The organism is Ruegeria sp. AB7 (genome assembly GCF_056542625.1).
The window spans coordinates 339197-381595 of record NZ_JBQGAC010000003.1; the positions used below are offsets into that span (position 1 = coordinate 339197).

General features: G+C 56.9%; 45 protein-coding genes and 1 pseudogene (1 of these 46 running past the window's edge). 18 read left to right on the forward strand and 28 right to left on the reverse strand.

The genetic code is table 11. The features are described from left to right. Together ACR0EN_RS11550 and ACR0EN_RS11555 are read left to right on the forward strand one after the other, a co-directional pair. A protein-coding gene (locus ACR0EN_RS11550; RefSeq protein ID WP_480586849.1) for an adenylate/guanylate cyclase domain-containing protein crosses the window boundary here: on the forward strand, positions 1–347 show its 3' end. 1309 nt of this gene lie to the left of the window's left edge; 347 of the gene's 1656 nt are visible here — the last part of the coding sequence; its start codon lies off the left edge, out of view; it ends in the stop codon at positions 345–347. 200 nt (positions 348–547) lie between these two features. Beyond that, positions 548–2266: a bifunctional sulfate adenylyltransferase/adenylylsulfate kinase gene (locus tag ACR0EN_RS11555; RefSeq protein WP_170392393.1), complete on the forward strand. Its 1719-nt coding sequence runs from the start codon at positions 548–550 to the stop codon at positions 2264–2266. 72 nt (positions 2267–2338) lie between these two features. Here ACR0EN_RS11555 and ACR0EN_RS11560 read toward each other — a convergent pair whose 3' ends face one another. From ACR0EN_RS11560 to ACR0EN_RS11570, 3 genes are all read right to left on the reverse strand, one after another. Then, positions 2339–3217, reverse strand: a complete 879-nt coding sequence (locus tag ACR0EN_RS11560) for a PhzF family phenazine biosynthesis protein (protein ID WP_170420578.1) — start codon at positions 3215–3217, stop codon at positions 2339–2341. An 83-nt stretch (positions 3218–3300) separates the two neighbouring features. After that, positions 3301–3525 carry a DUF1150 family protein gene (locus ACR0EN_RS11565; protein ID WP_170392397.1) on the reverse strand — a complete coding sequence of 75 codons (225 nt, stop codon included), beginning with the start codon at positions 3523–3525 and terminating at the stop codon, positions 3301–3303. 5 nt (positions 3526–3530) lie between these two features. Then, on the reverse strand, positions 3531–3944 hold the full coding sequence (locus tag ACR0EN_RS11570; RefSeq protein WP_010441788.1) for an Hsp20 family protein: 414 nt from the start codon (positions 3942–3944) through the stop codon (positions 3531–3533). A 165-nt stretch (positions 3945–4109) separates the two neighbouring features. Here ACR0EN_RS11570 and ACR0EN_RS11575 point away from each other — a divergent pair, with 165 nt between their 5' ends. The 4 genes from ACR0EN_RS11575 (at position 4110) to ACR0EN_RS11590 (ending at position 6718) form a co-directional block, all read left to right on the forward strand. Beyond that, positions 4110–4334, forward strand: a complete 225-nt coding sequence (locus ACR0EN_RS11575) for a YdcH family protein (protein WP_010441787.1) — start codon at positions 4110–4112, stop codon at positions 4332–4334. Positions 4335–4410: 76 nt separating this feature from the next. Beyond that, positions 4411–4896: a 5-(carboxyamino)imidazole ribonucleotide mutase gene (purE, locus tag ACR0EN_RS11580; protein ID WP_170420576.1), complete on the forward strand. Its 486-nt coding sequence runs from the start codon at positions 4411–4413 to the stop codon at positions 4894–4896. Then, positions 4893–5648 (forward strand): NAD(P)-binding domain-containing protein, encoded by a 756-nt coding sequence (locus ACR0EN_RS11585; RefSeq protein ID WP_170818832.1) that lies wholly within the window; start codon positions 4893–4895, stop codon positions 5646–5648. The genes purE and ACR0EN_RS11585 overlap by 4 nt, the downstream gene beginning before the upstream one ends. A 2-nt stretch (positions 5649–5650) precedes the next feature. After that, on the forward strand, positions 5651–6718 hold the full coding sequence (locus ACR0EN_RS11590; protein ID WP_170392403.1) for a 5-(carboxyamino)imidazole ribonucleotide synthase: 1068 nt from the start codon (positions 5651–5653) through the stop codon (positions 6716–6718). Between the two features lie 61 nt (positions 6719–6779). Here the strand turns inward: ACR0EN_RS11590 and ACR0EN_RS11595 are convergent, their stop codons facing one another. From ACR0EN_RS11595 to ACR0EN_RS11620, 6 genes are all read right to left on the reverse strand, one after another. Continuing rightward, positions 6780–7931 (reverse strand): alpha-D-ribose 1-methylphosphonate 5-triphosphate diphosphatase, encoded by a 1152-nt coding sequence (locus ACR0EN_RS11595; RefSeq protein ID WP_480586852.1) that lies wholly within the window; start codon positions 7929–7931, stop codon positions 6780–6782. After that, positions 7928–8701, reverse strand: a complete 774-nt coding sequence (locus tag ACR0EN_RS11600; protein ID WP_480586855.1) for an alpha/beta fold hydrolase — start codon at positions 8699–8701, stop codon at positions 7928–7930. The genes ACR0EN_RS11595 and ACR0EN_RS11600 overlap by 4 nt, the downstream gene beginning before the upstream one ends. Positions 8702–8739: 38 nt before the next feature. Beyond that, the gene (locus ACR0EN_RS11605) at positions 8740–9582 is read right to left on the reverse strand and encodes a DMT family transporter (protein ID WP_480586858.1); all 843 of its coding nucleotides are present in this window, start codon (positions 9580–9582) and stop codon (positions 8740–8742) included. Between the two features lie 182 nt (positions 9583–9764). Beyond that, positions 9765–11408, reverse strand: a complete 1644-nt coding sequence (gene groL, locus ACR0EN_RS11610; protein ID WP_480586861.1) for a chaperonin GroEL — start codon at positions 11406–11408, stop codon at positions 9765–9767. Positions 11409–11463: 55 nt separating this feature from the next. After that, the gene (groES, locus tag ACR0EN_RS11615; protein ID WP_010441779.1) at positions 11464–11751 is read right to left on the reverse strand and encodes a co-chaperone GroES; all 288 of its coding nucleotides are present in this window, start codon (positions 11749–11751) and stop codon (positions 11464–11466) included. Positions 11752–11925: 174 nt separating this feature from the next. After that, positions 11926–12600: a DUF2161 family putative PD-(D/E)XK-type phosphodiesterase gene (locus ACR0EN_RS11620; RefSeq protein ID WP_170392417.1), complete on the reverse strand. Its 675-nt coding sequence runs from the start codon at positions 12598–12600 to the stop codon at positions 11926–11928. Positions 12601–12721: 121 nt separating this feature from the next. Here ACR0EN_RS11620 and ACR0EN_RS11625 point away from each other — a divergent pair, with 121 nt between their 5' ends. The 7 genes from ACR0EN_RS11625 to ACR0EN_RS11655 all read left to right on the forward strand — a co-directional run bounded on the left by ACR0EN_RS11625 (position 12722) and on the right by ACR0EN_RS11655 (position 18834). Next, complete coding sequence (locus ACR0EN_RS11625; RefSeq protein WP_170818836.1) at positions 12722–13702, forward strand: TraB/GumN family protein; 981 nt, start codon at positions 12722–12724, stop codon at positions 13700–13702. A gap of 99 nt (positions 13703–13801) precedes the next feature. Further along, complete coding sequence (locus tag ACR0EN_RS11630) at positions 13802–14722, forward strand: manganese-dependent inorganic pyrophosphatase (RefSeq protein WP_170420563.1); 921 nt, start codon at positions 13802–13804, stop codon at positions 14720–14722. Positions 14723–14917: 195 nt separating this feature from the next. Next, positions 14918–15793 (forward strand): TIGR01459 family HAD-type hydrolase, encoded by an 876-nt coding sequence (locus ACR0EN_RS11635; protein WP_170392423.1) that lies wholly within the window; start codon positions 14918–14920, stop codon positions 15791–15793. Positions 15794–15893: 100 nt separating this feature from the next. Continuing rightward, positions 15894–16337 (forward strand): MaoC family dehydratase, encoded by a 444-nt coding sequence (locus tag ACR0EN_RS11640; protein WP_074736482.1) that lies wholly within the window; start codon positions 15894–15896, stop codon positions 16335–16337. A gap of 60 nt (positions 16338–16397) precedes the next feature. Further along, the gene (locus ACR0EN_RS11645; protein WP_170392424.1) at positions 16398–17330 is read left to right on the forward strand and encodes a bifunctional riboflavin kinase/FAD synthetase; all 933 of its coding nucleotides are present in this window, start codon (positions 16398–16400) and stop codon (positions 17328–17330) included. Continuing rightward, positions 17327–17800 carry a YcgN family cysteine cluster protein gene (locus ACR0EN_RS11650; RefSeq protein ID WP_170609497.1) on the forward strand — a complete coding sequence of 158 codons (474 nt, stop codon included), beginning with the start codon at positions 17327–17329 and terminating at the stop codon, positions 17798–17800. Before ACR0EN_RS11645 ends, ACR0EN_RS11650 begins: the two co-directional genes overlap by 4 nt. Beyond that, positions 17800–18834 (forward strand): threonine aldolase family protein, encoded by a 1035-nt coding sequence (locus ACR0EN_RS11655; protein ID WP_170625194.1) that lies wholly within the window; start codon positions 17800–17802, stop codon positions 18832–18834. Before ACR0EN_RS11650 ends, ACR0EN_RS11655 begins: the two co-directional genes overlap by 1 nt. A gap of 19 nt (positions 18835–18853) precedes the next feature. Here ACR0EN_RS11655 and ACR0EN_RS11660 read toward each other — a convergent pair whose 3' ends face one another. Further along, positions 18854–19453: a 2-hydroxychromene-2-carboxylate isomerase gene (locus ACR0EN_RS11660; RefSeq protein WP_170625193.1), complete on the reverse strand. Its 600-nt coding sequence runs from the start codon at positions 19451–19453 to the stop codon at positions 18854–18856. 108 nt (positions 19454–19561) lie between these two features. On the opposite strand from ACR0EN_RS11660, the gene ACR0EN_RS11665 reads away from it, so the two are divergent. Then, positions 19562–20581 (forward strand): ribose-phosphate pyrophosphokinase, encoded by a 1020-nt coding sequence (locus ACR0EN_RS11665; RefSeq protein ID WP_170392433.1) that lies wholly within the window; start codon positions 19562–19564, stop codon positions 20579–20581. A 51-nt stretch (positions 20582–20632) separates the two neighbouring features. Here the strand turns inward: ACR0EN_RS11665 and ACR0EN_RS11670 are convergent, their stop codons facing one another. From ACR0EN_RS11670 to ACR0EN_RS11705, 8 genes are all read right to left on the reverse strand, one after another. Further along, positions 20633–21325 carry a nitroreductase family protein gene (locus ACR0EN_RS11670; protein WP_170401865.1) on the reverse strand — a complete coding sequence of 231 codons (693 nt, stop codon included), beginning with the start codon at positions 21323–21325 and terminating at the stop codon, positions 20633–20635. Between the two features lie 103 nt (positions 21326–21428). Beyond that, on the reverse strand, positions 21429–21779 hold the full coding sequence (locus ACR0EN_RS11675) for an H-type lectin domain-containing protein (RefSeq protein ID WP_170401869.1): 351 nt from the start codon (positions 21777–21779) through the stop codon (positions 21429–21431). A 117-nt stretch (positions 21780–21896) separates the two neighbouring features. Further along, positions 21897–22307 carry a F0F1 ATP synthase subunit epsilon gene (locus tag ACR0EN_RS11680; protein ID WP_480586866.1) on the reverse strand — a complete coding sequence of 137 codons (411 nt, stop codon included), beginning with the start codon at positions 22305–22307 and terminating at the stop codon, positions 21897–21899. Between the two features lie 12 nt (positions 22308–22319). Continuing rightward, positions 22320–23744 carry a F0F1 ATP synthase subunit beta gene (gene atpD, locus ACR0EN_RS11685; RefSeq protein ID WP_039537698.1) on the reverse strand — a complete coding sequence of 475 codons (1425 nt, stop codon included), beginning with the start codon at positions 23742–23744 and terminating at the stop codon, positions 22320–22322. Positions 23745–23764: 20 nt separating this feature from the next. Next, the gene (locus ACR0EN_RS11690) at positions 23765–24643 is read right to left on the reverse strand and encodes a F0F1 ATP synthase subunit gamma (RefSeq protein ID WP_170392441.1); all 879 of its coding nucleotides are present in this window, start codon (positions 24641–24643) and stop codon (positions 23765–23767) included. A gap of 15 nt (positions 24644–24658) precedes the next feature. After that, on the reverse strand, positions 24659–26197 hold the full coding sequence (atpA, locus tag ACR0EN_RS11695; protein WP_170392443.1) for a F0F1 ATP synthase subunit alpha: 1539 nt from the start codon (positions 26195–26197) through the stop codon (positions 24659–24661). Further along, the gene (locus ACR0EN_RS11700; RefSeq protein WP_170392445.1) at positions 26198–26758 is read right to left on the reverse strand and encodes a F0F1 ATP synthase subunit delta; all 561 of its coding nucleotides are present in this window, start codon (positions 26756–26758) and stop codon (positions 26198–26200) included. It lies immediately after the preceding gene. A gap of 302 nt (positions 26759–27060) precedes the next feature. Further along, a complete protein-coding gene (locus ACR0EN_RS11705; protein ID WP_170401881.1) occupies positions 27061–27795 on the reverse strand; it encodes a methyltransferase domain-containing protein in 735 nt (244 codons plus the stop codon). Between the two features lie 61 nt (positions 27796–27856). Between ACR0EN_RS11705 and gloB the strand changes: the two genes are divergently transcribed. Further along, a complete protein-coding gene (gene gloB, locus ACR0EN_RS11710) occupies positions 27857–28624 on the forward strand; it encodes a hydroxyacylglutathione hydrolase (protein WP_480459604.1) in 768 nt (255 codons plus the stop codon). Between the two features lie 174 nt (positions 28625–28798). Next, positions 28799–31123 (forward strand): ATP-dependent Clp protease ATP-binding subunit ClpA, encoded by a 2325-nt coding sequence (gene clpA, locus ACR0EN_RS11715; protein WP_170401887.1) that lies wholly within the window; start codon positions 28799–28801, stop codon positions 31121–31123. A gap of 87 nt (positions 31124–31210) precedes the next feature. On the opposite strand, the gene ACR0EN_RS11720 is transcribed toward clpA, so the two are convergent. The 3 genes from ACR0EN_RS11720 to ACR0EN_RS11730 all read right to left on the reverse strand — a co-directional run bounded on the left by ACR0EN_RS11720 (position 31211) and on the right by ACR0EN_RS11730 (position 34671). Further along, entirely contained in the window at positions 31211–32890 is a 1680-nt protein-coding gene (locus tag ACR0EN_RS11720; RefSeq protein WP_480586869.1) for a peptidoglycan -binding protein, read from the reverse strand. Positions 32891–32893: 3 nt separating this feature from the next. After that, positions 32894–34072 carry a biopolymer transporter ExbB gene (locus tag ACR0EN_RS11725; RefSeq protein WP_170392455.1) on the reverse strand — a complete coding sequence of 393 codons (1179 nt, stop codon included), beginning with the start codon at positions 34070–34072 and terminating at the stop codon, positions 32894–32896. A gap of 68 nt (positions 34073–34140) precedes the next feature. After that, positions 34141–34671 carry a gamma-glutamylcyclotransferase gene (locus ACR0EN_RS11730; RefSeq protein ID WP_170392457.1) on the reverse strand — a complete coding sequence of 177 codons (531 nt, stop codon included), beginning with the start codon at positions 34669–34671 and terminating at the stop codon, positions 34141–34143. Between the two features lie 67 nt (positions 34672–34738). On the opposite strand from ACR0EN_RS11730, the gene ACR0EN_RS11735 reads away from it, so the two are divergent. Next, complete coding sequence (locus ACR0EN_RS11735) at positions 34739–35740, forward strand: DUF2125 domain-containing protein (RefSeq protein WP_170392459.1); 1002 nt, start codon at positions 34739–34741, stop codon at positions 35738–35740. Here the strand turns inward: ACR0EN_RS11735 and ACR0EN_RS11740 are convergent. The 4 genes from ACR0EN_RS11740 to ACR0EN_RS11755 all read right to left on the reverse strand — a co-directional run bounded on the left by ACR0EN_RS11740 (position 35737) and on the right by ACR0EN_RS11755 (position 40037). Beyond that, complete coding sequence (locus ACR0EN_RS11740) at positions 35737–36558, reverse strand: extensin family protein (RefSeq protein WP_170420536.1); 822 nt, start codon at positions 36556–36558, stop codon at positions 35737–35739. The genes ACR0EN_RS11735 and ACR0EN_RS11740 overlap by 4 nt on opposite strands. Next, complete coding sequence (locus ACR0EN_RS11745) at positions 36555–37475, reverse strand: prephenate/arogenate dehydrogenase family protein (RefSeq protein WP_480586872.1); 921 nt, start codon at positions 37473–37475, stop codon at positions 36555–36557. The genes ACR0EN_RS11740 and ACR0EN_RS11745 overlap by 4 nt, the downstream gene beginning before the upstream one ends. Then, complete coding sequence (hisC, locus tag ACR0EN_RS11750; RefSeq protein ID WP_170818843.1) at positions 37472–38557, reverse strand: histidinol-phosphate transaminase; 1086 nt, start codon at positions 38555–38557, stop codon at positions 37472–37474. Before hisC ends, ACR0EN_RS11745 begins: the two co-directional genes overlap by 4 nt. 64 nt (positions 38558–38621) lie before the next feature. Beyond that, positions 38622–40037 carry an aminotransferase class V-fold PLP-dependent enzyme gene (locus ACR0EN_RS11755; RefSeq protein WP_170818844.1) on the reverse strand — a complete coding sequence of 472 codons (1416 nt, stop codon included), beginning with the start codon at positions 40035–40037 and terminating at the stop codon, positions 38622–38624. Between the two features lie 103 nt (positions 40038–40140). On the opposite strand from ACR0EN_RS11755, the gene ACR0EN_RS11760 reads away from it, so the two are divergent. Next, positions 40141–40602 (forward strand): Lrp/AsnC family transcriptional regulator, encoded by a 462-nt coding sequence (locus ACR0EN_RS11760; protein WP_170401903.1) that lies wholly within the window; start codon positions 40141–40143, stop codon positions 40600–40602. 123 nt (positions 40603–40725) lie between these two features. Here ACR0EN_RS11760 and rpsD read toward each other — a convergent pair whose 3' ends face one another. The 3 genes and pseudogenes from rpsD to ACR0EN_RS11775 form a co-directional block, all read right to left on the reverse strand. Further along, positions 40726–41346: a 30S ribosomal protein S4 gene (gene rpsD / locus ACR0EN_RS11765; protein WP_170392466.1), complete on the reverse strand. Its 621-nt coding sequence runs from the start codon at positions 41344–41346 to the stop codon at positions 40726–40728. 212 nt (positions 41347–41558) lie between these two features. Further along, positions 41559–41873, reverse strand: coding sequence for a hypothetical protein (locus ACR0EN_RS11770; protein WP_480586877.1), 315 nt, complete (start codon positions 41871–41873; stop codon positions 41559–41561). Between the two features lie 317 nt (positions 41874–42190). Beyond that, positions 42191–42399 (reverse strand): annotated as a pseudogene (locus ACR0EN_RS11775) (hypothetical protein); the annotation flags it as partial.

Here is a 42399-nt window from a genome sequence, read left to right on the forward strand (position 1 = left end):
GTTTCAACCAGCAGCTCCAAGCAGAAGGCAGCCAACCTGTGCGCATTGGTATGGGTCTACATCTTGGTGATCTTGTGCTGGGCGAAATCGGAGCGGCTAAACACGCGCCACGCACGATCATCGGAGACGCTGTAAATGTTGCCAGCCGTTTGGAGGCTGAAACCAAAGCGTTGGGGGTTGAGCTCCTTGTATCGGACAAGGTTTTGGACGCGGCTGGGTTACAATGTGATCCCCGCGATCTGCGGGAATTCAGCCTGCGCGGTGTCTCTGAACCCGTCCCTGCCCTGCCCGTCAGGCACGCAGCCGACCTTGGGTCGCAAACCTCACCGCTGGAACAGATTGCCTGAGAATGCGCCTAATGAGCCTGAGCGGCGGGATTTTTTCAATAACATGAAACAAAAAACAGAAAACCGTTCCATTTCGAGAAAAAACCACGCATTTCATCCTTAGTTTTTGCAAGTCTATGGACTTCACCCTCAGGCCGAGGCACATGCCCTGCAAACACCCTTGAAACAAATGCAAACAGAACTGCGATAAGAGTTTTCCGATGACGATGTTAAGCAATCTGGCCCCTATCTCCGAACTGTATGTTTCCTACGAGTCTGCGCAGAAACTCAAGATAGAAGCCGCTGATCTGACCAGCTGGGATCTTAAGCCCCGGCAGATTTGCGATCTGGAACTGCTTATGAACGGCGGGTTCAATCCGCTCAAAGGTTTCCTGAGCGAAGCGGACTATGACAACGTGGTCGAAAACATGCGCCTCGCCGATGGAACACTTTGGCCAATGCCGATCACCTTGGATGTTGATGAGGATTTTGCCGCATCGATCGAGCTGGGGCAGGACATTGCCCTGCGCGATCAGGAAGGCGTGATCCTCGGCACCATGACCGTGACCGACCGCTGGACACCAGACAAGGCGCGTGAGGCGGAAAAGGTCTTTGGCGCTGATGATGATGCGCACCCGGCTGTGAATTACCTGCACAATGTAGCGGGCAAAGTTTATCTGGGTGGCCCGGTCACTGGCATCCAGCAGCCCGTGCATTACGATTTCAAAGCCCGCCGCGACACGCCGAACGAGTTGCGCGCCTATTTCCGCAAAGTGGGCTGGCGCCGGATCGTGGCATTCCAGACCCGCAATCCTTTGCACCGTGCGCATCAGGAATTGACCTTCCGTGCCGCAAAAGAAGCACAGGCCAACTTGCTGATCCATCCCGTGGTTGGCATGACCAAACCGGGCGATGTGGATCATTTCACCCGCGTGCGTTGCTACGAAGCCGTGTTGGATAAATATCCGGCCTCGACTACGTCGATGTCGCTGTTGAACCTTGCGATGCGCATGGCTGGCCCGCGCGAGGCAGTCTGGCACGGGTTGATCCGCGCAAACCACGGCTGCACCCATTTCATCGTCGGTCGTGACCACGCAGGTCCGGGCAAAAACTCTGCCGGTGAGGATTTCTACGGCCCCTATGATGCGCAAGACTTGTTCCGAAAATATCAGGACGAGATCGGCGTCGAGATGGTCGATTTCAAACATATGGTCTACGTGCAGGAACGCGCGCAATACGAACCGAATGACGAGATCCTGGACAAGGACAACGTCACGATCCTCAACATCTCGGGAACTGAACTGCGCCGCCGTCTGCGCGAAGGGCTGGAGATTCCTGAATGGTTTTCGTTCCCCGAAGTTGTTCAGGAACTGCGCAACCGCTTCCCGCCGCGCTCGCAACAGGGATTCACCGTGTTTTTCACCGGTTTTTCAGGCTCGGGCAAATCCACCATTGCCAACGCCTTGATGGTCAAGCTGATGGAGACCGGGGATCGTCCGGTTACCCTGCTGGACGGGGATATCGTGCGTAAGAACCTGTCTTCGGAACTGGGCTTTTCGAAGGAACATCGCGATCTGAACATCCGCCGCATCGGTTATGTCGCGTCTGAGATAACCAAGAACGGCGGTATTGCCATCTGTGCTCCTATCGCGCCTTACGCAACTACCCGTCGTGCTGTGCGTGAAGAGATCGAACAATTCGGTGCATTTTGCGAGGTGCATGTCGCGACCAGCATTGAAGAATGCGAGCGCCGAGACCGCAAGGGTCTGTACAAACTGGCACGTGAGGGCAAGATCAAAGAGTTCACGGGGATTTCCGACCCTTACGACGCCCCTGAAGACCCAGAGCTGCGCGTCGAGACCGAGAATGTCGAGGTTGACAACTGCGCACATCAGGTTCTGCTTAAGCTGGAAAGCATGGGGCTGATTGCAGCATCCTGATCACTTAAGACGAAAAAATACATCAAAGGCCCTCAGATTTCTGAGGGCCTTTTTCGCAGGTGCGGGTCTGGTTCAGTCGGGCAAATCCACCTGCCCGCGCATCAGGACATGGCCGCGCCCGGCAACTTTGATCCCCGTCATCGCATCCGAAGGTCCAACGCGCGTCACGGTCGCCTGACCTGGGCGGCCCATGTCATGGCCCTGTTCGGCGGTGAATGTCTCTTTGTCCATCAGTCCGTGTTTCCAGAGATAGGCCGCCATCGCTCCGGTGGCGGATCCGGTGAACGGGTCCTCGGGCGGGCTGGGGGGCGCCATCATCAGGCGCGAGAATGTGTCGCCCGTAGTCGTTGCGCCTTTCAGTGTTACAAGAAACGGTTCAGCCATGTCCGACCCCGAGAAACCGGCCTTTTCGGTAATATGACTGAGCAAAGCAACATCCAGCTTGGCAGCGCGCAGCGCCTCGTGATCGCGCAGGACCGTAATGCAAAAGGGCAGACCGGTTGAAACGAACTGCGGTGGAGAAATTACCACCTCTTTCGGCAGGCTGATGGCGGCGGCAACCAGATCTGCGGACACATGATCGCCGAATTGCGGGGCGACCTGCGTCATTTCGATGTCATCGCCATTCAGTTTGATCGATACAATCCCTGCTCCGGTCTCAAGCGTCAGAGCATCACCCTGAACCAACCCCCGTGATCGCATCGCTGCAACGGTTGCTATGGTCGGGTGCCCGGCAAATGGGATTTCCCGGCTGGCCAGGAAGTACCGGACCCGGATATCAGCGATATCGGATGGCCCGGTAAAAGTGCATTCAACCAGAGAAGTCTCGCGCACATATGCCATGCAAACCGCGTTCGACAGCCCTGCACCCTCATGCACAACTGCGCAGCCGTTGCCACCAAAGGCCTGATCGCTGAACGCATCCACCCAATCGAAATCATACCAGCTCATCGCGCACTCCTGCGTTTCATTCAGCGGCACGATCACCGCTGAGGCAGAAAATGTCACGTCAATTCGGCGGAATGTTTGGTGGCCTAGTGAACGGCCACCGGGGACAGGTCATGTTCGCGTGCCAGTACAAAGGCCAGCTTGCGATCGGCCACCAATGCCAGTTGCTGCCCATCGGAATCGTGGACAGCATACAGCTGATCCAGATCGCCTGCCTGCTCGCGCAGATCTTGCGGCAGGTCGGCCACATCAACGGCCTTTACATAGACAATCCGATTGCCTTCGGCGTTGATCTCAATCGGTGTATTCATTGCTCTTACCCCTTCTTGATGTTGATTGTCTGAACCACGGTTTCAGGCACGGCGCGGGTTAGGTCCACATGCAGCAGACCGTTTTCCATGATCGCCTCGCCCACCTCGACCCCGTCAGCCAGCACAAACATGCGCTGGAATTGACGCGCCGCGATGCCACGGTGCAGGAATATGCGCCCCTCGCTGTCGTCGCGCTGACGGCCCCGGATCACCAACTGGCGATCCTCGATGGTAATCGACAGGTCCTCTTCCGCGAACCCGGCCACCGCCAAGGTGATGCGATAGGAAAAATCCGAGGTCTGCTCGATATTATAGGGCGGGTATCCTTCATTTCCGGCCTTTGCAGACCGTTCCAGAAGGCGTTCCAACTGCTCGAACCCCAAAAGATGCGGGTATGAGCCTAAGGTAAGTTTCGACACGTATTTTCGTCCTTCATTGTCAAAGCGACGTATTCTGCGGTCCCGATGTCGGCAACCGCGTGATATAGAATATGGGAAGATACAGGGATGTCCACAAGGTCTGGCCGGATAAACCCTGACACACTATCTTGTGTTAGAAGCACCACTTGAAACACTGAGTCGTCCATGAACGCACCCACCGATCTTTCGATGAAAACCGATGAAGTCCTGCGGGTGGAATTAGAGGTCTTTCGACGCCAGCACCGTGATTTGGACGAAGCGATCGAGGCCTTGCAGGCCAAGGGGACCTCGGACCAATTGACGATCAAGCGGCTAAAAAAGCAGAAACTGCGCCTGAAAGACATCATCCGTCTGATCGAAGACAGATTGACCCCCGATATCATCGCCTGAGACGCGCGTACCGCATTGCCACATATGCGGATTTGGCTATAGTGCGCGCTCTTTCCGATGGCAGGGGCGTAAGCGGATGAGCGATGTGAAAGTAGGGATCATCATGGGCAGCCAATCGGACTGGCCTACGATGAAAGAGGCCGCCGATATTCTGGATGAGCTGGGCATCGCATATGAGGCGCGGATCGTCTCGGCCCACCGCACGCCGGATCGCCTCTGGGATTATGGTAAAACCGCCGTGTCGCGCGGCTTGCAGGTCATTATCGCGGGCGCGGGTGGCGCGGCGCATTTGCCGGGCATGATGGCTTCGAAAACCCGCGTGCCGGTAGTTGGCGTTCCGGTGCAGACCCGCGCGTTGTCGGGTGTGGATTCGCTCTATTCCATCGTGCAGATGCCCAAAGGTTTTCCGGTTGCAACCATGGCTATCGGTTCCGCCGGCGGGGCCAATGCGGGCCTGATGGCCGCGGGCATTCTGGCGCTGCAGGATGCCGCGCTTGCGGAACGGCTGGATGCGTGGCGCGAGGCCCTCTCTGCTTCGATCCCGGAAGAACCTCAGCAATGAGCCGTATCGGTTTCATCGGCACAGGCCACATCGCTGCGCCAATCGCGCGGCTGATGGCTGCAAAAGGTCATGATCTTTACGTCACCGAGCGCAATGCCCAAGTCTCCTCGGCTCTGCAGGCCGAGCTTGGGGTCCGAGTTGGCACTCCGCAAGACGTGATTGATGCGTCCGAGATCGTGTTTCTCTGCCTGCGCCCCCATGTGGCCGAGGACGTTCTGACCCCGCTAAGCTTTCGCGCAGATCAGAAGATTGTTTCGGTGATGGCCGCCGTCTCTGAGGAGCAGCTATCCGGCCTGTGCGCGCCGGCATCGGATTTTGTGCAAACGATTCCGCTGGGTTTCCTTCAGACAGGAGGTTGCCCGTTGGCCGCTTACGGCAACGATCGCCTCTTGGCAGATTTGTTCGAGCCCGAAAATCCTGTGGTCAAAGTTGCCAATGAGGCCGCGTTGAACGCCCACTTCGCCATCTGCGCCATGGTGCCAGGTATCCTGGATCTTATGGCAACAGGCACCGACTGGTTGGCTGATCAGACCGGCGACAAAGACCGGGCCGAATTCTACACCACGCAGCTTGTGTCAGGGTTTCTGACATCAATGCACAAAGAGCATGCGGGCCAACTGGCAGCCGAGCGTGACGCGCTTGCGACCGAGGGCACACTGAGCCTTCAGATGACGGATATTTTGCAATCCGAGGGCGCGCATGATGCCTTGCGTGCTGCACTGAGTGCGATTGGCAAGAGATTGGAGACATGACGATGTCAGATATGCTTACGCCCGGTGCGACAATCGGGATATTGGGGGGCGGTCAGCTGGGCAGGATGCTCTCGATCGCGGCTGCACGGTTGGGGTTCAAGTCCCACATATTCGAGCCGGGCGCAAATCCTCCGGCCGGTCAAGTTGCAAATCAGGTCACGACCGCCGCTTATGATGACGCCGACGCATTGAAGGCCTTTGCGGAGTCGGTGGACGTGATCACCTACGAGTTTGAAAACATCCCCACCCAGGCGCTGGATCTGCTTGAGGCACACCGCCCCATTCACCCGGGTCGAGAGGCGTTGCGGGTCAGTCAGGACCGCTTGACCGAAAAGACATTTCTACAAGGCTTAGGCCTGCAAACCGCGCCCTTTGCAGACATCTCCGATTTGGACAGCTTGCGCGCAGCAATTGATGACATTGGCACCCCCGCCATCCTGAAAACCCGACGCTTCGGCTATGACGGTAAAGGTCAGGCCCGGCTACGCGCTCCCGAAGATGCCGGGGCGGCACTGGCCGATATGGCGGGCGCGCCGTCCATACTGGAAGGGTTTGTGGACTTCAGCCACGAGGTTTCGGTCATCGCAGCACGTGGTCTGGACGGGCAAGTTGCCTGTTTCGATCCGGGCGAGAATGTCCATCGCGATGGCATCCTGCACACGACTACAATACCGGCACGCCTGTCTCCGGCGCAGCGGACAGATGCGGTATTGCTGGCCGCCAACATTCTCAACGCGCTGGATTATGTCGGCGTCATGGGTGTCGAATTGTTTGTGACGCCACAAGGATTGATCGTGAATGAAATTGCGCCGCGCGTTCATAACTCGGGTCACTGGACCCAGAACGGCTGCGCCGTGGATCAGTTTGAACAACATATTCGCGCCGTGGCCGGTTGGCCTTTGGGCGACGGTCAGCGCCACTCGGACGTCGTGATGGAGAATTTGATCGGGCATGACATGGACCGCGTACCCGAGCTTTCACGCGAACGGGACGTAGCACTGCATCTCTATGGCAAGGCCGAGGTCAAGGCCGGCCGCAAGATGGGGCATTTCAACCGGATTTCGCGATGAGGTAATCGCGCTTACGCGCGATGCCTCCGGCGGAGGTATTTTTAGCCAGATGAAGCCGGGATCAGCTCAAGAAACGTGTTGCGATACTACCGGACATATAGCTGACACACCCGCCTGACAGTGTGGCAGCGACTTTGTGGGTTGTCGCATCGAGTATCACCAGATCAGCACGATATCCGGGCTGTAGCGTTCCGCGATCCTTCAGGCCTAAAACCCGCGCGGGACCGGACGAGACAAGCGCCCAGGCGCTCGCAATATCCAGCAGGCCAGATTTTACCAACATCAGCGCAGCGCGGCGCGGGCTGGGGTAGTGGTAATCCGATGCCAATGCATCACACAAACCCATCGAGATCAGATCCACCGCGCTGGCATTTCCCTTATGTGAGCCGCCCCGCACAACATTGGGTGAGCCGAGGATGATGTGATCTCCGCCCGCCCGGGCACATTCGGCGGCTTCCAGCGTTTCCGGAAATTCCGAGATCATCACCCCGCGCTCGCGCCACTCAGCACGATCCTGCGGCGTTGTATCATCATGGCTGCCGAGCCGAATTCCTCGGTTCGCAAGGACAGTGCAAAGGCTGTCCAGTGCTGCTGGCACCTCGGCGCTGCGGTTGTGCATTGCCTTCAGCATCTCAAAATGCACTTCGGGATTCCGTCCCGCCTTCAGTGCCTGCCCCGTCAAGCGGGGTGGTTTTCGCCCCTCAGCCAGCCGGTCATGAGGTAGATGATCATTCAGAACCACATAAGGCACCTGCCAATCCGCGATACGTTCGGGCAGCCCGTCATAGTCGTCCAGCATATGGGTTTCGAAGCGCAGTTGAGGGATCAGTTGGGTTACAACATCATCCCGAACCGCAGCGATGGCGTCAAAAACCTGACCAGCAAACTCGGGCCCGCGCACGCCGCCTTCCCAACTGTGGAACTGCGCCAGAACAGCTGTGGTTATTCCATTCGCGGCCAGTTCCGCCTCGACCGATAAAATGCCCTCTGCCATCTGCTTCATGGCACCGCGCCGGGGCGCGATGTGACGTTCAAAACCGTCGCCATGCAAATCAATGATGCCAGGCAGGATGAGGTATCCTGACAGATCAATCTGCCGCCCTGCCCTATCGGATTGAACGGTACCTTCGGCGATCGTCAGTTCAGCACGCGACACCCCTTCGCCGGGCAACAGAACATTCGCGCCGGTCAATGTCAGTTCCAACGAGTTCATTGAGTGGGCTCCGAGTCGGGTTCCGAGCAATCTTCCCCAAGACAGATCTGGTCGATGATATCCGTCACCCCGTCAAGCCAGGTGATTTGTGGATCGAACTGTCCGAATTCGATGAAATGCAGGGTCTGCGCCATGACCCGCGGGTTGTTCATCATGAACGTATGCGTCACCGGCAAGACGATGTGATCAGCCATACCTTCAACCTTTGTGGTCTCTATCGATACCTTGCCGTCATCTGGACCATCGATCAGAGACGAGAACAATGGGTTCAATGAGTTCTCGCCTGCGATCACCCCCAGATCAAAATCAACAGGCGGCAGACGGCGTGGAATACCCTCGCGTCCGGTTCCCAATGCCAGCCCGGCAGGGCCGTTCAGAAAGCCGAAAACCTCCCAAGCACCAAGCTCATCCACCAGTTGGCTGCCCTGATTAGGAGGCCCGAGCATGACAACCCGTCCCAGATTCTCGGGGTCGTTGTCCTGCAACCAATAGCGCAGCAGAATGCCCCCCATCGAATGCGCTACAACGTTAACCGTATCCTCCCCGCAGGCGGCGAACGCAGCTGGTAAAGTCTGGTTGGCGAGGTCTGGTATTGGTAGGTCTGTCGAAGGGTAACCTGGACGAACCACAGTGTAACCATGCGCATGAAAAAGCTGTTCCATGACGGTAAACGAGGCCTCTGTGCGCGCGAGGCCATGCAGAAGAACCACGCATTTCGCATTGGCCACCGCAGGCATAAGGCACAAGAGGAGAACAGCAAGAAATTTCATACACGCCAGATAAGGCCTAACCCAGGCCGAGGGAACCCCTAGCCACGGTTCCGGCGCAGCACCGCCAGTGCGATGCCGCCGAGTACAAATCCGGCGCCGAGCAGAAGCCTTAGACTTGCCATCTCGGCTAACAGGATGACCCCGGCAGCAATTGCGATAACTGGAACGCTGAGTTGCACGATCGCGGCCACCGCCGGTGAAAGCTGTGGCACGACACGGTACCATAGCGCATAGCCGAGACCGGACGTGACGCCTCCGGAAAGCGCAGCCAGCCCATAGCCAAGCGGAGACATTTGCCAATTGCTTCCCAGCAGGAACAGGGCAAATCCCGTGACGGGCAACGCCATGATGAAATTTGCTGCAGTTCCCGACAATGCATCTGGTTCGGACCGGCCCGCGATGGAATATATGGCCCACCCGACCCCGGCAGCCGTCATTAAGCCGGCCCCTGTCGGGTCGACCTGAACCGTCCCAGCAGGCCAAAGAACAAAAACCAGTCCACCAAGCGCAATACCGGCACCCAATATCTGTCTCAAAGTGGGTGCAGAACCGGTCATTGCACCAATCGCAAACATGGTAATTTGCACAACCCCGAACAGGATCAGCGCACCAAGCCCGGCATCAAGCGTCAGATACGCTACTGAAAACCCGATCATATAAAGCGACAGTGACCCGGCCCCAACAACACGTCGACGATTAAAAAAAGGGATCGAGCCGCCCCGAAGCGCCACCAATACCGTTAAAACCAAGGCACCAGCCAAAACCCGGATAATGGCAAATCCCGCCGGATCACTTGCGCCACTATCGATAGCAAGGCGGTTCAGGATCGAATTCGCAGCGAAGGCGCACATTGTCAAAGCGGTCAGAAGAAACAGTCGCATATCAACCGCATAGCCGTTTCAAAGGGATTTGCACACTCACATTCCCGATTGCCGAGCCAATCCCGACCCTCCTCGGACCAGAGCCTACCAGCGCCAATGATACGAATGCACAACAGACATTCCAAACAAAACCGGGGCCGCCCAAAGGCGACCCCGCTATTAAGCACTAAGGCTTAAGCAGCTTACATCATGCCGCCCATGCCGCCCATGTCGGGCATGCCGCCGGCAGGTGCCGCGCCTTCTTTGGCGGGCTTGTCGGCAACCATTGCTTCGGTGGTGACCAGCAGGCCAGCAACCGATGCCGCATCTTCCAGAGCGGTACGGACAACTTTGGCCGGGTCGATGACGCCGAACGAGAACATGTCGCCATATTCTTCGGTCTGAGCGTTGAAGCCGAATGCTGCGTCGTCGCTTTCGCGAACTTTGCCAGCAACAACCGCACCGTCGACACCTGCGTTCTCGGCGATCTGACGCAGAGGCGCTTCGATTGCCTTACGAACGATGTTGATACCTGCGTTCTGGTCAGCGTTTGCACCTTCCAGAATTTCCAGTGCTTTACCGGCCTGAACCAGAGCAACACCACCGCCCACAACAACGCCTTCTTGTACAGCAGCGCGGGTTGCGTTCAGAGCATCGTCCACACGGTCCTTACGCTCTTTCACTTCAACTTCGGTCATGCCGCCAACGCGGATAACGGCAACACCGCCTGCCAGTTTGGCAACGCGCTCTTGCAGCTTCTCACGGTCGTAATCCGACGAGGTTTCTTCGATCTGAGTGCGGATCTGAGCAACACGTGCTTCGATCTCGGCTTTCTCGCCAGCACCGTCGACGATGGTGGTTTCGTCTTTGGTGATCTCGATCTTCTTGGCGGTGCCCAGCATGTCCATGGTGACGGACTCGAGCTTCATGCCCAGATCTTCGGAGATCACCTGACCGCCGGTCAGGATTGCGATGTCCTGCAGCATGGCTTTGCGGCGATCGCCGAAGCCCGGTGCCTTGACAGCAGCAATTTTTAGGCCGCCGCGCAGTTTGTTGACAACCAGAGTCGCCAGCGCTTCGCCTTCAACGTCTTCCGCGATGATCAGCAGAGGCTTCTGCGACTGGATCACCTGCTCGAGCAGTGGAACCATCGGCTGCAGCGAGGACAGTTTCTTTTCGTGCAGCAGGATCATGCAGTCGTCGAGTTCTGCGATCATCTTGTCTGCGTTGGTGACGAAGTAAGGCGACAGGTAGCCACGGTCGAACTGCATACCTTCGACAACATCGGTCTCGGTTTCCAGACCTTTGTTTTCTTCGACGGTGATAACGCCTTCGTTGCCAACCTTCTGCATCGCGTCTGCGATCTGCTGGCCGATTTCGGCTTCGCCGTTGGCCGAGATGGTGCCAACCTGAGCAACTTCTGCCGAGTCTTTGACTTCACGCGAAGCGTCTTTGATGCCTTCGACAACCTTGGCAGTTGCCAGGTCGATGCCGCGCTTCAGGTCCATCGGGTTCAGGCCAGCAGCAACCTGCTTCAGACCTTCGCGAACGATGGCTTGGGCTAGAACGGTTGCGGTGGTGGTGCCGTCGCCGGCTTCGTCATTGGTGCGGCTGGCGACTTCTTTCACCATCTGCGCGCCCATGTTTTCGAACTTGTCTTCCAGTTCGATTTCCTTGGCAACCGAAACACCGTCTTTGGTGATGCGCGGCGCGCCGAAGGATTTGTCCAGAACCACGTTGCGGCCTTTGGGGCCCAGGGTCACTTTAACAGCATCGGCCAGAACATTTACACCGGCCAGCATGCGGTTACGGGCATCGGTGTCAAACTTGACGTCCTTTGCAGACATGTTGTCTCTCCTTGAGAATATCTGTTGAAATGAAGATCAGAGAAAGCGGGTGCGCTTACTCGATGATCCCCATGATGTCGCTTTCTTTCATCATCAGCAGCTCTTCGCCGTTGACCTGAACCTCGGTGCCCGACCATTTGCCGAACAGGATCTTGTCGCCAGCTTTTACAGCCATTGCGATCAGTTCGCCGCTGTCCTTGCGCGCGCCTTCGCCGGTTGCAACGACTTCGCCTTCGCTGGGCTTTTCTTTTGCGCTGTCGGGAATGATCAGTCCGCCTGCGGTTTTCTCTTCGCTTTCTACGCGACGAACCAGCACACGGTCATGAAGCGGTTTCAATGCCATCTTTGCAGCTCCTTGGGCTCAAAGTTTGTTATCCTCCCCTCGCCGACTGACGAGGCGTTAGCACTCGGGTCTCATGAGTGATAACGACGCATAGCTAGGGAGTTGCAGGAAGCGAGTCAACAATATGTGAAAGATTTTTTTGCCTGGCGCGATAAGCAGGCAAGAACAAGGCACCTAGTCTGGCTGATCCCAGCTGTACGCCCAGTGTTTCAGACCTTCTTGCCCTGCCTCAGACAGCGCGTAGACGCCCTTTTCCACTTTTTCGAACCAGCCGTAATGATTGTCGTACATCAAACGTGTCGCCGCCCTTACGCCAGTGGCCTTTGCCACATCAACCCCCTTGCCCGCTCCGTTTTCCGCCAGATGTGCCGCGCATTTTAGCGCATCCTGTCGGTAAGCCGTTACTATCCCATGACGCGTGGCACCGCCCGCATTCGGATCGCCCTGCAACCTTTCAAACTCGCGCAGCAATCGCTTTGCCTTGACCTTATCCTTGCGCGGCGCATAGGGGCCGGGATCGCATTGAACCTCGACCGTCCCATCAGAGCGCACGGTGATCAGACCCAACCCCAGGCGGCGGCACAGCGCCAGATTATCCTTCAACGCCCGTCTCGCTGCCCGGCCTTTTGGTTTACAGACCCCAATGTAGACCTGATCGGTTATTTTCAGACGAGTGATAGCTTGGTGAAACAGCGCGAGGCTGAAGCGAAGCTTGAGTTCAACGATCACCGGCTCCTGCCCGTCTCGCAGAGCAACAATGTCGGCGGCGCCAACTTCACCTTTCACGGTATATCCCTGACGTTCCAACAAGGCTTTGATGGGTGGGTAAAGGTCCTGCTCGAGCTTCATAACGCCATGCTATGTAGTTTCGCGCGGATTGCCAGCCACGGTTTGAAGACAAACTACATTGCAACTTACAAGAAGGCAGGAGTACGTCTTGGTCATATTCGCCATTTCCGGAAGGTTTCTTATGCGCTTGCTCAGCTTTTGTCTCGGCCTTTTGCTTCCGATTACCGCCCATGCGGCCTGCGAAGGGAGAGATCTTAGGCTTGACCTGTCAGCCGAAAGTCAAGCTGATCTCGAGAAGACAATCAGTGACATTCCGTTTCCGGAGGGCAACCACTGGATCGCGACAAAAGACGGGACTGTCTTGCACCTGATCGGCACCCTCCACACCAGCGACCCCCGCATGGCACCCGTGGTCGAGCGCTTGGAGCCAGTTCTGAGTCAGGCCGACGCGTTTTTCTTCGAGGTCACACAGGACGAAATGGACGCGTTCGAAAAAGATCTGGCCGATGATTTCAGCCCGGTCCTGATTACGTCCGGCCCCACTTTGATTGACCTGATGTCGGAAGAAGATTGGACAGCGCTGTCCGCGACTCTGGCCGAGCGTGGCATTCCCGCCTGGATGGCCGCCAAGATGCGCCCTTGGTTTCTAAGCATGATGTTGGGCATTCCGCCTTGCCTGATGAATACCCCAGACTTTGATCGCGGCATGGACACGCGCCTGACGGAACTGGCCGAACAACACGGGATACCCCAGTATTCGCTAGAGCGGATCGAGGATCTGATCGCCATGTTCGACAGCCATCCTCTGGAGGAACAAGTGGCGTCACTGACCAGGCTCGCTGGGGCGCTGCAGGCCGGGGACGACCAAATGATCACCATGGCGAACGCCTATATCGAAGAGCAGCACGCCGCGATCATTGAGCTTGCGAAAATTCAGGGACTTGATGCTTCAGGGATGACACCAGAAGAGTTTAACGCCGAATGGAAAGGGTTCGAGGATCAGCTTCTGGTGCAACGCAACGCCAACTGGATGGAAAAGATTCTGGACCTGAAGGATCAGACCGCGGTGATCGCTGTCGGGGCCGGACATCTGAGCAACGACTACGGCTTACTGAACCAGCTACAGCAAGCCGGATATACACTGGAACGCGCTGAATTCTAGGTTTTCAGACCAAGGGTCGCAGCAAGTTTGCTTCCGGGTGACAACCGTGTTTGACCACCCTATAAGGCGCGCAAATCCATATTCTTCAGGACACGAGACATGACAACGCTAGTTTTTGGCCACAAATCTCCCGACACCGATTCCACCGGCTCTCCGATCCTGTGGTCGTGGTATCTGAACGAAGTGAAAGGTGAACAGGCACAGCCCGTTTTGCTAGGCGAACCCAACACCGAAGCCGCCTTTATGCTTGAGCGTTGGGACCTGCCCAAGCCGCAAATCATCGAGGACGTGGCCGAGGATGCACCGGTTGTCATCGTCGACACCAACAATCCGGCCGAGCTGCCCGCCAGCATCAATAGCGCAGATATCCGCGCCATAATCGACCACCACAAACTGGTTGGCGGGCTTGAAACCAAAGGCCCTATCGACATCACCGTGCGCCCGCTGGCCTGCACTGCAACCATCATGGTCGATCTAATGGGTGACGACGCCGCCAAGATGCCCGACGCGATCAAAGGTGCCGCGCTGACCTGCATCCTGTCGGACACACTGGAATTCCGCTCACCCACAACCACCGCGCACGACCGCGCCGTGGCTGAGAAACTGGCGGCTGAACTTGGTCTGGATGTCTCGGCCTACGCCGCCGACATGTTTGCAGCAAAATCGGATGTATCGTCATTCTCGGACGCCGAACTGATCCGCATGGACAGCAAAGAATACGAAGTCGACGGCACCAAGTTCCGGGTCTCGGTTCTGGAAACCACTGCCCCCGGTGTCGTGCTGGATCGCAAGGACAGCATCGTAAGCTCGATGGCTGATGTGGCCAAGGAAGACGGCGTTGATCAGGTGTTGCTGTTCGTGGTCGATATTTTGAACGAAGAAGCGACGCTATTGGTTCCAAATGATCTGGTGAAAAGCGTCGCTGAGAAGAGCTTTGGCGCAACCGTGGACGGTGACGCGGTTGTGTTGCCCGGCGTGATGAGCCGGAAAAAGCAGATCATTCCGAACCTCAAGGTTTGAATTTAGATCATCAAAGGCGCCCGAAACCGGGCGCTTTTTGTTGCGAGGCTCTGCCTCGTGCTCCGAGATATTTTTGGCCAGATGAACAAGGGGGGTTGATTTCGGCCGCTCCGCCTGGGCTGCACCTCTGGCCAATTGCGCCACGCTCTGCCATAGGCTTTGACATCTCGCATTCCCTGCTGCACGAGGCGCGCCATGACCCAGATCGTTTCTTCACTCGCTGAAATCTCTGACCGCTACAAAGCGCTGTTTGTTGATTTGTGGGGTTGCGTTCATAATGGGATAACTGCCTACCCAGAGGCCGTCGCGGCACTGCAAGCTTATCGTCAACGTGGTGGCACGGTGGTTCTTGTAACCAATTCCCCCAAGCCTCGGGCCGGGGTTGCCGAGCAGCTTTTACATTTCAATGTGCCGGCAGATTCCTATGACACGATTGCAACCAGCGGTGATTCGGCGCGTTCAGCGATGTTTCGCGGGGCGATTGGCGAAAAAGTCTACTTCATGGGGGAATGGCAGCGGGATGCCGGTTTTTTTGAACCCCTGAAACTGCTGGATCATCCGATCCACATTGAACGCGTTCCGCTGGACGCGGCCGAAGGCATCGTGTGTTGCGGCCCGTTCGACCCGATGGCGGACCCAGATGTGAACCGGCCCGACTTTCTTTATGCCAAGCAGAAAGGGATGAAACTGCTCTGCGCAAATCCGGACATCGTGGTGGACCGAGGCGAAACGCGCGAATGGTGCGCAGGTGCTTTGGCCCGACTTTATACCGAGATGGGTGGTGAAAGCCTATATTTCGGTAAGCCACACCCGCCGATCTACGATCTGGCCCGGCGCAGGTTGCAGGCGATTGGGGTTGATGTGTCGGATTCTGAAATACTTGCCATAGGGGACGGGCCGCAAACAGATATCGCTGGAGGCATGGGGGAAGGCATTGATACCCTCTTCATCACCGGCGGTTTGGCAGCCGCAGAAACCAAAACATCACATCATCCAGACGAAGACGCGTTGAAAGCTCATAACGAGAAGGAACAGATCAATCCAACCTATTCGATTGGTCGCCTGAGATAGCAAAAAAGACTTGATTTTCTGCAACTGCGAAGTAATAAAGTTGCCGACGAGCGGCAGATGATGGTCTTTTGTTGCTCTTACGATCTCGAATGAGGGCAGCATGTTGGACAACCTTCCGCGCGGAACGATTTGCATCGAAGACATCGAAATGGGCATGTCACGGCACTTGCGCAAAGTCGTGACCGATGAAGATATCGAGATGTTCGCTCAAGTATCGACCGACCGGAATCCGGTTCATCTGGATGATGACTATGCCCGCGATACGATTTTCGAAGGACGTATTGCGCATGGCATGCTGACCGCTGGCCTGATCTCTGCGGTTATCGGAGAGCAGCTGCCCGGACATGGAACCGTGTACATGGGACAATCGCTTAAATTTCTGGCGCCGGTGCGTCCGGGCGACATGGTTTATGCCGAGGTCAAGGTGATCGATATCGATTTCGCCAAACGCCGGGTTAAGCTGGATTGCCACTGCGCAGTTGACGGAAAGAAAGTGCTGGTGGGTGAGGCCATGGTGCTGGCTCCGAGCCGCAAGTTCGACTGATAATCCACCTTAACCGAACTGCGGCTTGAACCTGACGGGCAGTCCCGCTAGGCAAGCCGCATGCATATCATCCGGGACTTCCAGTTTGTTGAACCAGAAGACCGAGGCGCAAGTGTCGCCATCGGGAACTTTGACGGTGTTCATCTTGGCCATCAATCCGTCATCGAGTTGGCGCGCAATGCTGAATTGAACGCGCCGCTGGGGGTCATGACATTTGAGCCGCATCCACGAGAGTATTTTTCCCCAGAGGCACCGCCCTTTCGTCTGATGCGCGGCAATGCACGCGCGCACCGGCTGGAAAAACTCGGCGTGCAGAAGCTTTATGAACTGCCTTTTAATTCAACGCTCGCGGGTATGACGCCCGAAGCTTTTGCGAGGAATGTCATATGCGATGGTCTGGGGCTTTCTCATGTTGTCGTGGGTGCCGATTTTTGTTTTGGCAAAGGGCGCAGCGGTAACCCTCAGGACCTGGTTCGCTTTGGCGAAGAGATGGGGTTCGGTGTGACCATCGCGCCCCTGTTGGAGCGCACCGAGAATGTGGTTTCGTCGACTGCGATCCGGACAGCTCTGTCAGAGGGGCGCCCGCGCGATGCGGCAACAATGTTGGGGCACTGGCACCGGATTGAGGGTGAGGTCGTCGGAGGCGAGCAACGCGGACGAGAGTTGGGGTACCCGACAGCCAATATGTCGATCGAAGGACTGCACCCTCCAAGATTTGGCGTTTATGCAGTTTTGGTCGACGTCCTGGATGGCCCGCATCAGGGCAGCTATCACGGGGCGGCATCGGTCGGGACCCGGCCCATGTTCCAAGGCGAGGTTCCTAACATCGAGACATTTCTGTTCAATTTCTCAGGTGATCTTTACGGTGCCACGCTGTCCGTTGGTCTGGTCGACTATCTGCGGCCCGAAATGACATTCGACGGCCTTGACGGGTTGATCTCGCAGATGGATGCCGATTGCGCGCGCGCCCGAGAGATACTGGCCAGTACATGACTACGGATCCAATCGATCGAGCTGGCCTCGCGCCCCGATTCTGGGAACGCAAGCCGCTGCGCAAGATGAACCAGCGTGAGTGGGAGGCCCTGTGCGATGGTTGCGGAAAATGCTGTCTGAACAAGCTGGAAGATGAAGATACGGGCGAGGTCGCATTGACCTGTGTTGCCTGTCGCCTGCTGGATGACGAAACTTGCCGGTGCACCCAATATGATATCCGCCACCAATTCGTGCCCGAATGCATCGTCATGACACCCGATAACATCGACAACCATGCCTATTGGCTGCCCCAGACTTGCGCCTATCGACTGCTCTGGGAAGGCAAACCGCTTTACGACTGGCACCCTTTGCTATCAGGTACGCCTGAAAGCGTTCACACCGCCGGAGTCTCCGTGCAGCGGCGAACCGTATCTGAATTCGAAACGCCCATGGAAGAGTGGGAAGACTACATCATCGAGGAGCCGAGTTAATGCATTTTGCCTCTGATAATTCCGGGCCCGTTCATCCCGAAGTTCTGGCCGCATTGGCCGAAGCCAATCAGGGCTATCAGATGGCTTATGGCGCCGACACTTTGATGAACGAAGTGCGCGACCAAATCCGCGGCATTTTCGAAGCACCGGGTGCGGCAGTTTATCTGGTCGCTACGGGAACGGCAGCGAATTCACTGGCGTTGGCAACGCTGAGCAAGCCATGGGAAACCGTGTTCTGTTCACCCGTCGCTCATATCCACGAAGATGAGTGCAATGCCCCCGAATTCTACACCGGCGCGAAACTGACTCTGGTGCCGGGTGGCGACAAGATAACCCCCGAAGCGTTGACCAAGTCCATTGAGGGGGAAGAAACCCGCGGCGTGCATGGTCCGCAGCGCGGGCCTGTCTCGATCACTCAGGTGACCGAGCGTGGCTCGGTTTACTCGCTTGCCGAACTTCAAGCCTTGTGTGGCGTTGCCAAGAAGTATGGGTTGCCGGTGCATATGGATGGTGCACGCTTCACTAACGCTCTGGTCGCTTTGAATTGCTCACCGGCAGAGATGACGTGGAAATCTGGTGTTGACGCAGTCAGCTTTGGCGGCACCAAAAACGGGCTGATGGGTGTCGAGGCCGTAATCTTCTTCGACGAAAGCAAAGCTTGGGAGTTCGAGCTGCGGCGCAAGCGCGGGGCGCACCTGTTTTCCAAGCACCGTTATCTGTCGGCCCAGATGGCTGCTTATCTGCAGGATGACCTGTGGCTGAAATCAGCTCGCAAAGCGAATGCCAATTGCGCGCGATTGGCGGATGGTCTGCGGGCAGTCGGGGCAGAATTCCTGCATGAACCCCAGGCAAACATGATTTTCGCAAGCTTTCCCCGCAGCCAACACAAGCGCCTGCACGAGGCCGGCGCCGTCTATCACCTGTGGGGCGATACGTTGGACGGTGAGGACGAAGACGAGATGCTGGCCTGCCGCCTTGTCTGTGACTGGTCCATCGAAACCGAACAGATCGATCGGTTTCTGAACCTCTTGTAGCCGTGCCTCCCTGCCCCGGCTATTTCATCTCAGCCAGATGCTTGTCCAGATCATCAAGACGGTCCTGTCCCCAGAACCTCTGATCGTCCGGTGTGATGTAAAATGGTGCCCCGAAAACACCCCGGTCCACGGCTTCTTCCAGATTTGCGGCGTAGGTTTCCGCACCTACCAACAGGCCACTATCAGCTAGATTTGGATTAAATCCTGCCTGTTCCAAGCAATCCCGGATCACGCCATCATCAGAGATGTCCTTTTCTTCTGCCCAGCAGGCACGCAAGAAGGAATGGCAAAGTTTACCCACATCACCTGATCCATCCTGTACTGCTGCGATCACAGCGTAAGAGGACGGTGCCATGTTCGTCGGCCAGTGCGCAGGCTGCAGGTTCAACGGCATATTCAGATTGAGCGCTTGGCGCACCAATTCCTGCGCGCGGTATTCGATGCGAGAGATATGACGATCTTTTGGTGGCGTTCCACCTGTCCGGCCGAACAGGGCAACAATATCCAATGGTTTATAGTTGATCGTCGCACCGTGTTTTTCCGCGATCTCTTCAAGGCGCATTCCCGCCAGATAGGAATAGGGCGAGAGTGTCGCAAAAAAGTAGTCAATCTGGGCCATGTTCACTTTCTCCGCTGCGTTATCTTTGCGGGACGGTAGACCCATGCTAAGCGGTGTCAACATCACGAATCTGTCACATTGCCACTGCTGCCCGGGGAAAATCAGCCGATGCCGACACTTCACGAACCCAAGCTTATCGCTGGGAACGCCAATCTTCCGCTTGCCGAAACCATTGCACGTCGCATGAGCCTGCATCGCGGCGTTGACCAGGGGCTGGTCGATGCAAGGGTCGAACGGTTCAACGACGGAGAGATTTTCGTCGAGGTTTTCGAGAATGTGCGTGGTGAGGATATGTTTATCGTTCAACCAACCTCGAACCCCGCCAATGACAATCTGATGGAGCTGCTGATCATCGCAGATGCGCTGCGCCGTTCATCCGCAGCCCGGATCACCGCTGTCATTCCGTATTTCGGGTACGCCCGTCAGGACCGCCGCACCAAGGCGCGCACACCAATCAGCGCCAAGCTGGTGGCAAACATGCTGACTGGTGCGGGTATCGAACGGATTCTAACCATGGATCTGCACGCAGCCCAGATTCAGGGCTTTTTCGACATGCCGGTGGACAACCTATATGCCTCTCCGATCTTTGCCCTGGATGTGAAGAAACAATTCAAGGATCAGATGGACGACCTGATGGTGGTCTCGCCGGATGTCGGCGGTGTTGCACGTGCCCGTGAATTGGCCAAACGCATCAATGCGCCCCTTTCGATCGTTGACAAACGCCGCGAAAAGGCAGGCGAAGTGGCTGAGATGACTGTCATTGGTGACGTGAAAGACAAAATCTGCCTGATCGTCGATGACATTTGCGATACCGCTGGCACTCTGTGCAAAGCTGCTCAGGTGCTGATGGATAACGGTGCCAAGGAAGTGCACTCTTACATCACCCACGGTGTCATGAGTGGACCGGCGGTTGAACGTGTGACCAATTCGGTGATGAAATCTCTGGTCCTATCGGACACGATCCAGCCTACGGCTGAGATCAACAAGGCCGCCAATATCCGCATCGTGCCCACCGCGCCGATCTTTACGCAGGCGATCCTGAACATTTGGAATGGCACCAGCGTATCATCGCTGTTCGAAGACAAGACACTGACGCCGATCTACGAGTCACTTTATCATATGGATTGATCGAAAAACTGCTGACTACCATAGATAATGTCTGAATTCATGACGGCCTGCCTATTCGGCGACCGTCATGATTTCTTCCAACGGTTTTTTCATCTTTGCAACTTTTGGCACCTTCGCGTCGTCTTGCGGGTGGCCTACAGCTACGATCATAATAGGCTTTTCATGATCAGGGCGGTTTAGCAGTTTATTCAGGAATTTCATCGGGTTGGGTGTGTGGGTCAGTGAAACCAGCCCTGCATGGTGCAACGCAGTCAACAAAAAGCCCGTGGCAATGCCCGTGCTTTCAGGCACGTAGTAGTTTTTGAACCGATCTCCATCATCGAAATGACCCCAACGTTGGGCGAAAATCACTATCAGCCACGGTGCGTCTTCCAGATGCGGCTTCTGATCGTTAGTCCCGATTGGTTCAAGCGCCTTCAGCCATTCATCTCCGGCACCGCCTTCATAAAACCTGCGCTCCTCAGCTTCTGCCTCTTCCCGAATACGGCGTTTCATCTCAGGGTTCGAGATGGCCACAAAGTGCCAGGGCTGATGATTGGCCCCTGAGGGCGCTGTTCCGGCTGCGCGAATGCACTCTTCGATGACCGTGCGCTCGACGGGCCGGTCCGAATAGTCACGCACGGTATGGCGGCGTTTCATCTTGTCGTAGAACGCTCGCGCTTCGGCCAGCATTTCTTCATCAGACAAGTCCATACGATCCGGAAGGTCCAAGGCTTCGTATTCGATATGATCTCGTGCAAACACCTATAAGATCCTCCGGTTGCGTTAGCCGCTATTTGGGGTGGCCAGTCTTCTTTATGGGACGACGCGCGAAGGTGCGCAATCTTATCTCACGAACAGGCCTGCTTCACGAGATATCCCAATCGTCTTCATGCGAAACATCTCCAATTGCGGTCCAATTCACCCGAATTCTGGCGATACGCGTATCAGACCAGGTGCGAAACACCGCATTGAATCCTTCCGGCGTTATATCTTCGGCCTGAACTTCAGCCCGTAAAGCGGAAGACGTATCCACATCCCAAAGCACCACGCCTATCTGGACGATTGGCACAGAGCGGAACACTTCTGAAAAACGGACGCTTACGCGACGCTCACGCGGGCCCTCACCAGTCCACATCACGCCACCATCGGCGAAATCGGAAAACAAGACCTCCTCGCCCTGATCAATGCCGATGGGATGGGTTTGAAACTTTTTCATCTATCGTCTTTTATTGTTCAATTCCTGCAGCTTAACTTCAGCGAATGGCAAAATCACGACAAAAAAACGGCCCCGCGGATACGGGGCCGTTCCAAGTGATCAGAATGTCATGAACCCTTACAGGCTCATATGCGTTCCTAGGGCTTCCATGTCAGCCAGCAACTTGGCAGTATCGTCGACGATCGTCTGATCTTCACCGACCTTGGCCGCCTCGTGCGAAGCGCGGGCCTCGGCGATCAGATCGTCCAGATGCGAACGTGTTACTTCGGCAACTGGGATGGCTTTTTCGGCCAGAACCGACAGGCCATCACCATTGATCTGAGCAAACCCACCGGTGACCAGGTATTCGCTGGAGCCTTCGGGTGCTTCGACCTTCAGGATGCCCGGGCGCAGAGTTGTAATTGTGGGGGCATGATCGGGCATTGCCGTCATGTCCCCGTCCGCGCCGGGAATCTGGACCGCCGTCGCGCTAAGCGAAGCAAGGCTCCGCTCGGGGCTGACGAGGTCGAATTGCATCGTGTTTGCCATCAGGGATACTCCTTAGGCGGCTTCTGCGGCCATCTTCTCCGCTTTGGCGATCACTTCTTCGATGCCGCCAACCATCAGGAAGGCCGCTTCGGGCAAGTGATCGTATTCGCCAGCGACAACCGCTTTGAACGACGCGATGGTCACATCCAGAGGAACCTGAACGCCCGGCGAACCGGTAAAGACTTCGGCCACGTCGAACGGCTGCGACAGGAAGCGCTCGATCTTACGGGCACGGGCAACGGTCAGTTTGTCTTCTTCCGACAGTTCGTCCATGCCGAGGATGGCGATGATGTCCTGCAGCGACTTGTAGCGCTGAAGGATTTGCTGAACGTCGGTCGCAACCTTGTAGTGCTCTTCACCAACGATGGCCGGGTCGAGCAGACGCGAGGTCGAGTCGAGCGGGTCAACCGCAGGGTAGATACCCTTTTCCGAGATCGCGCGGTTAAGAACGGTGGTCGCGTCCAAGTGCGCAAACGAGGTTGCTGGCGCCGGGTCGGTAAGGTCGTCCGCAGGCACGTAGATCGCCTGAACCGAGGTGATCGAGCCCGACTTGGTCGAGGTGATGCGTTCCTGCAGAGCGCCCATGTCAGTCGCCAGCGTCGGCTGATAGCCCACAGCCGAAGGAATACGACCCAGCAGAGCCGAAACCTCAGAACCCGCCTGCGTGAAACGGAAGATGTTGTCGACGAAGAACAGAACGTCGGTACCGGACTGGTCGCGGAACTGCTCAGCCAGGGTCAGACCTGTCAGAGCAACACGTGCACGCGCTCCGGGAGGTTCGTTCATCTGACCGTAAACCAGGGCCACCTGCGATTCCGACAGGTTGTCCGGTTTAATAACGTTCGATTCGATCATCTCGTGGTACAGGTCGTTGCCTTCACGGGTCCGTTCACCAACACCCGCGAACACCGAGAAGCCCGAGTGCACTTTTGCGATGTTGTTGATCAGTTCCATGATCAGAACGGTTTTACCAACGCCGGCGCCGCCGAACAGGCCGATCTTACCGCCTTTGGCGTATGGGGCCAGCAGGTCAACAACCTTGATGCCGGTTACCAGAACTTCCGACTCGGTCGATTGTTCGTCAAAAGTCGGTGCGGGCTGGTGGATCGCACGGGCTTCGGTTGCTTCAACCGGGCCTTTTTCGTCGATCGGCTCGCCAACCACGTTCAGGATGCGGCCCAGAGTGGCGTTACCAACCGGAACCGAGATCGGTGCACCAGTGTCGGTCACGGCTTCGCCGCGGACCAGACCCTCGGTCGCGTCCATCGCGATGGTACGGACGGTGTTTTCACCCAGGTGCTGAGCAACTTCCAACACCAGGCGCTTGCCGTTGTTGGTGGTTTCCAGCGCGTTCAGAATTTCAGGCAGCTGATCTTCGAAGTGCACGTCGACGACGGCCCCGATGATCTGTGTGACTTTGCCTTTTGCATTCGCCATGTTTCGTCTCCGGTATGTCTCTACAGCGCTTCGGCGCCGGAAATAATTTCAATCAGCTCGTTGGTGATCACGGCCTGACGCGAGCGGTTGAACTGGATCGTCAGCTTGTCGATCATCTCACCCGCGTTGCGTGTCGCGTTGTCCATTGCGGACATCCGTGCACCCTGTTCAGACGCTCCGTTTTCGAGCAGAGCCGAGAAGATCGCGGTGGCAACCCCCTTGGGCAGCAGGTCGGCCAGGATGGCCTCTTCGCTGGGCTCGTAGTCGAATACCGCACCGCTGTCGTCACCCGTCGCTTCGTCTTCGAACGAGGCGGGGATGACCTGCTGTGCCGTCGGGATCTGGGTCACAACGTTGACGAACTTCGAGTAGAAGATCGTGGCAACGTCGAACTCACCCCCGTCGAAACGAGACAGGACGTCCTTGGCGATGTCTTGCGCGTTGGAATACCCCAGACGCTTGACCTCGCTCAGGTCGATATGTCCAACGAACAGATCGCTAAAATCACGCTTGAGCGCGTCGCGGCCTTTTTTGCCGACGGTCAAAACCTTGACCGTCTTGCCTTTGGCGCGCAACTCGTCCGCCTTTTGGCGAGCGAGTTTGGCGATGTTCGAGTTGAAGCCGCCACACAGGCCGCGTTCAGCTGTCATGACAACCAGCAGATGGACATCATCACTGCCCGTGCCACGGAGCAGCTTGGGGGCGCTGTCGCTGCCCCCGACCGAAGCCGCCAGTCCCGCCATCACGGCATTGAACCGCTCGGCATAGGGACGCGAGGCTTCGGCAGATTCCTGGGCGCGGCGCAGTTTTGCTGCCGCGACCATCTGCATGGCCTTGGTGATCTTGCGGGTCGATTTGACCGACTCGATCCTGTTTTTAAGGTCCTTAAGATTTGGCATATGCCCGCCTCTCCCTTAAGCGAAGGTTGCGGCGTATTCGTCCAGCGCAGCCTTGATCTTGTCGGAAGCGTCACCCTTGATCTTGGGATCTTCGTCCGTGATCCACTGAAGCAGATCCGCGTGCTTGCCACGCAGGTGCGCCAGCAGGCCGGCTTCGTAACGGCCAACATCGGACACGTCGATCTTATCGAGGTAACCGTTGGTACCGGCGAAGATAACGCAGACGATTTCGGCGTTGGTCAGCGGCGAGTACTGCGGCTGTTTCATCAGTTCGGTCAGACGCGCGCCACGGTTCAGCAACTGCTGGGTCGCGGCGTCGAGGTCGGAACCGAACTGCGCAAACGCAGCCATTTCGCGGTACTGAGCCAGTTCCAGCTTAACCGGACCGGCAACCGACTTCATCGAGTTGGTCTGAGCCGAGGAGCCCACACGCGAAACCGACAGACCGGTGTTCACCGCAGGACGGATGCCCTGGTAGAACAGTTCGGTTTCCAGGAAGATCTGGCCGTCGGTGATCGAGATCACGTTGGTCGGAATAAACGCCGAAACGTCACCACCTTGAGTTTCGATAACCGGCAGAGCGGTCAGCGAGCCCGCACCGAAGTCTTCGTTCAGCTTTGCCGAACGTTCCAACAGACGCGAGTGGAGGTAGAAAACGTCGCCAGGATAGGCTTCACGTCCGGGCGGACGGCGCAGCAGCAGCGACATCTGACGATAGGACACAGCCTGCTTCGACAGGTCATCATAGATGATCAGCGCGTGGCGGCCGTTGTCGCGGAAGTATTCAGCCATCGCGGTCGCGGCGTAAGGTGCCAGGAACTGCATCGGTGCCGGGTCGGACGCGGTTGCCGCCACAACGATCGAGTAGTCGATCGCACCGGACTCTTCCAGTTTCTTCACCAGCTGAGCAACGGTCGAACGCTTTTGACCGATCGCAACGTACACGCAGTACAGCTTCTTCGACTCGTCGTCGCCTGCTGCGTCGTTGTAAACTTTCTGGTTCAGGATCGCGTCCAGAGCAACGGCGGTTTTACCGGTCTGACGGTCACCAATGATCAGCTCACGCTGGCCACGGCCGATTGGGATCATTGCGTCAACCGATTTCAGGCCGGTTGCCATCGGCTCGTGAACCGATTTACGCGGAATGATGCCCGGCGCTTTAACGTCTGCAACGCCACGCTTGGTCGCGTTGATCGGGCCTTTGCCGTCCAGCGGGTTGCCCAGACCGTCAACAACGCGGCCCAGCAGCTCGTCACCGATCGGAACGTCCACGATCGAGTTGGTGCGCTTAACAGTGTCACCTTCTTTGATGTCACGGTCGGAACCGAAGATAACAACACCGACGTTGTCGCTTTCCAGGTTCAGCGCCATACCCATGATGCCGCCGGGGAATTCGACCATCTCACCGGCTTGCACATTGTCCAGGCCGTATACACGGGCAATCCCGTCACCGACGCTCAGCACGCGGCCGATCTCGGCCACTTCGGCTTCCTGACCAAAATTCTTGATCTGGTCCTTCAGGATTGCAGAAATCTCTGCAGCTTGGATTCCCATTTATCCGACCTCTTTCATTGCATTCTGTAGGGAGTTCAGCTTCGAACGGATCGAGCTATCGATCATTTTCGAGCCCACTTTAACGACAAGACCGCCGATGAGGCTTTCATCAACGGTCGCATTGATTGTCACGGTCTTGCCCACACGCTCGGACAGCGTCTTGGACAGTTTATCCATTTGGGTCTTGGTGAGCGCCTTGGCCGAGGCGACATCGGCGGTCACCTCGCCACGCTCGTCAGCCAGCATGTCGCGCAGAACCTGCACCAGTTGCGGTACAACGAACAGACGACGTTTCTGCGCCATCAGACCCAACGTATTGCGCAGGATGGCATGTAGGCCCATCTTGTCAGCAACAGCAGTGATTGCGCTTTCCTGTTCGGCGCGCGAAACCAAAGGCGATGCGATCAGGTCGCGCAATTCTGCGCTATCACCCAATGCGGCTGCCAGATCGTTGATTCCGGTTTCCAGACCTGCAAGGTCATTATTCTCTTTAGCGATCTCGAAGATCGCGGTGGCATAGCGCTCGGCGATGCCAGTGGAAATCGAAGCTGGTTCGGACACGTCCACCCTTCCGATATTTGAGGCCCCGATTTTGAGTAGCGGCCGCTACCTTGGGGCGTGAGGAAACCCCGTCCATTTAGGGCGGGGATCAAAATCACCGGGGATGTAGCAGAGGTGTTCCAACCAAGCAATACGCTATAGCGGTAACAGTTTTATCCACAAATTATTATTTTTCATACACTTAACCCAACTGCGACCCTTTGGACCGATTGGGGCAGTTGAAAAATGTTACGAATATGCAGGTTTTTGCGATTCCTGTGACCTTTTTCCCGCATTTTTTCCTTTCAAAATGCGCCGGACTGTCACGCAGGCTTTAACAAACCATCCAACGCTTTGATCGGGCGCTTCGCGGTGTCTTTAGTAACGCTCCCGCTAGGCGGACGAATGAGTTTACTGGCCTCAACCATAAGCACGCCTCCGGCCATGACGGTTGGGATGCGTTGTCCAGTCTTCTCGATCAGGCTGCCCGATTTTAGCCAGAACCGACGGAACGAAGGCGGCAGGTAAAGCGCCGAGCAATGGTTTTCCGGGACGAAGTGGTGCGCGCGCAATTGGTTTTCCAATTGGGTCGTTGAATAGGGCTGCCCAAAGCCAAACGGCGTCCGGTCTGAGCGCGACCAAAGCCCGGCCCGGTTCGGTACGACAAATAGCACACGCCCTCCGGGCCCCAGAACGCGCCAGCATTCTTCCAGCAATTGGCTGGGTCGGTTTGAAGTTTCCAAACCATGCATCACCACGAGTTTATCCACATGGCCAGTTTCGATTGGCCACATCGTCTCTTCGGTCAGAACGGAAACATTGGGCATCCCCGCAGGCCATGGCATTACACCCTGCGGACCAGGCATAAGACCAATCACACGACGCGCATCTTTGAGGTAAGGCCGCAATAAAGGTACGGCAAAACCAAATCCGACCACAGTTTGCCCCTTGGCTTCGGGCCAAAGATCCACCAACCGACCACGGATCGCTGCCTGGGCCGCGCGCCCCAGGGTGCTGCGATAGTAGAAATTCCTCAGATCCTGCACATCAAGATGCATTGCGGACACCCGGTCAATCGGCTTAGCTGGGCGCAGTCTAGCAATGAAAGGGCAAAAGGCCATGCCTCTTGAGATCGTTACCATTCCTTGCCTCAGCGATAATTACGCCTTTCTCGCCCATGATCCGGCCAGCGGTGAGACTGCCTTGATCGATGCGCCAGAGGCAGCTCCGATTCTGGCCGAACTGGATTCGCGCGGCTGGCAGCTAAGCCATGTGTTGTTGACACATCATCATTGGGATCATGTGGACGGGCTGAGCGGCATTCTAGCGAAACAGCCCGCGCGTGTGATCGGCGCAAAAGCAGATGAGCATCGCTTGCCAAAACTTGATCAGGCGGTGGTTGAAGGTGACACTTTTTATATCGGCGGTGAGCCGGTCGAGGTTCTTGATGTGTCCGGTCATACAATTGGGCACATTGCATTCTACATGCCCCAAACTGGCGTTGTATTCACCGCTGACAGCCTGATGGCGCTGGGATGTGGACGATTGTTCGAGGGCACGCCTGCACAAATGTGGGCCTCTCTCAGCAAGCTGGCGGCCCTGCCCGATGAAACAATCGTGTGCTCAGGCCACGAATACACACAGGCAAACGCCAAGTTCGCCCTGACCATCGATCCCGACAACCCAGCCTTGCTTGACCGCGTGGCCGATATTAATCGCGCCCGCGCTGCCGGAGAACCTACTGTGCCTTCGCTTTTAGGCCTGGAAAAGGCGACAAATCCGTTTCTAAGGGCCACTGATCCGGCGATTCAGGCCCATCTGGGCATGGAAAACTCTGATCCTGTGTCCGTATTCGCCGAAATTCGAGCCCAAAAAGACAGCTTTTAACCCGTTTCAAGCCCCAATCACGGCCACGGTCACAACAAATGTGACTGTCAAGTGAAAGAAAACCCTTGAAGCCGGGGCGGGATCAACCAAACTCTAATAGTATGAGGACATGGTTGGGATGGGGATCCGGCCTGCAGCCCGCCCCCTTCCGGCCCAATACAGAGGAGCACCCGCGTGCCTTCATTCTCGAGCACACTTGAACAAGCCATCCACGCGGCCCTTGCGGCGGCGAATGAACGGCGACATGAATTCGCAACGCTAGAGCATCTGCTGCTGGCGCTGTTGGAAGAACCCGATGCGGTGCGCGTCATGAAAGCGTGCAGCGTCGATCTGGACGAGTTACGCAGCACCTTGGTCGAATTCATCGACGAAGATCTGTCAAACCTCGTCACTGATATCGACGGGTCCGAAGCCGTGCCCACGGCAGCCTTCCAGCGTGTCATTCAGCGCGCCGCGATCCACGTTCAAAGCTCTGGCCGCACAGAGGTGACCGGGGCCAATGTACTGGTGGCCATCTTCGCCGAACGTGAAAGCAACGCAGCCTATTTCCTGCAAGAGCAGGACATGACCCGTTATGACGCGGTAAACTTCATCGCACATGGTGTGGCCAAAGACCCGGCCTATGGAGAGAATCGTCCTGTAACGGGTGCTGATGAAGCCGAAGAAGAGGCTCAGACGACCTCTGGTGACGCTGAGCAGAAAGAAAGCGCGCTTGGCAAATATTGCGTTGATCTGAACGCCAAATCACGCGCCGGTGATGTAGATCCGCTGATCGGACGCTCGGACGAGGTTGAACGCTGTATTCAGGTGCTGTGTCGCCGGCGCAAGAACAACCCGTTGCTGGTAGGTGACCCCGGTGTCGGCAAAACCGCCATCGCCGAAGGTCTGGCGCATAAGATCGTTGCGGGCGAGGCCCCGGACGTGTTGTCGGAAACCACTATCTACTCGCTCGATATGGGCGCCCTGCTTGCGGGAACTCGCTATCGCGGCGATTTCGAAGAGCGTCTGAAAGCGGTTGTGACCGAATTGGAAGAGCACCCTGATGCGGTTCTCTTCATCGACGAGATTCACACTGTGATCGGAGCGGGTGCAACCTCGGGCGGTGCAATGGATGCGTCGAACCTGCTGAAGCCAGCGCTTCAGGGTGGCAAACTGCGCACCATGGGCTCGACCACGTATAAAGAGTTCCGTCAGCATTTCGAAAAAGACCGCGCGCTGAGCCGCCGATTCCAGAAAATCGACGTGAACGAGCCGTCGGTCGAGGACAGTGTCAAAATTCTGCGCGGTCTGAAACCATATTTCGAAGAGCATCACTCGATCAAATATACTGCCGACGCGATCAAGACAGCTGTCGAATTGTCGGCGCGCTATATCAACGACCGCAAACTGCCCGACAAGGCCATCGACGTGATCGATGAGGCCGGGGCAGCGCAGCACCTGCTGGCCGAAAGCAAACGTCGCAAGACCATCGGCGTCAAAGAGATCGAGGCGGTGGTTGCCAAGATTGCGCGAATCCCACCCAAGAACGTCACCAAGGATGATGCAGAGGTTCTGAAAGATCTCGAAACCTCGCTGAAACGCGTGGTGTTTGGTCAGGATGAAGCGATCGAAGCGCTGTCCAGTGCGATCAAACTGGCGCGCGCCGGTCTGCGTGAGCCAGAAAAACCCATCGGCAACTATCTGTTCGCTGGCCCCACCGGTGTTGGCAAAACAGAGGTGGCGAAACAGTTGGCTGACACGCTTGGTGTTGAACTGCTGCGTTTCGACATGTCGGAATACATGGAGAAGCACGCGGTCAGCCGTCTGATCGGGGCGCCTCCGGGTTATGTCGGGTTTGATCAGGGTGGTTTGCTGACCGACGGTGTCGACCAGCACCCACATTGCGTCTTGTTGCTTGATGAGATCGAAAAAGCGCACCCGGACGTATTCAATATCCTGTTGCAGGTGATGGATCACGGCGAATTGACCGACCACAATGGCCGGACGGTGAATTTCCGCAACGTGGTCCTGATCATGACATCGAACGCAGGTGCGCAGGAGCAGGCGAAAGCCGCCATCGGCTTTGGCCGCGACCGGCGCGAAGGTGAGGATACCGCAGCGATCGAACGTATGTTCACGCCGGAGTTCCGCAACCGCCTGGACGCCGTGATCTCATTTGCACCACTACCGAAAGAGGTCATTTTGCAGGTCGTTGAGAAGTTTGTCCTGCAGCTGGAAGCACAGTTGCTGGATCGTGGCGTGACCATCGACCTGACACCGCGTGCCGCCGAATGGCTGGCCGACAAGGGCTATGATGACAAGATGGGTGCGCGTCCTCTAGGCCGTGTCATTCAGGAGCACATCAAGAAACCTCTGGCCGAAGAACTGCTATTCGGCAAACTGGCCAAAGGCGGCGTGGTCCGTGTCTCGATGAAGAAGGGCGAGCTGAACCTGGAAATCCTGGGCCCCGATCAGCCCCGCATTCCGGGCGACAAGCCCCCGCTTTTGACAGCGGACTAACCCACGGCTTCTATAACGAAAAACGCCCACCTTTTCGGTGGGCGTTTTTCATTTTTGGCAGGTAATCCAAGTTGGTTCGTACCAGCCTTATCGCTCTGTCAGCTTCAACTCGATCCGACGATTCTGGGCGCGCGCTTCGGGTGTGTCGGCGGGATTAACAGGCTGGAATTCTCCGAACCCGTTTGCCGCCAAGCGATCAGGTGGAATGCCCAGTGCGTCAACCATGTAGCGCACCACAGAAAGGGCACGACCCTGGCTGAGCTCCCAGTTGTCGCGATATCGTCCGCTGCCTGCAAGTGGCACATTATCGGTATGCCCATCGACACGGATGACCCAGTTCAGCCCCTCGGGTATTTCGGCGGCAACGCTTCGCAGGATATTGGCAACTTTGGCAACCTCCTGACGGCCTTCCGCGGACAGGTTTGCGGACCCGGTGGCAAACAGCACCTCCGACGAGAACACGAAGCGGTCGCCCTCAATGCGCACACCATCCTGATCACCCAGCACATCGCGCAGTCGCCCGAAGAATTCCGAGCGATAGCGCTGCAAATCCTCGGCCTGTGCGGCTAGTTCCTGATTTTGGCCCGCCAGTTTCTCGGCCTCGGCTTCCAGCCGAATACGTTCAGCCTCTTCCAGCAGTCGGCGACGGCGTTCTTCCGAGGCTGCGCGCGCTAGAGCGGCATTCAGATCCTGGCCCAGCGTCTGTATCTGGATCTCGGCGGCGCTATTACGTTCTTCGTAATCGTCTAACAAAGCCTGCAGCGATCCCAACTGGCTGCGCAGGGCTGCCATCTGCTGATTAAGCAGCGCGGTCTGACGTTGCGCTTCGGTCGAGATTTCCTGTTCCGATGCAAGCGCCTCTCGGGCGAGCGCCAGCAGCGCCGCGCGCTCTTCGGCCAGCGACCTCTGTTCGGCTGCATTTGCTTGCGCCTGGGTTTGGGCATCCAATGCGGCTTGCAATTGTGCCCTCAGTTCTTCGGCATTGATCTCACCAAACTGGCGCTCAAGCTCTGCCTTGGCAGCCTGTGCCGCAGCCAGCAAAGTCAGAGTGTCCTCGGCTTCCTTTCGCTGTGCTTCCAGCGCCAAGGTCATTGCCGTCAGTTCGGCATCTGCATTCTGCAGACGATCACGCAACGCCTCAGCAGCGGCGGCTTCGGCCAGGCGCGCGGCCTCTTCCTCGGTCAGTTGCTGTTCTAGCTCGGATATCTGAGCTGCCTGTGCATCTTCGCTGGTTTCAAGTTCGGCGACGAGAGCTTCAAGTGCTTCGCGTCGAGCCGCGGCAAGGCGGGCGGCTTCGGCCTGTGCGTCGATTTCTTGTCTGCTTTGAGCAAGTGCCAAATTCAAGGCATCTTGTTCATTTAGCAACTCATCGCGTTGCGTTTCTAGCGCGGCGATATCCCCCTGCGCACGCGCCTGATCAGCCAGCAAAGCCGCGACCTGTGCTTCAAAGTCGGTTATGCGGGTTTGTGCCTGCGCCAGATCGTCTTCGACCTGATTAAGCGTTGCATTCAAGTTCCCAAGACGCGCTTGAAGACGGCTGTTTTCCCGCTCTTCCAGCCCCAGCGCCCCGGCCAGAGCGGCGATTTCGTCGGACAGCGCAGTCAGTTCATCCTCTTGACCTGAAATGGTTTCGCGCAGCACAAATTGCACGACCATGAAGATGGTCAGCACAAAGGTCAGCACCATCAACAATCCCGTCATCGCATCCACGAAGCCGGGCCAGACCGAGCCCGAAAACCGTTGACCTGTGCGGCGGGACAGCGCCATGGGTTACTCTCCTTCCGGGGGGGTACGTACGGCGCCCCGTGGCAAAGTCAACGCTTTGACCAGCAGCTCAAAATCCTTGCGCAGTTCGTTCATGCTGTCCTGACGACCAGCGGAGATTTCTTCGAGTATACGCAGCAACTGAACATCCATTGACCGCAGGCGCATGCGGCTTTCCGCATCAATCCCCTCGCCCGCGCCATGTTCGCGCATGTGATCCAACAAAGCGTCCTGCCCCAGCGCCACACGTTCAAGCGCAGCCGTAACACCTTCGGTCTGGGCCTGACGCTGGTTCATTTCCCCGATGACATCGACCAAATGTCCCAGTTTGGTCGAGACGTTCGTACGATCAACTTCTTGCGCCGAGAACATGTCCTGCAGTGCATCCATTTGTTCAGACATGGCGTCCAGTACTGGGGTCAGCACGGCCAGTTCCGCGCCGCCCTCATCGCCCGCAGCAAAGCCAACGCGGGTGATTGAGGACAACCATTCTTCCAATTCGCGATAGAACCGGTTCTGGCCATGGCCCGCGAATAGTTCCAGCAAACCGACGATCAAGGATCCGGCCAGACCCAGCAATGACGACCCAAAAGCAACGCCCATGCCCTGCAACTGCGCTTCCAATCCTGTCATCAGACGGTTGAAGACGGCCAGACCTTCTTCACCTTCCTGCGGGTTCAGGCTGCGGATCGTATCAACGATGGCGGGGACAGTGGTGGCCAAACCAAAAAATGTCCCCAGTAGGCCAAGGTAGATCAGCACGTTGGTGATGTAGCGGGTGATCTCGCGCTCTTCTTCGACCCGTTCGGCGACGGAATCGAGGATCGATCGGGTAGAGCTAGAGCTGATCTGAGACCGCGCCCCGCGTTCCCTCAACAACGACGCCAGTGGGGCAAGCAGTTGCGGCGGGCGCACATCGTCACGTTCGACCCCTCCGGCAAAGGCTTCGATCCAACGAACCGATCCGATCAGCTGTGTGACCTGCAGAAAACAGGCAGCGACACCGATGACAAAGACCAGCAAAATGAACCCGTTAAGATACAGATTGGCCTGAATAACCGGCAGTACATATGGCAACGCCATGAACACGCCAAGTCCTGACAGCCCTATTGCGATCAGCATCATCAAAATCTGACGGATCGGTTGTGAGAAATGTGGTCTCACGCCCTGTTGTGCCTGCGCCATGCGCGTGGCTCCTGGTATTGTCTGCTCTGGGCTGAACCTATCGAAGTTCGCCCCGTGACGCCAAGAGTTTATGCGCTGATTGTCCGCACCCGTTGCGACAACCACTCAAGATCAGGGTCGTGCAGTCCGATCTCGGTCAAGTGCGAGGCAGTATTGTAGAGATATTCGGTATTTGGCCCACGTCCGCCAACCGCGTGGGCGATGATCTGGGCCTGCTCTTCCAATGGAAGACCGCCGCAATACTGAACGTGGTGAGCATCGATGACGTAAGTCACTGCATTTACGATCTGCCCGCAGTCCAGATGCACGTCCAGCATCCGCTCCAGATAGGCTGACGAGATCAGCTCACGCTCACGCAATTCAGCCAAAGTGCGCTCTTCGTGACCTGCCTCGACAGCAAGCGCCAATCCAGTGCAATGCGCGTCTGGCTGTTCGTCCAGCGCCAATACCAAACCGGGGTCTTCTTCCGTGCCGCGATGGTGGATAGAGCGCATGCAAAACGACCGCGCATATCCGTGCAATTTAGCGCGTTCGCTGCGTGCCACCGGAAAGCCCGGGTTCCACAGCAGCGATCCATATCCGAATACCCACATCGTCATTGCACTGGTCCTTGCCCGTTTGGCCCTATAAACATCAAATCCGAGGCAGGAAAAAGGGCCATTCATCATGCGCCGTCTGATACGCGTTTTCGTATTTATCGCCCTCGCGTGGAGCGCCTACTGGTTTGTCGCCGGTTATGGTCTGCGAAACGCCCTGACCGGTTGGTTTGACCGACAGCAAGAACTGGGCTGGCAGGCCGAATTCTCGGACGTGTCGACGGCAGGATATCCATTTCAGCACATCACACGCCTGAATAATCCCGCTTTGGCCGATCCGGTCAACGGAACGGCGTGGAGTGCGGACTGGGTCGAGTTCCAAAGCCCAGCAATCTGGCCCGGCCGCCAGATGCTGCGCTTTGCCAGTACGCCGCAGCGCCTTTCCTATTTCGACCAGACCACGACCGTTCAGGCCGAAGCGCTACAAGCCGAATTGCAGCTCCAACCCGGTGTCGCGCTGGTGCTCGAGAAAATGGCGCTGACCTCAAAGCGCTGGCTGCTGACAACCGAAGGTGATCCGCAAGCCGGAGGCCAGTCGCTGAGCCTTGTGATGGAGCAATCTGGAGCGCCCGAAAGCTATGGGATTACTGCGAAGATCGACGGATTTACCCCCGGCGATGATCTGAGACGCCTGATGCGTTCAGCATCGACCCTGCCGCAATCGTTCGAAACGCTGGAAATGGATATGTTTGTCACTTTCGACAAACCCTGGGACCGCACCGCACTTGAGCAGCGTCGCCCCCAACCCGTTGCGATTGATCTGCGTTTGGCAGAAATGAAATGGGGTGAGCTGCGTCTGTTCGCCACCGGCGAACTGGAAGTTGACGAACAGGGCATTCCAACGGGTGAAATTGCGATGAAAGCCGAAAACTGGCGCGACATGATCGCGATGGCAAACGCCGCAGGTGCGCTGCCGGATCAGGCAGTCGATCCTGTGACCCGCGCATTGGGCTTCATGGCTGGACTGGGTGGCAACCCAAATGCGCTGGATTTACAGCTGAATTTCAGAGATGGGTTCGTCGCCTTGGGTCCGTTGCCCCTTGGTCCTGCCCCGAGACTGGTACTGCGTTAACGGCAATAGGTGCCGCTGCGGTAGCGCGCGGTGTCTAGGTGGAAATGATCCCGATGGTAGCGATCAGAGTTTGGTCCGAGAACCGTGCCAAATGGCCCACACGCGCCGCGCCATACCTTGGTCAGTTGCTTCTTGGACGGATTTTTGCGCCAGCCATTCAGAACCGTCACCACCTCACCATCGGCCATCTTGAAGCCCGAAATGTCGATGGCGCGCCCTTTACCATGCTCAGAAATCCGCGCCCCTTTACGGTTGTTACGTGTTCTGCAGGCGTAATGCGCGGCGACCTGTAGCTCGACCACCGGACCTCGGCGTTTGAACGTGGGCTTTACAGTTTTGTCGACCCAATTATTCAGCGCCTGTGCAGTGCCGCAATCCATCGTCGCTGGGCGGCTCAGCCCGACCCCCGATACTGAGGTGATTTGCACTGCATCCTTGATCCCGCAGGCTTTGATCTTGCCCTTCACACGTCCAACCGGCTTACCCTGAATATCGATATCGCCACAGACTGAACCCTTACGCAGCTTGCGTTTCTTAAGAAAGACGCGTTGTTCCAATTCTTCCGGGCGCACAAACGGGCGGATCGAATTCTCGGGCCCGAGCAATGGTAATTCAGCGGGACGGGCTGCAGCGGCCGTTACCTGCGGCGAAGCGGGCCGTAGCACCGGCCGGATGTTGGGGGTGACGATTGCCACCATCGCTTGGGTGGTTTCCGGGCGCGTCAACGGCACAATAGAAGTTTCAGGCGCCGCCGCATTTGCAGTCGTTGCCGCCAAAGCAACGCAGAAAATCAAATGGCTGCAACCGATCTTTCTCATGTCGATTTTTTTCCCCGCCCGAAATCTGGCGCATCCGTATCCTGGCCCGCATCAATGATGCCGCGGCGGATCGCCCGTGTGCGCGTAAAGTAGTCGAACAATTGCTCTCCGTCACCTGTTCGGATGGCCCGCTGTAGCGCAAAGAGCTCTTCCGTGAACCGGCCCAGAATCTCCAGCGTTGCGTCTTTGTTGGTCAGAAACACATCACGCCACATCGTCGGGTCCGAAGCCGCGATGCGGGTGAAATCGCGGAAACCAGCTGCCGAATACTTGATGACTTCGGTGTCTGTAACCCGCCGGAGATCATCCGCAACACCCACCATCGTATAGGCAATCAGGTGAGGTGCGTGCGAGGTGACCGCCAGCACCAAATCATGATGCGCGGCGTCCATTTCATCAACATTCGATCCCAGACCCTCCCACAAAGCCCGCAGGCGAGCGATCGCATCCGGATCGGAATCTTCGACCGGCACCAACAGGCACCAACGGTTGTCGAACAGTTCGGCGAAACCCGATTCAGGCCCGGAATGCTCGGTCCCAGCCAGTGGGTGCGCCGGAATGAAATGAACGCCATCAGGTATGTGTGGTGAGACGGCGTCAATCACGTGACGCTTTACCGACCCTACGTCGGACACGGTGGTACCGGGTTTTAGAACCGGCGCAATCTGCTGCGCTACCGGTCCCATTGCGCCAACCGGAACACACAGAACCACCAGATCAGCACCCTCGACCGCCTCTTGCGCGGACTCGCAAACCCGGTCACAAAGGCCGATCTGGCGCGCCGTCTCGCGGGTTGCCTCGGATCGCGCATAGCCCGTCACTTCGCCCGCAAGCCCAGCCCGTTTGATCGCCCAAAACATGGACGAGGCGATCAGGCCCAACCCGATCAGCGCAACACGGTCGTAAATCTGGCTCATACAGCGCCCCCTTTGAACGCAGTAATCGCTGCAACCACGCGACCGCAGGCGATTTCGTCGCCCACGGTGATCCGCAGCGCGTTTGGCAGGTTGTAGCCCGCGACCCGCCGCACGATCAAACCCTGCGTTTTCAAATAGTCATCGCAGGCTTCCGCCTCGGCCCTGTCAGCAAAGCGGGCGAGGATGAAATTCGTGCATGACACATCGGATGAAACGCCGACCTTCGCCAGTTCATCAGACAACCAAATCCGGAGGCGTGCATTTTCAGATAGGCAGAACCGCAGATATTCATCATCCCGCACGGCGGCCTCGGCCGCCGCAAGAGCCGTCAGCGACAGGTTGAACGGCTGACGAACGCGGTTCAGCACATCAATAATCTCTTTCGCCGCATAGCCCCAGCCAACGCGCATCCCACCTAGACCGTACACTTTCGAAAACGTCCGGGTCATGATGACATTGCTAAACCGGTCCACCAGCCCTGCGCCTCCATCGAAACCATCGACAAATTCGGCATACGCACCATCCAGCACCATCAGGCAATTGGCTGGCAATGCATCCGCCAACCTCTGCAATTCGGCGTCAGAGATCATGGTTGAAGTAGGATTTCCCGGATTGGTCACAAAGACAATCCGTGTCTGCCCAGTGACCGCGGCAAGGATGCTATCTACGTCTACACGGCGATCCCTCTCGGGCACCATGACCGGGGTCGCGCCCGCCATTCGCGCGATGATCGGATACATGGAGAATCCATGCTCGGTATATATCACCTCATCACCCGGACCGGCATAGGCCTGCGCCACGAACTGCAACACTTCATCACTGCCGACACCGCAGATGATCCGATTGGAATCCAGTCCGTGCCGTTCAGAAATTGCGGCGCGCAGGCTGGAATGATCGGTGCTGGGATAACGATGCAGCGAAACGGCACTTTCGCGCACCGCTTCGATCGCCTTGGGACTTGGCCCAAACGGGTTTTCGTTGGAACTCAGCTTGATGACATCCGCAACACCGTCAACATGCGACTGTCCGCCCTGATACAGCGCGATGTCCATTATGCCGGGTTGAGGTGTGATCTGGTTCATGAGGGGCTCCACTAGCTTGGCCCCTCATACCTTTCTCAACGGGTTGAGAAAAGCGGCAATTATCTTACGCCGCTTTGAAGCGCGCCGTCGCCGGATCGGCATTGTAGAATGGGACGAATTCCTCGGTCCGGCGCGACAGCTCGTTAACGCTGTCGATAATGAACTGAACGGTCTCTTCGCTCATGAGGTAAGAGAAATTCAACCGCACCCAACCCGGTTTCTTCATTTCCTCACCCTCCGACAGGGCCGCATGCAATTCTTCCGACGTTGCCCGATCAATGCCCAGCAAACGATGCGCATAGGGTCCGGCACAGGCACAGCCGCCACGTGCCTGGATGCCGTAGATATCGCTGAGCATCCGGGTAAACAGCTGCTGATGCACCGGCTGCCCATTCCTATCACACACGAGGAACGAGAATATCGGCAGGCGGTGTGCATTCTCGGCACCTAGCAATGTCAGATTTGGGTTGTCGGACCACCCATCCAACGCCATGCGGTTACACTGCGCTTCACGCTGCGCGATCTCATCCGCTCCAACCGCATCTTTCACGATGAAGGCCAAGGCCGCACGAATGTCTCCGATCACATTTGGTGTACCCGCCTCTTCCCGTGTCGCGAGATCGGCGCTGTAGTCGTGCCGCCAAGGCGAGACAAAGCTGACAGTCCCACCGCCGGGCCAACTCGGACACGTCCGCTTCACAGCGCATTGGTTAACGACCAGAACACCCGACGCCCCCGGCCCGCCCGGAAACTTATGCGGAGAGACAACAATCGCGTCCTTCCGCGCATCTTCCGGCCCCATGTCCATTGGCAAATAAGGTCCACCACCCGCATAGTCCCATACCGCAAGCGCACCATGCTCTTTCAGCATCCGCGTCACTGGATCAGGGTCGGTGATGATGCCGGTGACGTTTGACGCCGCTGAGAATGACCCAATCACAAGATCGGAATCTGCGTGTTCGATCAGCACTGCCTTTAGCGCCTGCATATCGGGACCGCCGTCAACGGCTTCTGGAATCTCGATCACCCGCGCCTTGCTTTCACGCCACGGCAGAATGTTCGAATGATGCTCATACGGACCGATCAAAACGACCGGCTGATTAGCCTCTTGCACTCCCAGCAGACTAACCAGCCGGTTAAGACCCGCTGTAGCGCCAGACCCGGTAAAGATCACCGCGTCCTCTTCCTTGGCGCCAACTATGCGGGCGATCTCGGCCCGCGCCTCGCGGCGCAAACGGGTTATATAGGAACCGCAATAGGAGGCTTCGGTGTGGCTGTTGGCATAGAACGGCAACACATGCTCGGCCACGAAATTTTCGACCTGTCGCAACGCGCGACCCGAGGCAACGTAGTCCGCATACACAAGCGGCACGTCCCCATGCAGACCCGGGATGAGTACCCCCTCACCGATCAGCCCATCACGCAGAGTATTTCCGTGAGCAGCAGATTGAATTTCTGCGCGAAAGTTGGACAAGGTCATTACACAGGCTCCATATTGCTAACCCCAATATGATTGATCCATCTTGTGGAAACCTCACAATTTTATGCTTTATATGTCCGAATTTTGTGTCATATGAATTTATATGGAGAAAAAATTAGATCAAATTGACACTCGTCTTCTGAAGGAACTGCAAAAAGACGCAACACTTTCCCAGCGAGAATTGGCCGATAGGGTCGGCCTGTCCCAAAATGCCTGCTGGCGAAGAATAAAGGCCTTGAACGACACAGGTGTCCTGCAAGGTTCTACGGCGCGCATCGCGCGCGAAAAGCTTGGGCTGAATCTGGTGGTTTTCGTCATGCTACGCACGCGCCACCACTCTGCCCAATGGTTGCAGGCCTTTCGCAGTCATGTCCTGACCATTCCTGAAGTGGTCGATTTCCATCGCATTGGCGGCGACTATGACTATCAACTCAAGGTCGTTACAGAAGATATGGCCTCTTACGACAAAGTCTATCAACGCCTCATCGATAAGATCGAACTGGACAGCGTCACCTCCTATTTCGCAATGGAGGCCATTGCCGAAAGTCGCCCGCTTCCTATCTGATCCGCCTCTTCATCTGGCCAAATATATCTCGGGGGAGTCGCGCAGCGACTGGGGCAGAGCCCCATCAAAACAAAAAAGACCGCGCTGAAAGCGCGGCCCTTAAACTCAACAGGTCGGCGAAGATTAGTTCTTCGCGTAGAATTCGACGACCAGGTTCGGTTCCATCATAACCGGGTAAGGCACATCGCTCAGGCCCGGTGCACGCACGAAAGTCGCGGTCATTTTCGAGTGGTCGGCGTCGATGTAGTCAGGCACATCACGCTCGGCCAAGCCGACAGCTTCCAGGACAACGGCCAACTGCTTGGACTTATCACGCACCTCGATAACGTCGCCTTCTTTGACGCGATAGGACGGGATGTTGACCCGCTTGCCGTTCACTTTAACGTGGCCGTGGTTCACGAACTGACGTGCGGCGAACACGGTCGGAACAAACTTGGCGCGGTAAACAACGGCGTCCAGACGGCGCTCCAGCAGACCGATCAGGTTTTCACCGGTGTCACCTTTGACACGTTCGGCTTCTGCATAGATGCGGCGGAACTGCTTCTCGGTCAAGTCGCCGTAGTAGCCTTTCAGCTTCTGCTTGGCACGCAGCTGCAGACCGAAGTCAGACAGTTTGCCCTTGCGGCGCTGGCCATGCTGGCCGGGGCCGTATTCACGACGATTAACCGGGGATTTCGGACGACCCCAGATGTTTTCGCCCATCCGGCGGTCGATTTTGTACTTGGCAGACGTGCGTTTGGTCACGGCTGATCTCCTTCTTTAGATCGAGGCCCCGACGGGCCACTATGAAGGGCGTTGTCCTCTTGAGGTTTCCCCCATGACAGGCATCCCCTCGCGGGGGCCACCAACACCAATGAAGCCGCGCTTATATCCCTGCTTCGGCCAGAGTCAACACGCCACAGCAAGCAAAGGGTAGGATTTCTGCTTAGAGTTGGAATCTTTCTGAGAAGTATCCGTTATTCAGCGGCCCAACCGGCAGTATTTGATAGACTTACCGGCACTAAACTTGCATTTGCGCGAGCCGCCGGGAACACGACAACCTTGTCGTCATAACCGCTGTCAATCTCAACAGGTTCAATATGCGAAGCTGCCAAACTGACCCAGAAATCTTGATCAGGCTCAGGGCATCCATCCTCAAACACAAGCACCAGAGACGCTTCGTTCACCTCACGCACCAGCTCGGCAACGAAAGTCTGAGCCCCGTTTGACAACTCGATCTTGGCACATTCGTTGACCTCGCCGGGGTTGGTGAAACTGGCTCTGGTCGCCAATATAGATCCCAGACCGGTGGAGCCTGCGTGCAGCGCAACTTGGTCAGCACTTGCGGCGAGTTGGACCCCTCGCCCCCTCCAGGACCAAGAGCTACCAACGCGCAAGTGGGCCAAAGGCGCCGCCTCAAGCCCGTCAACTTCCGTCTGTGTCCAAAATATTGCTATCCGACCGTTATAACCGGTTCTCATCTGTCCGCCCGCACTTTTACTCATCCCACAAGTAACTGTGCTTGTGTATCAACGAAAAAATGGGCGGAAAAGAGACCGAAATGTAGCAATCACGAAAATGTTGCTAAAGAACAGCCTCATATTGATACTTATCGTCGAATATTGGTGAACGTCTGGCGCACTGCGCTTGACTCTAGGCTCATTGAATTTCGGAGCCTGAAAATCTCTGCGAGTGCGATGGCTGATGGGAACACTTTCGGCCATATTTCGTAGCGGGTTTCTACTCGGCTCCATTCCTTCAAGCGACTGAACATGACCTCGATGCGGTTTCGGCGCTTGTACCTGTGCTTGCCTTTTC

Coding starts and splice junctions, on each gene's coding strand:
- ACR0EN_RS11595 (WP_480586852.1), bottom strand. CDS start 7,931: ATGAACTCGTTGGAACTGACATTGACCGGCGCGAATGTTCTGTTGCCC.
- ACR0EN_RS11680 (WP_480586866.1), bottom strand. CDS start 22,307: ATGGCAAACACGATGCAATTCGACCTCGTCAGCCCCGAGCGGAGCCTT.
- ACR0EN_RS11655 (WP_170625194.1), top strand. CDS start 17,800: ATGCATTTTGCCTCTGATAATTCCGGGCCCGTTCATCCCGAAGTTCTG.
- ACR0EN_RS11725 (WP_170392455.1), bottom strand. CDS start 34,072: ATGGCGCAGGCACAACAGGGCGTGAGACCACATTTCTCACAACCGATC.
- ACR0EN_RS11660 (WP_170625193.1), bottom strand. CDS start 19,453: ATGGCCCAGATTGACTACTTTTTTGCGACACTCTCGCCCTATTCCTAT.
- ACR0EN_RS11645 (WP_170392424.1), top strand. CDS start 16,398: ATGCATATCATCCGGGACTTCCAGTTTGTTGAACCAGAAGACCGAGGC.
- ACR0EN_RS11575 (WP_010441787.1), top strand. CDS start 4,110: ATGAACGCACCCACCGATCTTTCGATGAAAACCGATGAAGTCCTGCGG.
- ACR0EN_RS11735 (WP_170392459.1), top strand. CDS start 34,739: ATGCGCCGTCTGATACGCGTTTTCGTATTTATCGCCCTCGCGTGGAGC.
- ACR0EN_RS11690 (WP_170392441.1), bottom strand. CDS start 24,643: ATGCCAAATCTTAAGGACCTTAAAAACAGGATCGAGTCGGTCAAATCG.
- ACR0EN_RS11565 (WP_170392397.1), bottom strand. CDS start 3,525: ATGAATACACCGATTGAGATCAACGCCGAAGGCAATCGGATTGTCTAT.
- ACR0EN_RS11730 (WP_170392457.1), bottom strand. CDS start 34,671: ATGACGATGTGGGTATTCGGATATGGATCGCTGCTGTGGAACCCGGGC.
- ACR0EN_RS11755 (WP_170818844.1), bottom strand. CDS start 40,037: ATGACCTTGTCCAACTTTCGCGCAGAAATTCAATCTGCTGCTCACGGA.
- ACR0EN_RS11720 (WP_480586869.1), bottom strand. CDS start 32,890: ATGGCGCTGTCCCGCCGCACAGGTCAACGGTTTTCGGGCTCGGTCTGG.
- groES (WP_010441779.1), bottom strand. CDS start 11,751: ATGGCATTGAAACCGCTTCATGACCGTGTGCTGGTTCGTCGCGTAGAA.
- ACR0EN_RS11590 (WP_170392403.1), top strand. CDS start 5,651: ATGTCAGATATGCTTACGCCCGGTGCGACAATCGGGATATTGGGGGGC.
- purE (WP_170420576.1), top strand. CDS start 4,411: ATGAGCGATGTGAAAGTAGGGATCATCATGGGCAGCCAATCGGACTGG.
- ACR0EN_RS11665 (WP_170392433.1), top strand. CDS start 19,562: ATGCCGACACTTCACGAACCCAAGCTTATCGCTGGGAACGCCAATCTT.
- atpA (WP_170392443.1), bottom strand. CDS start 26,197: ATGGGAATCCAAGCTGCAGAGATTTCTGCAATCCTGAAGGACCAGATC.
- ACR0EN_RS11560 (WP_170420578.1), bottom strand. CDS start 3,217: ATGAGCTGGTATGATTTCGATTGGGTGGATGCGTTCAGCGATCAGGCC.
- ACR0EN_RS11625 (WP_170818836.1), top strand. CDS start 12,722: ATGCGCTTGCTCAGCTTTTGTCTCGGCCTTTTGCTTCCGATTACCGCC.
- ACR0EN_RS11675 (WP_170401869.1), bottom strand. CDS start 21,779: ATGAAAAAGTTTCAAACCCATCCCATCGGCATTGATCAGGGCGAGGAG.
- ACR0EN_RS11630 (WP_170420563.1), top strand. CDS start 13,802: ATGACAACGCTAGTTTTTGGCCACAAATCTCCCGACACCGATTCCACC.
- ACR0EN_RS11620 (WP_170392417.1), bottom strand. CDS start 12,600: ATGAAGCTCGAGCAGGACCTTTACCCACCCATCAAAGCCTTGTTGGAA.
- ACR0EN_RS11745 (WP_480586872.1), bottom strand. CDS start 37,475: ATGAGCCAGATTTACGACCGTGTTGCGCTGATCGGGTTGGGCCTGATC.
- ACR0EN_RS11605 (WP_480586858.1), bottom strand. CDS start 9,582: ATGCGACTGTTTCTTCTGACCGCTTTGACAATGTGCGCCTTCGCTGCG.
- ACR0EN_RS11600 (WP_480586855.1), bottom strand. CDS start 8,701: ATGAAATTTCTTGCTGTTCTCCTCTTGTGCCTTATGCCTGCGGTGGCC.
- ACR0EN_RS11635 (WP_170392423.1), top strand. CDS start 14,918: ATGACCCAGATCGTTTCTTCACTCGCTGAAATCTCTGACCGCTACAAA.
- groL (WP_480586861.1), bottom strand. CDS start 11,408: ATGTCTGCAAAGGACGTCAAGTTTGACACCGATGCCCGTAACCGCATG.
- ACR0EN_RS11555 (WP_170392393.1), top strand. CDS start 548: ATGACGATGTTAAGCAATCTGGCCCCTATCTCCGAACTGTATGTTTCC.
- ACR0EN_RS11705 (WP_170401881.1), bottom strand. CDS start 27,795: ATGCATCTTGATGTGCAGGATCTGAGGAATTTCTACTATCGCAGCACC.
- ACR0EN_RS11585 (WP_170818832.1), top strand. CDS start 4,893: ATGAGCCGTATCGGTTTCATCGGCACAGGCCACATCGCTGCGCCAATC.
- ACR0EN_RS11650 (WP_170609497.1), top strand. CDS start 17,327: ATGACTACGGATCCAATCGATCGAGCTGGCCTCGCGCCCCGATTCTGG.
- hisC (WP_170818843.1), bottom strand. CDS start 38,557: ATGAACCAGATCACACCTCAACCCGGCATAATGGACATCGCGCTGTAT.
- ACR0EN_RS11740 (WP_170420536.1), bottom strand. CDS start 36,558: ATGAGAAAGATCGGTTGCAGCCATTTGATTTTCTGCGTTGCTTTGGCG.
- atpD (WP_039537698.1), bottom strand. CDS start 23,744: ATGGCGAATGCAAAAGGCAAAGTCACACAGATCATCGGGGCCGTCGTC.
- ACR0EN_RS11640 (WP_074736482.1), top strand. CDS start 15,894: ATGTTGGACAACCTTCCGCGCGGAACGATTTGCATCGAAGACATCGAA.
- gloB (WP_480459604.1), top strand. CDS start 27,857: ATGCCTCTTGAGATCGTTACCATTCCTTGCCTCAGCGATAATTACGCC.
- ACR0EN_RS11760 (WP_170401903.1), top strand. CDS start 40,141: ATGGAGAAAAAATTAGATCAAATTGACACTCGTCTTCTGAAGGAACTG.